This window comes from uncultured Dokdonia sp. (assembly GCF_937910895.1).
Taxonomy (GTDB): Bacteria; Bacteroidota; Bacteroidia; order Flavobacteriales; family Flavobacteriaceae; genus Dokdonia.
In genome coordinates this window covers 1-57,671 of record NZ_CALEMI010000140.1, presented here as the reverse complement: position 1 = coordinate 57,671, position 57,671 = coordinate 1, and the positions used below count along the sequence as shown (strand labels likewise).

The 57,671-nt window shown below is 37.8% G+C and carries 51 protein-coding genes (1 of these 51 running past the window's edge); 36 read left to right on the top strand and 15 right to left on the bottom strand.

What is annotated here, in order from left to right; genetic code table 11:
- Positions 1-3,248: the 3' portion of a CHAT domain-containing tetratricopeptide repeat protein gene (locus tag Q0505_RS16680; protein WP_299215332.1), read on the top strand. 10 nt of this gene lie to the left of the window's left edge; only the last 3,248 of its 3,258 coding nucleotides appear in the window; its start codon lies off the left edge, out of view; its stop codon occupies positions 3,246-3,248.
- On the opposite strand, the gene Q0505_RS16675 is transcribed toward Q0505_RS16680, so the two are convergent.
- Positions 3,245-3,781, bottom strand: coding sequence for a hypothetical protein (locus Q0505_RS16675; RefSeq protein WP_299215330.1), 537 nt, complete (start codon positions 3,779-3,781; stop codon positions 3,245-3,247). The genes Q0505_RS16680 and Q0505_RS16675 overlap by 4 nt on opposite strands.
- 111 nt (positions 3,782-3,892) lie before the next feature.
- On the opposite strand from Q0505_RS16675, the gene Q0505_RS16670 reads away from it, so the two are divergent.
- A complete protein-coding gene (locus tag Q0505_RS16670; RefSeq protein ID WP_299215328.1) occupies positions 3,893-6,640 on the top strand; it encodes a 2-oxoglutarate dehydrogenase E1 component in 2,748 nt (915 codons plus the stop codon).
- Between the two features lie 274 nt (positions 6,641-6,914).
- Entirely contained in the window at positions 6,915-8,165 is a 1,251-nt protein-coding gene (odhB, locus tag Q0505_RS16665) for a 2-oxoglutarate dehydrogenase complex dihydrolipoyllysine-residue succinyltransferase (RefSeq protein ID WP_299215326.1), read from the top strand.
- Between the two features lie 128 nt (positions 8,166-8,293).
- Here the strand turns inward: odhB and Q0505_RS21460 are convergent, their stop codons facing one another.
- The 4 genes from Q0505_RS21460 to Q0505_RS16650 all read right to left on the bottom strand — a co-directional run bounded on the left by Q0505_RS21460 (position 8,294) and on the right by Q0505_RS16650 (position 12,306).
- Entirely contained in the window at positions 8,294-8,347 is a 54-nt protein-coding gene (locus Q0505_RS21460) for a hypothetical protein (protein ID WP_366519435.1), read from the bottom strand.
- A complete protein-coding gene (locus Q0505_RS16660; RefSeq protein WP_299215324.1) occupies positions 8,325-8,636 on the bottom strand; it encodes a BspA family leucine-rich repeat surface protein in 312 nt (103 codons plus the stop codon). The genes Q0505_RS21460 and Q0505_RS16660 overlap by 23 nt, the downstream gene beginning before the upstream one ends.
- A 205-nt stretch (positions 8,637-8,841) precedes the next feature.
- Positions 8,842-11,517, bottom strand: a complete 2,676-nt coding sequence (locus Q0505_RS16655; RefSeq protein WP_299215322.1) for an AsmA-like C-terminal region-containing protein — start codon at positions 11,515-11,517, stop codon at positions 8,842-8,844.
- A gap of 72 nt (positions 11,518-11,589) precedes the next feature.
- Positions 11,590-12,306 (bottom strand): queuosine precursor transporter, encoded by a 717-nt coding sequence (locus tag Q0505_RS16650; protein ID WP_299215320.1) that lies wholly within the window; start codon positions 12,304-12,306, stop codon positions 11,590-11,592.
- 86 nt (positions 12,307-12,392) lie between these two features.
- Here Q0505_RS16650 and folK point away from each other — a divergent pair, with 86 nt between their 5' ends.
- Complete coding sequence (folK, locus tag Q0505_RS16645) at positions 12,393-13,568, top strand: 2-amino-4-hydroxy-6-hydroxymethyldihydropteridine diphosphokinase (protein ID WP_299215318.1); 1,176 nt, start codon at positions 12,393-12,395, stop codon at positions 13,566-13,568.
- Between the two features lie 95 nt (positions 13,569-13,663).
- Positions 13,664-14,137: an OmpA family protein gene (locus tag Q0505_RS16640; RefSeq protein WP_299215317.1), complete on the top strand. Its 474-nt coding sequence runs from the start codon at positions 13,664-13,666 to the stop codon at positions 14,135-14,137.
- 268 nt (positions 14,138-14,405) lie between these two features.
- On the opposite strand, the gene Q0505_RS16635 is transcribed toward Q0505_RS16640, so the two are convergent.
- The 6 genes from Q0505_RS16635 to Q0505_RS16610 form a co-directional block, all read right to left on the bottom strand.
- Positions 14,406-14,726 (bottom strand): hypothetical protein, encoded by a 321-nt coding sequence (locus Q0505_RS16635; protein ID WP_299215315.1) that lies wholly within the window; start codon positions 14,724-14,726, stop codon positions 14,406-14,408.
- 300 nt (positions 14,727-15,026) lie between these two features.
- The gene (locus Q0505_RS16630) at positions 15,027-15,896 is read right to left on the bottom strand and encodes a YgcG family protein (protein WP_299215313.1); all 870 of its coding nucleotides are present in this window, start codon (positions 15,894-15,896) and stop codon (positions 15,027-15,029) included.
- Positions 15,896-16,336 (bottom strand): TPM domain-containing protein, encoded by a 441-nt coding sequence (locus Q0505_RS16625; protein ID WP_299215311.1) that lies wholly within the window; start codon positions 16,334-16,336, stop codon positions 15,896-15,898. Before Q0505_RS16625 ends, Q0505_RS16630 begins: the two co-directional genes overlap by 1 nt.
- A complete protein-coding gene (locus tag Q0505_RS16620; protein ID WP_299215309.1) occupies positions 16,336-16,944 on the bottom strand; it encodes a LemA family protein in 609 nt (202 codons plus the stop codon). Before Q0505_RS16620 ends, Q0505_RS16625 begins: the two co-directional genes overlap by 1 nt.
- A 174-nt stretch (positions 16,945-17,118) precedes the next feature.
- Positions 17,119-17,448, bottom strand: coding sequence for a MerR family transcriptional regulator (locus tag Q0505_RS16615; RefSeq protein ID WP_299215307.1), 330 nt, complete (start codon positions 17,446-17,448; stop codon positions 17,119-17,121).
- A 5-nt stretch (positions 17,449-17,453) separates the two neighbouring features.
- Positions 17,454-18,428 (bottom strand): M23 family metallopeptidase, encoded by a 975-nt coding sequence (locus Q0505_RS16610; RefSeq protein ID WP_299215305.1) that lies wholly within the window; start codon positions 18,426-18,428, stop codon positions 17,454-17,456.
- A 117-nt stretch (positions 18,429-18,545) separates the two neighbouring features.
- On the opposite strand from Q0505_RS16610, the gene alaS reads away from it, so the two are divergent.
- From alaS to Q0505_RS16590, 4 genes are all read left to right on the top strand, one after another.
- Complete coding sequence (alaS, locus tag Q0505_RS16605; RefSeq protein ID WP_299215303.1) at positions 18,546-21,170, top strand: alanine--tRNA ligase; 2,625 nt, start codon at positions 18,546-18,548, stop codon at positions 21,168-21,170.
- Between the two features lie 179 nt (positions 21,171-21,349).
- Positions 21,350-22,321: a GSCFA domain-containing protein gene (locus Q0505_RS16600; RefSeq protein ID WP_299215301.1), complete on the top strand. Its 972-nt coding sequence runs from the start codon at positions 21,350-21,352 to the stop codon at positions 22,319-22,321.
- Between the two features lie 77 nt (positions 22,322-22,398).
- Positions 22,399-22,917, top strand: coding sequence for a DUF6252 family protein (locus Q0505_RS16595; protein WP_299215299.1), 519 nt, complete (start codon positions 22,399-22,401; stop codon positions 22,915-22,917).
- Between the two features lie 182 nt (positions 22,918-23,099).
- A complete protein-coding gene (locus tag Q0505_RS16590; RefSeq protein ID WP_299215297.1) occupies positions 23,100-23,714 on the top strand; it encodes a DUF4230 domain-containing protein in 615 nt (204 codons plus the stop codon).
- On the opposite strand, the gene Q0505_RS16585 is transcribed toward Q0505_RS16590, so the two are convergent.
- Entirely contained in the window at positions 23,711-25,555 is a 1,845-nt protein-coding gene (locus Q0505_RS16585) for an aromatic amino acid hydroxylase (protein ID WP_299215295.1), read from the bottom strand. The genes Q0505_RS16590 and Q0505_RS16585 overlap by 4 nt on opposite strands.
- Positions 25,556-25,800: 245 nt before the next feature.
- Here Q0505_RS16585 and Q0505_RS16580 point away from each other — a divergent pair, with 245 nt between their 5' ends.
- The 23 genes from Q0505_RS16580 (at position 25,801) to Q0505_RS16470 (ending at position 50,632) form a co-directional block, all read left to right on the top strand.
- A complete protein-coding gene (locus Q0505_RS16580) occupies positions 25,801-27,672 on the top strand; it encodes a PQQ-binding-like beta-propeller repeat protein (protein ID WP_299215293.1) in 1,872 nt (623 codons plus the stop codon).
- Between the two features lie 208 nt (positions 27,673-27,880).
- Positions 27,881-28,609: a DUF6498-containing protein gene (locus tag Q0505_RS16575; RefSeq protein ID WP_299215291.1), complete on the top strand. Its 729-nt coding sequence runs from the start codon at positions 27,881-27,883 to the stop codon at positions 28,607-28,609.
- Between the two features lie 105 nt (positions 28,610-28,714).
- Positions 28,715-28,954, top strand: coding sequence for a hypothetical protein (locus Q0505_RS16570; protein ID WP_299215289.1), 240 nt, complete (start codon positions 28,715-28,717; stop codon positions 28,952-28,954).
- A 67-nt stretch (positions 28,955-29,021) separates the two neighbouring features.
- The gene (locus tag Q0505_RS16565; protein WP_299215287.1) at positions 29,022-30,995 is read left to right on the top strand and encodes a sensor histidine kinase; all 1,974 of its coding nucleotides are present in this window, start codon (positions 29,022-29,024) and stop codon (positions 30,993-30,995) included.
- Between the two features lie 126 nt (positions 30,996-31,121).
- Complete coding sequence (locus Q0505_RS16560; RefSeq protein ID WP_299215285.1) at positions 31,122-31,772, top strand: response regulator transcription factor; 651 nt, start codon at positions 31,122-31,124, stop codon at positions 31,770-31,772.
- A 327-nt stretch (positions 31,773-32,099) separates the two neighbouring features.
- Entirely contained in the window at positions 32,100-33,575 is a 1,476-nt protein-coding gene (locus tag Q0505_RS16555) for a C1 family peptidase (protein WP_299215283.1), read from the top strand.
- 1 nt (position 33,576) lies between these two features.
- On the top strand, positions 33,577-36,876 hold the full coding sequence (locus tag Q0505_RS16550) for a caspase family protein (RefSeq protein ID WP_299215281.1): 3,300 nt from the start codon (positions 33,577-33,579) through the stop codon (positions 36,874-36,876).
- Between the two features lie 97 nt (positions 36,877-36,973).
- Positions 36,974-37,549: a TetR/AcrR family transcriptional regulator gene (locus Q0505_RS16545; protein WP_299215279.1), complete on the top strand. Its 576-nt coding sequence runs from the start codon at positions 36,974-36,976 to the stop codon at positions 37,547-37,549.
- Between the two features lie 64 nt (positions 37,550-37,613).
- Positions 37,614-38,687 (top strand): 1,2-phenylacetyl-CoA epoxidase subunit PaaE, encoded by a 1,074-nt coding sequence (paaE, locus tag Q0505_RS16540; RefSeq protein ID WP_299215277.1) that lies wholly within the window; start codon positions 37,614-37,616, stop codon positions 38,685-38,687.
- Positions 38,688-38,833: 146 nt separating this feature from the next.
- A complete protein-coding gene (gene paaA, locus Q0505_RS16535; RefSeq protein WP_299215275.1) occupies positions 38,834-39,793 on the top strand; it encodes a 1,2-phenylacetyl-CoA epoxidase subunit PaaA in 960 nt (319 codons plus the stop codon).
- Between the two features lie 134 nt (positions 39,794-39,927).
- Positions 39,928-40,218, top strand: coding sequence for a 1,2-phenylacetyl-CoA epoxidase subunit PaaB (paaB, locus tag Q0505_RS16530; protein ID WP_299215273.1), 291 nt, complete (start codon positions 39,928-39,930; stop codon positions 40,216-40,218).
- Positions 40,219-40,317: 99 nt separating this feature from the next.
- The gene (gene paaC / locus Q0505_RS16525) at positions 40,318-41,085 is read left to right on the top strand and encodes a 1,2-phenylacetyl-CoA epoxidase subunit PaaC (RefSeq protein ID WP_299215342.1); all 768 of its coding nucleotides are present in this window, start codon (positions 40,318-40,320) and stop codon (positions 41,083-41,085) included.
- Between the two features lie 115 nt (positions 41,086-41,200).
- Positions 41,201-41,494: a four helix bundle protein gene (locus Q0505_RS16520; RefSeq protein ID WP_299215271.1), complete on the top strand. Its 294-nt coding sequence runs from the start codon at positions 41,201-41,203 to the stop codon at positions 41,492-41,494.
- A 42-nt stretch (positions 41,495-41,536) separates the two neighbouring features.
- Complete coding sequence (gene paaD / locus Q0505_RS16515) at positions 41,537-42,034, top strand: 1,2-phenylacetyl-CoA epoxidase subunit PaaD (RefSeq protein WP_299215269.1); 498 nt, start codon at positions 41,537-41,539, stop codon at positions 42,032-42,034.
- A gap of 80 nt (positions 42,035-42,114) precedes the next feature.
- Positions 42,115-42,897, top strand: a complete 783-nt coding sequence (locus tag Q0505_RS16510; protein ID WP_299215267.1) for an enoyl-CoA hydratase-related protein — start codon at positions 42,115-42,117, stop codon at positions 42,895-42,897.
- A gap of 54 nt (positions 42,898-42,951) precedes the next feature.
- On the top strand, positions 42,952-43,305 hold the full coding sequence (locus Q0505_RS16505) for a four helix bundle protein (RefSeq protein ID WP_299215265.1): 354 nt from the start codon (positions 42,952-42,954) through the stop codon (positions 43,303-43,305).
- Between the two features lie 71 nt (positions 43,306-43,376).
- Entirely contained in the window at positions 43,377-44,597 is a 1,221-nt protein-coding gene (locus Q0505_RS16500) for a 3-hydroxyacyl-CoA dehydrogenase NAD-binding domain-containing protein (RefSeq protein ID WP_299215263.1), read from the top strand.
- 85 nt (positions 44,598-44,682) lie between these two features.
- Positions 44,683-45,096: a hotdog fold thioesterase gene (locus Q0505_RS16495; RefSeq protein WP_299215261.1), complete on the top strand. Its 414-nt coding sequence runs from the start codon at positions 44,683-44,685 to the stop codon at positions 45,094-45,096.
- Between the two features lie 117 nt (positions 45,097-45,213).
- On the top strand, positions 45,214-46,431 hold the full coding sequence (gene pcaF / locus Q0505_RS16490) for a 3-oxoadipyl-CoA thiolase (protein ID WP_299215259.1): 1,218 nt from the start codon (positions 45,214-45,216) through the stop codon (positions 46,429-46,431).
- Between the two features lie 99 nt (positions 46,432-46,530).
- Positions 46,531-46,773: a ribbon-helix-helix domain-containing protein gene (locus Q0505_RS16485; RefSeq protein ID WP_299215257.1), complete on the top strand. Its 243-nt coding sequence runs from the start codon at positions 46,531-46,533 to the stop codon at positions 46,771-46,773.
- Positions 46,770-47,102: a type II toxin-antitoxin system PemK/MazF family toxin gene (locus Q0505_RS16480; RefSeq protein WP_299215254.1), complete on the top strand. Its 333-nt coding sequence runs from the start codon at positions 46,770-46,772 to the stop codon at positions 47,100-47,102. The genes Q0505_RS16485 and Q0505_RS16480 overlap by 4 nt, the downstream gene beginning before the upstream one ends.
- 79 nt (positions 47,103-47,181) lie before the next feature.
- Positions 47,182-49,713, top strand: a complete 2,532-nt coding sequence (paaZ, locus tag Q0505_RS16475; protein WP_299215252.1) for a phenylacetic acid degradation bifunctional protein PaaZ — start codon at positions 47,182-47,184, stop codon at positions 49,711-49,713.
- A 166-nt stretch (positions 49,714-49,879) separates the two neighbouring features.
- Positions 49,880-50,632, top strand: a complete 753-nt coding sequence (locus tag Q0505_RS16470; RefSeq protein WP_299215250.1) for an enoyl-CoA hydratase/isomerase family protein — start codon at positions 49,880-49,882, stop codon at positions 50,630-50,632.
- A 1-nt stretch (position 50,633) separates the two neighbouring features.
- Here Q0505_RS16470 and Q0505_RS16465 read toward each other — a convergent pair whose 3' ends face one another.
- Positions 50,634-50,924, bottom strand: coding sequence for a hypothetical protein (locus Q0505_RS16465; RefSeq protein ID WP_299215248.1), 291 nt, complete (start codon positions 50,922-50,924; stop codon positions 50,634-50,636).
- Between the two features lie 169 nt (positions 50,925-51,093).
- Here Q0505_RS16465 and Q0505_RS16460 point away from each other — a divergent pair, with 169 nt between their 5' ends.
- The gene (locus Q0505_RS16460; RefSeq protein WP_299215246.1) at positions 51,094-51,690 is read left to right on the top strand and encodes a transferase hexapeptide repeat family protein; all 597 of its coding nucleotides are present in this window, start codon (positions 51,094-51,096) and stop codon (positions 51,688-51,690) included.
- A 1-nt stretch (position 51,691) separates the two neighbouring features.
- Here the strand turns inward: Q0505_RS16460 and Q0505_RS16455 are convergent, their stop codons facing one another.
- Positions 51,692-52,162 carry an Lrp/AsnC family transcriptional regulator gene (locus Q0505_RS16455; protein WP_299215244.1) on the bottom strand — a complete coding sequence of 157 codons (471 nt, stop codon included), beginning with the start codon at positions 52,160-52,162 and terminating at the stop codon, positions 51,692-51,694.
- A 168-nt stretch (positions 52,163-52,330) separates the two neighbouring features.
- Here Q0505_RS16455 and Q0505_RS16450 point away from each other — a divergent pair, with 168 nt between their 5' ends.
- From Q0505_RS16450 to Q0505_RS16440, 3 genes are all read left to right on the top strand, one after another.
- On the top strand, positions 52,331-53,644 hold the full coding sequence (locus Q0505_RS16450) for a dihydrolipoamide acetyltransferase family protein (RefSeq protein WP_299215242.1): 1,314 nt from the start codon (positions 52,331-52,333) through the stop codon (positions 53,642-53,644).
- Between the two features lie 32 nt (positions 53,645-53,676).
- Positions 53,677-54,801 (top strand): branched-chain amino acid aminotransferase, encoded by a 1,125-nt coding sequence (locus Q0505_RS16445; RefSeq protein ID WP_299215241.1) that lies wholly within the window; start codon positions 53,677-53,679, stop codon positions 54,799-54,801.
- A 91-nt stretch (positions 54,802-54,892) separates the two neighbouring features.
- On the top strand, positions 54,893-56,956 hold the full coding sequence (locus tag Q0505_RS16440; RefSeq protein ID WP_299215239.1) for an alpha-ketoacid dehydrogenase subunit alpha/beta: 2,064 nt from the start codon (positions 54,893-54,895) through the stop codon (positions 56,954-56,956).
- Positions 56,957-57,479: 523 nt separating this feature from the next.
- Here Q0505_RS16440 and Q0505_RS16435 read toward each other — a convergent pair.
- Positions 57,480-57,671 (bottom strand): transposase (locus Q0505_RS16435; RefSeq protein WP_299215237.1); only part of this gene is annotated, 192 nt, incomplete at its 5' end.

Here is a 57,671-nt window from a genome sequence, read left to right as displayed (position 1 = left end):
CAAATACGTATATGAGATTCTTTCTCTTGAGCATAGGGATATTCCTTTTTTGGAATACAACAATCGCCCAACAAAGCTTGACCAGCGTAGTAGATTCATTGGGTAATTATCTCACAGAAGGAAAAACTACTGAGGCAGGAAGGCTTCTTGCCAAAGAAATAGATAGGTATAAAAGTACTCCAGATTCACTATATGCGCTGCCTTACTACGTAGGAAAAATAGCGAGAATAAAAAACTCAGCTGTTGTTGCTCTACATAAAATGGAAGACTTTCTGAAACAATTGGAAGTAGCAGGTGCTAGTGAAAAAACACGGTATCTAGCCAAACTAAGTATGGCTGAATTTTATGATGAAATAGGTGCTTCTGAAAAAGCACTTAAAATTACGGAAGAAGCGCTTACTCATGTGCTCAAATCTCAAGAGGTTACTCAAGAAGAAATAGGGAAGGTAAAATACAATTTAGGCGCAAGTTATCTAACCGCTGGAGATATGCCAAAGGCGAGTACCTGGTTTCGGGAAGCTTTAAAAGACTATACAGGATATGCACAAACTAATAAAAAGAAACTGTCAGATGGCTATAATGCTATGGGGGCTATTATGTGGATGTCTTCAAAGTTAGATAGTGCTGCTTTTTATTACGATAACGCATCAAAAATTATTAAAGAAGCTCCTGGTGATAGCATAGAAAATCTTTATTATGCCACAGTTATCAAATCGAATGTGTCTCTTTTAGAACATTCACAAGGTCACATTCATAATGCTTTGGAGATTCAAGAAGAAGTCATTCGTAATTATGAAAAAGTCATAAGAGGTATAAAAGATCCTGAATTAAAAGGTCGTGCACAACGGTATCAAGCCAGAGCCATTTCCAATTTAGCCACATTTTATAACGAGTTGGGAAATCTCACTCGCGCAAATCAATTAATGCAGTATTCTTATAAGAAGAAAAAAGAATTTCTAGAACCTCTGGATACGGATCTGGGGACGACACTTATAAGAATTGGGCAATCTGAAATATCATTAAGAGCTTTTGATAAAGCGTTACAAAATATACAGCAAGGACTTGCCATATTACAACAAAAAGAAACCTTAAGCCCTTATTGGGAAGCTACAGCATACAACGGCTTGGCAAGTATTTACAATGAGCTAGGCAAGTACGATAGTACTACCTATTTTTACAAGAAAGCAACCCCGCTCTTTGAACAAGCCTTAGGAGAAAACATTGATGCTGAGTATCTGTCCTACTTAGGAAATAAATCCCTATTTGAATCTGAACAAGGGAACTATGAAGAAGCTTTAAAAACAGCACAAAAATCATATACTTATGTACTAGATAACAGTGGAGCAGAAAGTCTGAATGTGACAATACAAATGCTTAATCTATCTAAAATATATATAACATCAGAAGACTATGCTCAAGCTCGTTATTGGAGTGAGAAAGCAGATGCACTTCTTCAGCAAAAAATGCGTTTTGCTTCGTCGGGATTAGACTCTATTAAACTTGATTTTAACCGTCCTTTATTATTGCTATTAAAAACAAAAGCACGTTACAAAAGTCAAGCACAACCCACAGAAGGGGTCTTGCTGGAATTAGTAAAAGACTTGGCGGAAGGAATTGCTATTCTGGAAAGACGCATGGTCATTGCGCTGACGCCGGCAGATGTAGATCAGCTGTTATCTGAATACAGACAAGTTAATGATTTTTTGAAAAGACTCTACTTAGATTTATATCAAAAGACTCAAAAAACAACATATCTCATAGCTTTAATGACTTTGCATGAGTCTGGGATATATAATCGCATTAGGGCTAAACTTAATTATCAAAATGTAGTCGCTATTTCGGGAGTTCCTGAGGAAGTGCTTCTGGAAGAAAAAAATCGAAAGGAAGCTCTTTTGGAGATGTTTTCTGGAGCAGAAATGACGGAATCATTGTCTTATTTTGAAAAAGAAAAACAGTGGCATATATTTCAAGATACGCTTAAGAAACGATATCCCAAGTATTACAAAATGAGATATGAAACCATTCAAATCGAAGCTGATGAGGTGATTCAATCTGTGCCTGAAACAACAAGTGTTGTACGCTACTTTTTTATAGAAAAAGAACTATACGCTTTTGTAATCACCCATGGAAAACAATACTTAATGTCATTAGATTTTAATGACTTGGAGGGTATAATTTCTCAGGTAGTAGACCAGCAGTTTGATGAAGCGATGCTATTGGGTCGTCTGCACACGTTATATAATCGATTGTGGAAACCTATAGCCGATCTGGGGCTTACTAAAGATGTCATTATCATACCAGATGGTTCTTTATATAATTTGAGCTTTGAAATGCTAACCCCTACAAAAGTTGTAAATTATGAAGACTTAGTGACGGCTAGTTTATTAAACGATCATGATATTACCTACAATTTTAGTTTGTTAATGATACAACCTACCTCATCGAGATCATTACAAAATAACTTTATTGCTTTTACCCCAGAATTTACAAAAGGAATGAAGGATGATTATAAGGTAGCGATTGTAGATTCCTTAGATATAGATCAAACCTATTTGACCTTATTATCTCAGCCTTTTAGTGTTGATGTTGCTCAAAATTATAATCGCCTTTTTGACGGAGATCATTTTAAAAATAAGGCAGCAACTAAGCAGTTGTTTATAGAAAATGCAGGAGAACACAAAATTATTCATATTGGAACGCATGCAGAATCCAATAATATACGGCCAGAGTTATCACGATTAATTTTTGCAAAACGTATCACTGATAATCAATTGATGGAAGATAACTCGTTATACACCTATGAAATCTACAACTGTAATCTAACAGCAAATCTAGCCATATTAACCGCATGTGAAACAGGAAAACCCACCTATCAGGCTGGTGAAGGAATGATTTCTTTGGCGCATGCGTTTACATACGCAGGAAGTGAAAGTATTTTAACGAGTCTATGGAAAATAGATGAACAATCTAGCTCGTTGATTGTAGGTTATTTTTATGATAATCTTGAAGAAGGGATGCCTAAACACGTAGCATTAAAAAAAGCAAAACAGCAGTATCTACAAACAGTAGAAGGGAGGTTGTTACAGCCTAACTACTGGGCAGGGTTAGTGCTTATGGGAGATAATACGCCTATTGATATATCACAAGACACTGTTGGTAACACTTTTTGGTATAGCATGTTAGCTATAGTTGTTATAGTGGCTATGTTTTTTCTGCTAAGAAGCAAAAAGAAAAAGGATAGCGTTTAAAAATACACCCTCACAAAAGGTTGCCAAGCCTCAGCATAAATACCATCGTTATTATCAAATAAGACATTATAACGAGCGCCTATCGTCACACCTCCATAACGATAACCCGCACCTAAGAAAAGAGCCGTATTACTTACGTCATCAGTAATATCACCTTGAACGTCTCGAAAGCGTTGCTTTCCAAATAGTTGTTCTAGTTCTGCCGAAAGCTGTATTTCTGGAATTGGATTTGCTAGAAAAATACCACTTATTCCATAAAGTGTAGAAGAAAAATCACCAAATTTCTGATAATTGAAGTTGAGTCCAGGACCGAAAGCGATATATTCGTTATATTGATATATAGCACTAGGAGCCAATGTGATTTGAGTATTATTTCTACCAAAAGAAAGACCGAGTCCACCCCCAAAACGTACGTTCTTCCAGAACTCACTCCCTTGTCTTGGGATAGGGTTTTCTTGAGCAATCACGTTACCTTGAAAGCTGAAAAAAAGAGCAAAAAGGATGAAAATTGAAAGATTTATTTTTAATGTCATAAGACTGTTTGTTAAAATAATCTCATAAATATAGGAATTATATACCCTAAAATGTTAAATATCGTATTTTTGTACACCTATACGCTAGCAAGACATAGATTATAACTAACAATGGATAGATTTTCGTTTCTAAACGCAGCCCATACAGCTTATTTTTCAGAGCTTTACGATCAGTATTTACAAAACCCAGACAGTGTTGAGCCTAGTTGGCGTGCCTTTTTTCAAGGCTTCGACTTTGGAATGGAGAGTAGTGAAGCTGTCTCTAATGAGGTAGGAGGTACCCCAACTATAATTCCTGAAGGATTTAAGAAAGAGTTTGATGTCATACGACTCATTGATGGATATCGTACCAGAGGACATCTCTTTACAAAAACAAATCCTGTACGAGCTCGCCGCAAATACGAGCCTACATTAGAACTTCATAATTTTAATCTTTCAGAGGCAGATTTAGACTTAGAATTTGAAGCAGGATCTGTTTTAGGATTAGGGAAAGTTAGCTTACGCCAAATTGTACAACACCTAGACGCCATCTATTGCGATGCGATTGGGATTGAGTATATGTATATCCGTAAACCTGAAGAACGTGTATGGATTCAAAACTGGTTGAATAAAAATGATAATCATCCTTCTTTTTCTAAAGATGAAAAAAAACATATCCTTCATAAATTAAACCAAGCTGTTTCTTTTGAAACCTTTTTACATTCTAAATATGTAGGACAGAAACGTTTTTCTGTAGAAGGACTAGATGCTTTAATTCCTGGGTTAGATTTTCTTATTGAACGTGGTTCTGAAAAAGGAATTCAGCAATTTGTACTGGGGATGGCTCACCGTGGTCGTTTAAATGTATTGGCTAATATCTTTGGAAAATCACCAGAAGCTATTTTTAGCGAATTTGACGGCAAAGAGTATGACGAAGATGAGATCTTTGATGGAGATGTAAAATACCACATGGGTTGGACCAGCTTTCGCGAAAGCGATAAGGGAAACAGTATCCGCATGGATCTAGCTCCCAATCCGTCTCACTTAGAAACTGTAGGTGCCGTTATTGAAGGAATCTCAAGAGCAAAAATTGATACAAAACTAGAAGGAAACGAAAACGCAATTCTTCCTATATCCATACACGGTGATGCCGCAGTAGCGGGTCAAGGCATTGTATATGAAATTATACAAATGGCACAACTAGATGGATATCGCACAGGCGGAACCATTCATATTGTAGCAAATAACCAAGTTGGATTTACAACAAATTATCTAGACGCAAGATCATCTACGTATTCTACAGATGTAGGTAAAGTGACCTTATCTCCCGTACTTCACGTAAATGGAGATGATGTAGAAGCGGTATGTCACGCCTTTGCCTTTGCATTAGATTTCAGATTGGAATTTGGACGAGACGTATTTGTCGATATTTTAGGATATCGTAAGTATGGGCATAATGAAGGAGATGAGCCTATGTTTACACAACCATTACTTTATAAAGCGATTAAGAAGCATGAAACTCCAAGAGATATTTATGCTGCTCGTTTATTAAGCGAAGGCGTTATAGAAGAGGGCTATGTAAAGGAGCTTGAAAAGGAATATAAAAGCGATCTTGAAGACGATCTGGAAGCTTCTCGTAAAAAAGATAAGACCGTTATTACAGAGATTTTGGCAGATGACTGGAAAGATTATAAACTAGGAACATTAGAAGATATACTCGCTCCCATAGATACCACTTATGATCAAGACAAGTTAAATACGCTTGCAGAAGGAATTACAAAATTACCTGAAGATAGAAAGTTTATACGTAAGATAGAACGTATTATAGCAGATCGTCATGCGCAATACACAGAAAAAAATGAGTTAGACTGGGGTATGGGAGAATTACTCGCCTACGCTAGTTTAATGGAAGAAGGTTTTAATGTTCGTATATCTGGACAGGATGTTGAGCGTGGTACCTTCTCTCACCGTCATGCAATCATAAAAACAGAGGATGATGTAGAAGAGATCAACCTTCACAACAGACTTGGTGTTAAAGGACACATGGATATTTACAATTCCTTACTCTCAGAATATGGAGTGGTTGGATTTGATTATGGATACGCTATGGCAGCGCCAAAAACATTAACCATTTGGGAAGCACAGTTTGGAGATTTTTCAAATGGCGCACAGATCATGCTCGATCAGTATATTTCTGCAGCAGAATCTAAATGGAAAATTCAAAACGGACTCGTAATGCTATTGCCTCACGGATATGAAGGACAAGGGTCAGAACACTCAAGTGCCCGTATGGAGCGCTATTTACAACTCTGCTCTCGTAATAATATGATTATGGCAGATGTGACCACTCCAGCCAACTTTTTTCACTTACTCCGTCGTCAGATGAAGTGGAATTTTAGAAAGCCACTGGTGGTGTTTACTCCTAAATCGCTTTTAAGGCATCCGCTTGTAGTAAGTAGTAAAGAAGAGCTTGCTACAGGAAGTTTTCAAGAAGTGATAGACGATACAACGGTCGATAAAAAGAAAGTAACCTCCCTTGTTTTTTGCACAGGGAAGTTTTACTACGATCTTTTAGAGCGTCGGGAAGAAAACGAAAGAAAAGATGTGGCTTTGGTACGTATAGAACAATTATTCCCACTGCCACAACAACAATTGGAAGAGATCATAGCAAGTTATCCAAATGCAGCAGAGTATGTTTGGGCACAAGAAGAGCCTAGAAATATGGGAGCTTGGGGATATATGCTTATGAATTTTGACCAAGTAAAGCTACGCGTTGCCTCTCGTAAGGTATATAGCTCACCAGCGGCAGGAAGTAGCACACGATCAAAAGCAAGACATCAAAAAGTAATTGACAGTGTTTTTGAAACACCAGAAGCATAATAAATTCCCGCGAAGGCGGGAATCTCATGAAAGTGTGAATCTCATGAAAATGGAAATTTTATCAAAGTGAGAATCACGTAAACACGAGCATTCTACGTAAGTAGAATCTCAAGCAGATAAGAATCCCATGCAAGTGGGAATCAAGAAATAAGAATAACAGTTTCGATACGGTGGATGAGATTTCCGCCTACGCGGAAAAAAATGAATAAGAGTACGCTTCTGCCTGCCGTAGGCAGGTTCGCGAAAGCAAAAAACAGCATAATAAGAAACAACTATGGTTTTAGAAATGAAAGTCCCGTCACCGGGAGAATCCATCACTGAAGTAGAAATTGCACAATGGCTTGTTGAAGACGGCGATTATGTAGAAAAAGACCAAGCAATTGCTGAGGTAGATAGTGATAAGGCAACATTAGAGCTTCCAGCAGAAGAAAGTGGTATAATTACCCTGAAAGCAGAAGAAGGAGATGCCGTAGCCATAGGTGCCGTAGTTTGTCTGATAGACACTTCTGCCGAAGCACCAGCCACAACCACCTACGAAGGAGGAGACGAAGGTGGAGGCGATGCCAATGTAGAGAAAGAACTCAGCAAGGAGCAAGCTAAAACTCCTAAAACTGGGGAAAAAGCTCCTGCTGAAACTGAAAAAACGTATGCCTCTGGAACACCAAGTCCAGCAGCAAAAAAGATTTTAGACGAAAAAGGAATGACGTCAAGTCAAGTGTCTGGTTCTGGTCGCGATGGTCGCATAACCAAAGAAGATGCGGTACAAGCAACACCTTCTATGGGTACACCTGGTCCTGATGCTAGAGGAACAAGTCGTACAAAACTATCGATGCTACGTCGTAAAGTAGCAGAGCGTCTTGTAGAAGCAAAAAACACAACAGCGATGCTTACGACCTTTAACGAGGTAAATATGCAGCCTATTTTTGACCTTCGTAATGAGTATAAAGAAGACTTTAAAGCAAAGCACGGCGTTGGTTTAGGATTTATGTCCTTCTTCACACTAGCCGTGGTACGTGCATTAGAAATGTATCCTGCAGTAAACAGTATGATTGATGGAAAGGAAATGTTGACGTTTGATTATAAGGATATTTCTATCGCTGTTTCTGGACCTAAAGGTTTAATGGTACCTGTAATTCGTAATGCAGAAAATCTTTCCTTTAGAGGAGTAGAAAGCGAAGTAAAACGTTTAGCTATACGTGCGCGTGATGGACAAATTACAGTAGATGAGATGACAGGAGGAACATTTACCATCTCTAACGGAGGTGTATTTGGGTCTATGTTATCTACGCCAATTATCAACCCACCACAATCAGGTATTTTAGGGATGCATAACATTGTAGAGCGAGCTGTTGTCATAGACGGAGGTATCGTAGTAGCTCCTATTATGTACGTAGCACTATCGTATGATCATCGTATTATTGATGGTAAAGAATCTGTAGGATTCCTTGTTGCCGTGAAAGAAGCATTAGAAGACCCTATTAATTTATTAATGAATGGAGATGTAAAGAAAGCATTAGAAATGTAATTTTTATAATAGATTTCACAAAAAAAAACCGAGCTAATTAGCTCGGTTTTTTTTGTGAAATGGTTTTGTGATCCACCAATCAATACGTCATTTTAAGGTGAGTGTTCTTAGTTGTTAGGAGCACCCAATTATTGTAGGATTACTTTTTTAGTAATGGTATTAGTTTGGGTAGTGATCTGCATAAAATACATCCCTTTTGTAAGATTTTTTACCTTGATTCTGTACATCGCTCACATCCCAGTTACCCGTGTCTTGATTCATGAAGGTGGTGCTCTTAAACATTTGAGACATATCAGTAACCAGCGATAAATCTGGCGTGTCTGACGCATTTATAACGAGATTCGTACATCCATAGAAAGCTCTTGCCATCCAATCCCATACTAGATTTCCCCAATTTTCTACAGAAAGGATTTTCTCACGATCCCCTCCATTATTGAAAAATATTCTTGGAAACGTTCCAGAAATAGTCACCGTATAAGTTCCTGTTGTGGAGTATTATGTGTGATTAAGCTAATCAAGTTTATGTCAGGCACAGACATATCACCCCAACCTATCGTGTAGTTACGTCCTACAGAGGGTATGGTAATCTGGTTATCATTAGAGATGCCAGAATTATCGGTTTTCCAATTATTTACAAAATCTTGTGCTTTTGTGTGTTGTGCAAAAAGTAAAAAGATTAATTCTTTACACTATCTTTTTTGGTCTCCTTTTTAGTATTTTTTTTGCCAAATAAACCATCCAAAAGTCCGCCTGTCACATCTTTAATCACGTCATCTACTTTGGGTTTTGGTGTCTCTGTAGTGGTTGAAGTACTGTCTTTAGGTGTGTCTTTCCCACCACCTATAAGATCTCCAAGAATATCTGAAATTTGGCTTGTGCCTTCCTCTATCAATCGGTTTTTCTGAATCTCTATAATCTGATTCGTCAAGTCTGTAACCGCAGATTTTAAATTCAGTTGTACGTCAGGCTTCGTAAAATTTCCCGAAAGGGTAATAGGCACATGCGCCGATAGATTTTCTTTTTCTTTTGCCGTAAGTTTAGCTAGTAATTTACTGACATCACCACCCAAATAAGACGCTGGAATATCAAGCTTTAAATCATAGGCTATTTGGTTGTCAAAACTGTGACCACCACTCACATTAACGTCAATATCTTTTACATTGATTGTAAACGGATTCACATTGACTTTTCCATCCTTAAATGTAAGCGCCGCTTTAAGATTATCCAGATTTACTTTGTCAAAATCTATAAAATCCAAACGTTCATCAAGTTGAGAAAGCAACGGCGTAGTAGACGCATTTACATTGGCTGTAATAATTTCTGCAAACGCATTTCCATCTATAGAACTGAGGATAGGCGCAAAGTTTTCATCCAACTGCCCTTTCAGATTGATCTTTGTATTGAGAGAGCCTTGTAAGGCCTTGGCGATAGGCGCTAGTTGCTTTAAGAGTTGTATGTTTTGGAAAGATTGATCGATGTTAATTTTACTTAAATCAAGTACCATATCAAAAATAGGAACTCCTGTTTTTGTAGATACATTTCCAGAAATACCAGCCGTCCCTCCAAAAATACCAGAGCTTACATTGCTTAACAATGCTTTTTCATCTTCAATGGCTACCGTGCCCTTTACATCTGTAAGTTCCAGATCATCATAAATAACTTTACGCGCATTAAAAGTTAAAGAAGCATCTAAGAAATCTGGAATTTTTATCGCCGTTTCTTTCGTGGTTACAGGTACACTTGAAGAACTTTTACTTGTTGGCTTCTGCACCGTTTCTGTTACAGAAAAATCATTCAGGTCAAACACCTGTGAATCTACATTAAACCGACCTTTAAGGTCTTCTTTAGACATCAAAAAAGGGATGAGGTTTTCTATAGTCCCCGTTGCTTTGATATCGGTATTGCCACTTTTTCCTTCAAAATTAGTCAGTTGGATGGTGCCTGGTTGAAAGGTAAGTGCGGCATTTTGTATAGCAACAGGTTTAGGAAGCGCTTCCCCTTCATATTTGAAGTCAGAGAGTTGTGCGTTACCGCTGCTTTTAATACGCTGGTATTGCTGTTTATCGACCGCATCCATATCAAAAGAAGTAGTCATATCGGCAATGAGTTTTCCTTCTAACGTCGTTTCAAGATTAAGCGGATATACTTTTTCAATATTGGCAAGATCCAGCGTTCCTTTAATCGCAAGATTAACAAGCATATTGGTGGTGAGATTGCGCAGTTTCCCATTTGCAGAAAACACATCGTCATCAATCTTAAAATTTAGCGAATTGATATTGACGTACGTATCGTCAGCCAATCCAGAATCATTCTTAATTTTTACATCAATATTGATGTTATTCATCTGCTTCGGTAAATCGGGATATTTAAAAGAAGCATTGTTAGAGACAATCGCAATATCTAACATAGGGATGGTCGTTTCGGTAGCTTGTCCATTTATTTTTCCGCTTACGCGAAAATCGCCACCGGTTTGAACCCCATCAAGATTACTTGCATATTCCTTTGGGATGATTGCCAGAAAGTTTTTAAAATCTGCCGAAGGGGTCTCAAAAGAAAGATCCATTGCGGTTCCTTCTTCTATTAACTGTACATATCCGTCAAATTGTAGAGGAAGGTCATGAATAATTGCTTTATTTTCTAAGAACGTATATTTCTGATTTTCCAAATCAAGCTGAATATCTGCTAATAAATCAATAGCAGCCTCATCAAGATAATTAATTCCGTCAAATTCAAAAGAGACGAGCGCCTTTGTTTCAGTTTTTAACGTACTTTGATCGACACTAAAATCACCATTACCCTCATGATTCATTTCGGTTATATGCAAATAGGTTTTAGTGCTTTCATCTAGATAATGAATCGTGGCATTGTTGAGTTCATAATGCTGTAAGTCAAACGTAAAAGGTGTGGATGTTGTGTTTTCTTTCGCGACAGCGGGATCAGAAGAAGTATCTTTTGCAATATCATAATTTGTATTGCCTAGCGAGTCTACTTTTATAGTAATGATCGCATCATCTAGTCGAAGCGCATCTACTTTTATGGGATCGTCACCTGCATTTTTAAAAAGTTGTTTTACACCCATTGCGATGCGGAGTTCTTTCCCATACGCAAGGGTGTCCCCTTGAAACGGTGCATTGTTGACCACGCTAAAATCATTAAGCGTTACCGTAGCATCTGGAAAGTTTTTGAAAAGACTAATGTCTAATGCTTCCCAAGTAACTTGTGCGTTCACATTATTATTAATTGTCTTTTTAAGTAAATCTTCTAGTTTCCCTCTAAAGAGAAATGGAGAAGCGACCAAAAGCAGCACGACAACTAAAAGGATGATTCCAATGATTTTTAAAATGCGTTTCATTCGTTTGAATTTTATATGTTTTAAGCATGTGTGTAAATTTAAAATTTCTACACATGTTATATGATTGTTTTATTAGTATACGTCCAGTTGGAGTTCTTCGCCTTCGGCGAGGTTAAATCTTTTTCGGAACAGATATACACCTAGATATAATAAGGGCGTATCAAAGGCTGCGACAATGATTTTAAAAAGCACTCCTGAGATGAGTAAGGTTCCAAAAATATCCCAAGGGATAATCTCAAAGGAACACAACAATAACAATACCGAAGCGGTATCTACAAATTGAGAAATAAACGTTGAGAAGTTGTTACGTAACCATAGATGTTTTCCCTTGGTTAGTTTTTTCCAGAAATGGTAAATATAAATATCTACATACTGCGCAAGTAAATAGGCAGTCATACTAGCAAATACGGCAAGTGCTGTAGCGCCAAATACTTTTGTAAATAATGCATCGTTCACGGGAGATGTTGCTATGGCAGGGACAGCATTTGCTGTGTACACAATAAGTAACGAAAACAACGAAGCAAAAATACCCGTGGTCACCATTTGATTTGCCTTTTTTCTTCCGTAGATCTCACTCACAAGATCGGTGATTAAAAAGGTAATAGGATAGGGAAGGATCCCTACAGAGATTTCAAAGTTGAACCATCCAAAGGGATTCCAACTAAAAAATTTCTGAAAAATAAGATTAGAAACGACTAGGGCGCATATAAAGAGCGCTCCCAGCGTAAAATAAATCCTATAGGCAAATTGTATGTCTTTATTGGAACGTCTAGGTATCGCTTGATTCATATTCTTGATAACTTCAAGCCCAAAATTAAAGCATTATGAGAATCTTTTACTTAATTTGTTCATAAATGTTAACGCACTAAGTCATCTTGCACACCATCTATTTATCATTAGGAAGTAATCAGGGGAATACCTACGAAAACCTTAGTAAAGCAATAGAACTATTATTTGCTCAGGTAGGTAGGATCAGTAAAATATCTCCAGTATATCAAAGTCCTGCATTGGGTTTTGAGGGACCAGACTTTCATAATTGTGTGATACGGATCCATACTCATATTTCTTCAGCAAAGCTTTTAAAGAAAATACTAGAGATAGAAATGGCTATGGGGCGTACGCGAGAAGAAGGTGTAGGCTATCAATCTCGTCCTATAGACATTGATATTTTGTTGTATGATGATGCAATTATTGACACCGCAATACTTCGAGTTCCACATCCGCGTATGTGCGAGCGCCGATTTGTATTACAACCACTAGCAGATATTGCAGGGGATGTAGAACACCCTATAGAAGTTGATCCCGCAGGAGTTGATGCTGAGTGTCACACTGAGCCTGTCGAAGTGCATGGTCGAACTGCAAAAACATACTTAGCATTATTAGAAACCTGCGCAGATGAGAGTGTGATCACCAAACAACCGAAGTGGTTGAAGAACCCCAAGGATGATCTGTCTCTAGGCAGTTACAATTATATCGTTATTGAAGGAAATATAGGCGCAGGAAAGACGAGTCTGGTGGAGATGATCTCACAGGAGTTTAATGCCAAACCGATCCTTGAACGTTACAAAGACAATCCTTTTTTACCTAAGTTTTATAAAGAACCAGAACGGTATGCGTTTCCGTTAGAAATGTCTTTTCTAGCAGATCGGTATCAGCAATTACTAGATGATATAGGACAATATGATCTCTTTAAAGATTTTATGATTGCCGACTATGATCGGTATAAATCCCTCATTTTTTCCAAAGTAACACTACAAGAAGAAGAATATGTGTTGTATAAAAGGTTACACGAAATGATGTATCGCGATATGCCACAACCCGATTTGTATGTGTACTTATATCAGAATACAGAACGTCTGTTGAAAAATATTAAAAAACGAGGACGTAGTTATGAAAAAGATATCGATGCGAATTATCTCGAAAAAATCAATCAAGGGTATCTAGATTTTATCAAATCCCAACACCAGCTTAATGTGAAAATTATAGATATTTCTGATCTTGATTTTGTTAAAAATCGAGAAGATTATTTGAAGGTGGTGAGCGAGTTTTAAAAATATAGTTCGGGTATTATACGCTTTCGTGAATCTGCCTAGAGGGCAGGTAGGAGCATACTATGGATCAATCAAATTTTAATAACCTTATATCTATGAGAATGTTATTTAGTATAGTAGGTATGGTGCTGAGTACTTCTATATATGCTCAAACCTATGATCTCCCTCCTCATCCTGAATCTGGAAAATGTTACGTACGATGTTTGCCTAAGGAAAATAAAAAGCCAACTTGGGATAAAATTGATTGTGCATTAATTAGCTTTCAAAAGCTAGAAGTTACCATTGAAAACACAGACCAAGCATTTTCAAAAAAGGATGCAAAAATCATTGATAAGAAATTAGTCCCATACATTAAAAAAGGGTATAGATTACAAATACGAAGTCATTACGTATCTAGTGCGGCAGATAGTATCAATGTTAAGATCTCTTCACAACGGGCAATTGCTGTGGGAAATTATCTAGTAGAAAGAGGAATGAACCCAGAGTTGCTTTTTATTAATTCGTTAGGCAGTTTAAAGGTTAAAAAGATTGAACTAGAATATAGAGTGGTAAATGTGAGTTTGGAGTGATGCGCATTTGATAGGTGTCACCAGTTCAATACAGATATTTATTCTTTATACGCTTTCGCGAAAGCGAACTATGAAACAATCAATTGTATTAAATGGTTCTCCTAATCAAAGTGTGTTTCTATGCTTTGAATGCCTGCAATATCCTTATTTAAGTACTTAATGCTAACTTTAGGAGGAATTGAAATTTCGATGCATATTTCATTAAAAACGAGTTGGTCTGTTGATAGTTTATCTTGAAACTCATTCGTCATAAGGAGTGATTTAAGAATCATTTTAAACATTTTCGGTCACTATATTCTTCAAGAAGGTTGTCTATTTCTTTTTGGTTAACTTCTTTAAACCGACTTACATGAATCTCGACAGAAGGAGGGATGGATATTCCTACAATAAGCCTATTTGTGCGAAATCCAGCTTTTTCTATCAGAGGTAAAATATCAAAAACTTCTTTGACATAATTAATAAACTTATTCTTAGTAGTAGTTCCAATGCCACTTAATTTAGAAAAACCACTTTTAAGCTGATTTACTAATTGGTCAGTACTGTCTGTAATGCTTTGAGTTGTCTTTTTTACTAAGGATTTTTCTTTCATAAAATAGAGAATGTATTTATGTGGTATATTTAAACAAGTAAAGGGAATTTTTAAAAACAACGAATATCGCGTTAGCTTTTTTGTTTATTATTTTATACTTCCAGCTTCAGACTTCGCACTCTAAATTCCAACCTTGTACTTCCAAACTACCATCCTAGATAGATGAGTAACGGAAAGTTTACTTCTTTTTGTAAAGGGAAAAATTACAAAAAGCTGTAAACAACCACCTCCATATTCGGCTAATATTGTTTGTGATTTTTGACTTCCAACTTCCAGGATCGTACTTCCCACTTCCACACACTACCATCCTCCAGAAGCACCGCCTCCTCCGAAGCCTCCGCCGCCGAAACCGCCGCCAAAGCCACCACCTCCAGAACTTCCGCCTCCAAAGCTGCCACCTCCACCAAAGCCACCACGTCCCATATTACTGAGAATGATAACATCAAGTAAAGAGCCAGCCTTACTACGTCTACCACCATTGCGACCACCGCCACGATGATTATTTCTACTTAAGATAATAAGAATGACAATAAAGAATATAAACATAAGTATAGGGCGAATAGGCAACGAGTTGTTATCCTCGCGAGTACCTGTAAAGTTTCCTTCGAGACGCGCAATCATCTCACTAGTTGCTTGATCAAGACCACCATAAAAATCTCCCTTTTTAAAAGCAGGAACGATGACTCTATTAATAATACGTTCGGCATCACGATCGGAGATAATAGACTCTATCCCATAGCCTGTATTGATATCTACTTTTCGATCATCTTTGGCTACAATAATGAGAATTCCATTGTCTTCATTGGCTTGCCCAATTCCCCATTTTTGTCCCCATTTAGCACCAAGCAAAGAGATATCTTCCCCTTTTGTAGAGGCGATAATAGCCACGACTATCTGTGTTGAGGTTGTATCACTATAGCGAATTAATTTCTGCTCCAATGATTTTTGTTGGTATGAGTTAAGCAACCCTATATCATCATATACCGCCGTTTGCTGAATGTTTTTTCCAGGTTTCGGAGGAATGTCAAATTGTGCGTGCGCGACACTATTACCTAAAAAAATAAGTAGTAACAGGATGTGTATACCGTAATGTACGCTTTCGCGAACCTGCCTAGCCGGTAGATAGGAGCAGAAATAGATACGTTTATGTATGGATAGCGTATATTTCATTAACTGGTCGTAATCTCGTTAGAAAGTTCGTTATGATCTCCATGTTTCCAAGGGAAGTAAGCGCTTAGTCGTTCTCCAGCATGTTGAACGCCTTCTATAATACCTTCTTTAAAACGACCTTTCTTAAAATGAGCACTCATAGTATCTCTTGTAGTTTCCCAAAAGTTGGCAGGCACTTTTCTATGTATCCCGTGATCTCCACATATCGCAAATGTGTGATCATCTACAGCAATGTAAATAAGGACGCCATTTTCTTCTTTGGTATTGTCCATTTTAAGAATATGGAAGATTTCTTTGGCACGTGCCAAAGGATCTAGATCCGTATGCCGTTCTAAGTGAACCCTTATTTCGCCAGAGGTGGTGCTTTCGGCGCTACGAATTGCCTCAACAATTTCTTGTTCCTCTGTTTGCGTGAGGAAATCTTCTACAGTAGATACCATTAGTTACTGAAATCAAATTCTACTTCAGGTGCTTTTTCAGAGCCTTCGTTAGCTTTGAAATAGTCAATTTCAGAAAATTTACCAACAAACATATTGATGATGTTGTTTGGAAATTTTTGAATGTGTTTATTGAATGGTCTTGCAGCTTCGTTAAATCGATTACGCTCTACATTAATGCGATTCTCAGTACGCTCTAATTCATTGATAAGTTCCTTAAAATTCTCATTTGCTTTTAGATCTGGATAGCGTTCAAAAACAGCTAGTAATCTTGATAAGGCAGATGTAAGTCCTTGTTGCGCCTGCTGAAATTGCTGCAGTTGCTCTGGTGTAATATTAGAAGGATCTATTTGTATAGACGTTGCTTTTGAGCGTGCTTCTGTTACTTTTAGTAATGTTTCTTGTTCAAATTGTGCATACCCTTTTGCGGTGTTTACAATATTTGGAATCAAATCTGCACGACGCTGATAACTGCTCTCTACATTCCCCCATTGGGCTGTAGCATTTTCCTTTAGATCTATAGAGGTGTTGTAAAATCCTGGACCTACTATAAATCCAATAATTGCTATCACTGCTACTATCACGATAATAACGATTAATCCTTTTTTCATATCTGGTTAGTTTGAGTTTGTTGGTTTTTGTTACACGATCTCTGTAGTTAATTACAGCGGTAGTGCAAGTTAAGAAAATCTTCTAATAGTATTTAGAATGTAAAATCAGATAAAAGTATTTGAATACAACATAAACAAATGAATCATCTTATTCTATGTTTTGGTGGGTGCTGACTAAAGATTTTTCTTTAATTCTAGCAACTGTGCTTTTACATTTTCTAGCTTTCTGATAATGTCAAAATTACTGAGAGTTTCTTTTTTATCTTCTTTAAGATGTGTTTTTGCACCCTCTAAGGTAAAGCCACGTTCTTTCACAAGATGATAAATCAATTCAAGATTCTTGATGTCCTGCGGTGTAAACTTACGATTCCCTTTGGCATTTTTTTTGGGCTGTAACACATCAAATTCCTTTTCCCAAAATCGGATCAAAGAATTATTCACACCAAATGCCTTAGAGACTTCTCCAATGCTATAGTATAATTTTTCTGGAAGATCTACGTGCATAGAAGTTAATCTAAAGATTGATTTTCTTGTAGTGATTGCTTCAATAATTCATCAAACTCTGCTGGAGAAAGTTTGCCATAATAAAAATGGATTGGGTTGATACGCTCTCCATCTTTAAAAATCTCATAATGTAAATGAGGTGCTTCAGAGCGTCCTGTACTTCCTACATATCCAATAAGATCCCCACGCGTAACTTTTTGCCCTTTGCGCACGTTGTAAGCACTCAAGTGAGCGTATAAACTCTCATATCCATAACCATGGGTAATTCGGATATGTTTTCCATACCCAGAAGCTGTTGCATCTGCACGGGATATTGTCCCATCACCTGTGGCATACACAGGAGTACCCCTCGGAGCGGTGAAGTCCATACCCCAGTGTTTTTTACGTGCTTTGGTAAACGGATCTGTACGATATCCATAACCAGAAGCCATACGTGTTAAGTCTTCATTACTTACAGGTTGTATGGCAGGAATCGCAGCGAGTAATTTCTCTTTGTCTGCCGAGAGTCGTGCAATCTCATCTAGCGATTTGGATTGAATATCCAGTTGCTTTGTAATTTGATCAATACGCTTATGACTTTCAGTAATCATCGCCGAATTGTCAAACCCTTTTAAATTATCATAACGGTTTACACCGCCAAAACCTGCTTTACGCACTTCGTTAGGAATGGGATTGGCATCTAGTAAAATTCGATAAATCTCATTATCGCGTTGTTGTATGTTCTCCAAAACGTCGCTCGCAAGATCCATTTTAGAATTTAAAATAGATAGTTGCAATGTAAGATTTGCATTCTCACGTTCCAGTCTACGTTCTTTAGGCGTATCGATCCCAGAATTAAAAACAGTAATTAATATAATCAGCCCCATAAGAGTCGCCGCTGTAAAAAACAACAGGACAAACCCTAGCGTACGCCCCTTTTTACGCTCTACCTTACGGTAAGAAAGTGTATCGCTATCGTAGTAATATTTTACCTTAGACATAAGTTAAAATGTGTATTTTTGCCAGATGGTGTAGCTATTTTATACGCTTTCGCGAAAGCGTACTTATGCTAACACAACGATCAAAGATAAAAATAATTATTCGATACGATTACTTCTATGAAATCTCAAGAAATCCGCGCCAAATTCTTAGCATTTTTTGAATCAAAAAAACACAGCATAGTGCAATCTGCACCTATGGTGTTAAAAGACGATCCTACCTTAATGTTTACCAATGCAGGGATGGTGCCCTTTAAAGAATATTTTTTGGGGAATGGAGTTCCAAAAAACACACGCCTTACCGATACGCAAAAATGTTTGCGTGTCTCCGGAAAACACAACGATCTTGAAGAAGTAGGAAAAGACACCTACCATCATACCATGTTTGAGATGTTAGGGAATTGGAGTTTTGGAGATTACTTCAAAAAAGACGCCATTGATTGGGCTTGGGAATTATTAACCGAAGAGTTTAAAATAGATAAAAAAAGTCTTTACGTGACTGTCTTTGAAGGAGATGAAGAAGATAAGCTAGACCGTGATCAAGAGGCATATAATTTATGGAAAAATCATATCTCAGAAGACAGAATTCTTAACGGAAATAAAAAAGATAATTTCTGGGAGATGGGAGCGCAAGGACCTTGTGGTCCGTGTAGTGAGATTCATGTGGACATCCGATCTGAAGAAGAGAAAAAAGCAGTAGATGGTAAAACATTAGTAAACCAAGATCACCCCTTAGTGATAGAGATTTGGAACTTGGTCTTTATGCAGTATAATCGATTAGCCGATGGATCTTTAGAAAAATTACCTGCACAACACGTAGACACAGGAATGGGCTTTGAGCGCTTATGTATGGTATTGCAAGGCGTACAATCCAATTATGATACTGATGTATTTACGCCATTAATGCGAGAGATAGAAACCATTACTTCCTCCAAATGCGGACATCAAGAAGAGGTCGATATTGCGGTGCGTGTGGTTGCAGATCACCTCAGAGCGGTTGCCTTTTCTATAGCTGATGGTCAGTTGCCAAGTAATACAGGCGCTGGCTATGTGATACGGCGTATCTTACGTAGAGCCATCCGTTACGGGTTTACATTTTTAAATACCAAAGAACCTTTTATCTATAAGTTGGTCAATACGCTCGTCAAGCAAATGGGAGAAGCATTTCCAGAATTAAAACGAGAAAAAAATCTGATTATTAACGTGATCCGAGAAGAAGAACAATCCTTCTTACGTACCCTTGATCAAGGACTTGTTTTGTTAGATACCGTGATTGCAAATGCAAAAGGTGATACCATTTCTGGAGAAAAAGCTTTTGAGTTATATGATACCTACGGTTTTCCAAAAGACTTAACAGCACTTATTCTTAGCGAAAAAGGATTACACCTTGACGAAGAAGGTTTCAATACAGAATTACAAAAACAGAAAGATCGTTCCAGAGCAGCGGCAAAGGTTGAGACAGGAGATTGGACAATTTTAATAGAAGATTCAGAAGAAGAGTTTATAGGATATGATACCTTAGAAGCTGCTGTGAAAATTACACGATATCGTAAAACAGAAAGCGAAAAAGATGGAGAGTTATACCAATTAGTATTTAACCTAACGCCTTTTTATCCAGAAGGCGGAGGACAAGTTGGTGATAAAGGATATCTGGAAGTACCCAATGGTGAAGTCGTTTATATTGTAGATACCAAGAAAGAGAATAACCTGATTATTCACTTAGCAAAAAACCTTCCTCGATCTACCGATGGAACGTTTAAAGCTATTGTGGATGAGAAGCAACGTTTCCGTACATCTGCAAACCATACAGCAACTCATTTGTTGCATCAAGCACTTCGTAAGGTGTTAGGAACGCACGTAGAGCAAAAAGGAAGTATGGTGCATAGCCGTAATCTTCGTTTTGATTTCTCTCACTTTTCTAAAGTAACTTCAGAAGAATTAAAGGAAGTAGAGAATTTTGTAAATGCCCGCATTCGCGAAAGCTTACCATTAGACGAACAACGAGGCATTGCCTATGATCAAGCCATCAAGGAAGGAGCAATTGCCCTTTTTGGAGAAAAGTATGGAGATGCGGTACGCGCCATTCGTTTCGGAAAATCGATGGAGCTTTGTGGAGGAACACATGTGAATAATACAGGAAGTATTTGGCATTTTAAAATCACATCAGAAGGTGCGGTTGCTTCTGGAATACGTCGCATTGAAGCCATTACCAATGATGCTGCCAAAGAATACTTCACCACAGAAACCGAAGCATATAATAACGTAAAAGCCACGCTTAAAAACGCCCAAGACCCTGTCAAAGCCATTACTAACTTGATGGATGAAAATGCAGCCCTTAAAAAGCAAGTAGAAGCATTGATCAAAGAGAAAGCACAAAATTTAAGTGGTGATCTTAAGAATGAGTTTATCCTTATCGATGATGGGAAAATCCCAATACAGTTTCTAGCTAAAAAAGTCGATTTGGATGCAGGAGCGATTAAAGATTTAGCTTTTGATCTTGGGAAAGGTATGTCTACAGCATTTATCCTTTTTGGAACAGAACAAGATGGAAAAGCCTTATTAAGCTGTTACATCTCAAAAGAACTCGTTGCGAGTAAAAATCTAAATGCAGGACAAGTAGTGCGCGAACTAGGAAAACACATCCAAGGCGGCGGCGGCGGACAGCCTTTCTTTGCCACAGCAGGTGGTAAGAATCCAGCAGGAATTGATGCTGCGTTGGAAGCGGCTAAGGATTTTTTGAGTTAAGAAAGAATATAGATCGTTCGCTTGCGCTCTCTTTTAGAATATAGAAAAGTATTTGCGTACTAAATACCGTAAAAATAAAAGCTCCTTCCCTTTTCAGGGGAAGGTGGATTTTTATTTGCCCATGAAGGCAAATGAAAAGACGGAAGGGGTTATGATAATAAAATTTTTAATTTATTCTTATGAATCTACAAACCAACATCCCATTACAACCCGCATCCAACCCATTTGGATATGAAAACAAGTTGGTGTTACTAGGATCTTGTTTTGCAGAAAATATAGGAGAAAAACTAACCTATAGCAAATTTCAATCTGTCGTAAATCCTTATGGAATTCTTTTCCATCCCTTGGCAATAGAACGTGTGTTGCAAGATGCCTGTCGTGATGAGAATTATGGAGAAGAAACCATTTTTGAATTAGAAGGCGTTTGGAAATCATTTATAGCGCATAGCCGATTAAACAGTCACACAAAAGGCGCTATGATCGATACCCTTATAGAAGTACAAAGCCAACTCAAAAAAGCGTTGAAAGAAGCTTCTCATATTTTTATTACACTAGGTACTGCTTGGGTATATCAACACAAAGAAACAGGCATTGCGGTAGCAAACTGTCATAAAGTTCCTCAAAAACAATTTATAAAGGGCTTGTTACCTATCGAAGAGATTACAGCGAGTCTCACTCGACAATGTACCATCATCAGGCATCTCAATCCTAAGGCTCAGATTACCTTTACCGTCTCTCCTGTACGACATCTTAAAGATGGTTTTGTAGAAAATACACGAAGTAAAGCGCATTTGATTTCGGCAGTACACGAAGTATGTATTACCCAGAAAACGTATTATTTCCCCGCCTATGAACTCATGATGGATGAGTTACGAGACTATCGATTTTATGCTTCAGATATGCTACATCCTAGCCAACAGGCGATAGATTATATCTGGGAAAAATTTTTGGAGGTCTATGCTGGAGTTTATACTGAGCCTAGTCGAAGTACGAAAGCAAAAACAACGCTTAAAGAAGTTCAAGCGATTCAACAAGGATTAACCCATCGTCCTTTTCATCCAGAAAGTAAGCAACACAGAGAATTTCTTGGAAAACTTGAAAAACGTATAGTAGCGCTACAAAAAGAATATCCACATATTACGTTTGATTAGAATACGGCAATTGCCTTATAGGTTGAAACTCCTTGTTTCTAGATATTTGACTATAAATAAAAACTAAAAATTCAATCATGAAAACAATTAAAAAAATGATGATGGCTTTTATAGCGATCAGTATGGTAGCAGTAATCTCTTGTAAAAGCGATGACGATGGTGGCGATAGTGGAAATGCAAGCTCAGGAACCGTCACAGCTAGTGTAGATGGAGAAAGTTATCAGTCAGATGCTTTAGGAACCTCTGTTACTATTGTGGAAGCCGGAGGCGGAATGACTTTATTAATAACATCTAATGAATTTTCATCGAGTCGCAACATTACCTTGAGTATCTCTAGCGGATTTGATGGGGAAGGAACTTATTCCATAGGAGGAGACAATAGTGTTTTTGTTATTGGACAATATATTGAGGCAAATGCTAGCAACCCTACTGCGACCCAAATATGGGTAGCTCCTTTTGATGAAAGCCAACAGGGAGAAATTAATATCACTTCCTTTACAGATAGTACTATAGAAGGTACTTTTAACTTTACAGGTAGAAATGAAGACCAGTCTACAAGAACAGTTACAAATGGCTCTTTTAATCTAGACTATTAATAAAAGACTATTTTGCAAAGTCTGAAAGACGTACCCAAAATAGTTAGTTGAACTAATCCTTTTTACTACTAATAAATGCGATTAGATCATACTAAAAAAGTGACTTCCACCGAAGTCACTTTTTTATTGAATTTTTATTGAAATAAATACAGTAGCTTCGCGCTATTAAGTAAAACTTAGATATGCGTAAAGTACTATATGGAGTTGGTATGCTCTTTATTATTTTATTGAGTTTCCGTTACTGTGAATTCAAAGACGATGAGAGCGCAATAATACAAGAACATTCGGCACTCATTGAGAAAACCCTTAAGAATGTAGGGAAGCTAGTCGTAACCGAAGGCGAATATGCAGAGGTGTTTACCTACGAAGATTCCAAAAAGTTTTATGTAGATATTCTCACAGCGACCAAAAAAGCATTAGTGGTAGCAAATGCCAAAGCAACGGTTTCTTATGACCTCAGTAAAATAGAAACGCGTATAGACCCAGCGGTAAAAACCGTGTATATTACAAATATTCCAGAACCTGAGTTAACCATTAATCCTAACCTAGAATATTACGACATACAACAAGATTTATTAAACCCTTTTGGTGCCGAAGATTATAATGTAATTAAAGCGAGAGTTATGAAAACCCTCAAAGAAAAAATAGAAGTATCAAGTCTATACACGAATGCAGAAAATAGATTGATTACAGAATTACATAAAATCTATATTTTGACCAATTCGCTTGGGTGGACGTTGCAATATGACGCAAAATCCATTACCAGTATCACAGATTTTGACACACTACTCGATTAATTTTTTAATAGATTTATTCCGTTTTCTATAAGATGCGCGATTTCAGGGCGTTTTTCTTTTAATGTGATAAGATGATCTAATACCGCTTTCGCGAAACTGGTGCCAAGCGTAGTTGAAGTAATGTTTGGAGTATGACTAGAAGTAGAAGAATCAGCGCTATATACAAGTTCGTAAATCTCCAAAGAAAGTAACCAGTCATTCGGATAATGAGTTTTTACATTCTCAAAAATAACAGCTAAATTTTCTGCAGAAATCTCGTTGCGCTCTCGCATATCACGTATCTCTTTGTAAAGCGTCAGAAGATTTTTTTCAATATCAGAAAGTGTATGTTTGATAGTGGTAGAGCTCACGACGTGTTCTTTTAATTTAAAAGAAAGATAATCGGCAGCACCTGCAAAAGCAGATAAAATCTCCTGTCCTAATGCCATATCAAAATCACCCATATCTGGCGAAAACAACACCTCTTCCTTATATGTAACAGTACAATTTGTAAATTGAATAAGCATTAGTTTTCCATTGAGATTACGCATTCCAGTGACGTTAAGACCATCTACGGTAATGCCACTTTCAAACTCAAAAGAAATAGGTTTTCCATCATAAAAATGATACGCTTGCAAATCACGAGGACCCATATTTTCAATAGAAAGATTAATCCCTTTTAACTTCCCAAGCGGAGATCTAAAACCATTGCGATGCCTCAATGTCCCGTGACCGATGAGTTCTTTTTCGCGATACGCAAGTGCCGTCTCTCCTTGGGTTTCAAAATAAATCACTTCGTTATCTTCATTTTGAATCATTCGCGTAAAAATCCCACTTATTTGTAACCCAGTGCTTAACTCAATCGTCCCAATTTGTTTGGAATCAATCAGTTTTTTAAGTCCGCGCCATCCGCCTTTACGAACTGCCATCGTATTCGCAAACTCTTCTAATATTTTCATGAGATACGCAAAATCTGGTGTGACATATAACTGCGGTTGCGGTTTTGTAATATCAAATTCCTGATAAATCGCATCTATGGAATACGGTAACTTTTTAACCTGATCGGTCATACACCAAGCACTTTCTCCTATAGAAGAAAGCAATCCAGCACCATAAATTTTAGGATTTTCTACAGTGCCTATCAATCCATATTCAACCGTCCACCAATGCAAGTTGCGGATCAAAGCAATTTCAGAAGGACTTATTTTTTTGTTTTGTAATTCTTGTATATGTTCTTCTGCTTTTTGTATGGTGTCAAGATAGGCTTCTTGCTCAGGAGTAAGTATTCCCTTTCCTTTTGGGAGGGGATTAGGGGGAGGGCTTTCTTTTAAAATAGACAATTTGCGTACCGCCTCATACATTTCCATATCATGTGCACTAGAAATGGCTTTGGCGCCTATCTCTCCAAAACGTCTCAGATATTCAGCATAATCAGGGCTTGCAATAATGGGTGCATGTCCAGCGCCTTCATGAATAATATCAGGAGCAGGCGTGTATTCTATGTTTTCCAATTGGCGTATGTCACTCGCAATCACGAGGACTTTATACGCTTGAAATTCCATAAATGCATTCGGAGGTATAAACCCATCTACTGCTACAGCCGCCCATCCTATTTCTTTAAGGATGCGATTCATCCCATACATAGACGGAATATGATCTATGGAGATTCCAGTTTGTTTGAGTCCGTCTAAGTAACTTTCGTGTGCGACCTTTCCTAGATAATCTACATTTTTACGCATAACATACCGCCACACCGCCTGATTAATAGGGGTGTATTCCTCATAATTCTGAGGTTTGATATATTGCCTTAAATGCGGTGGTAAACGATCCAGCAATGGATTTGACTCAACAGGAATATTCATATAACACAAAATTAAAGACTTTAACGGGAATTTTCATCATACTTCTGATGATTTAAAATGTGGTTTTATCAAAAAGACATACTGCTAAGAGGTGTGGGGTTTTTTATGCTTTCGCGAAAGCGTATAAAGCATCCATAGAATTACAATGAAAACTAGACGTAGTCATTATACGTCAACTGCCCTATTGAATGCCTTACTTGTTTTACGGAGTTTTGGTATGTAAAAATCAAAAACCATTTCTTAGTATGAAAACACGTATAAAACAATTCGCACTCATAGTGCTTTTAGGGCTACCTTTTTCGAGTATCGCTCAAAAGGCAGAAACACCAGATTACCGATATGATGTAGGTGCAAATATTAATGATATGACGATTGCTATTTCTGGTAATATGATTGTAGCGACCAATGATGGGCTTGTAGGAATCAAGCCAGGAAGCAACGAACTCCTTTTTAATTTTACAGACTATGGGCGTGTAAAACCTGAAGAAATCACGTATGTACCTGCATCTCCTTATCTTATTGTAGATCAACAGGGACTTGCAGGAATCACCAGTAAAAAAGCAGTGATAGATCACGTGACAGGTGAGGTTATTTTCAGTACAGAAAAGAATGGATGGAAAACGGTTTGGGGAGCTGAGGTGAAAATGCCTCAAAATAAGTTGGTGGTTAACGGTTTCCGTAAAGGCGGAGAAAAATTTGAGAGTGTAACACCTCTTGTAGCAGTATATGATCTGGCTACAGGAAAAGAAGACTTTTCGTTTTTTCTTTTGGAACCAGGTAAAGTGACTGCAAAGTATTTTGCGGTCTCTGGACAAACCTTATTACTTAAAGACAAGTTGATCGTTCCTACCTCACAAGGGATGATTTGCAAATCTAAAAGTGGAGAAACACTTTGGGAGAATAAAACCAAAAATATCCAATGGATGACAGCAAGTGATACTGAAAAAGATATCTACGGATTTATTACAAATGATGCAAAAAGTAATACAAAAATCTATAAAATAGGAGAAGACGGGTCAGAGCTATGGGCAGACAATGCAAAGGTACAAGGGGTTATTTCTAACTTCCAGATCTTACCACAAGGGCTTGCCGTTGTAAGTGATAAAGATACCGCAGGCAAAAGTGTATTAGCGGGTCGTTCTGAGTCTAAAATAGCTTTATTAAGTGCAACAAGCGGAGAAGATCTTTGGGATAAAGCACCAAAGACAAAAGGATTTGTACAGCACTTTTATGTAATGGATGACGGAATCTTATTTGGCGTATATAGCGGGGGAATTAATAAAGTATCTTTTGACGGACAGCCATTATTTAAAAAACCTTTAAAGACAGGAGAAAATATCCTGACGATGGCAGAAACTGAAAACGGGCTGATTTATATCACTTCTGAAGATGCAAATATTGTCAATTTAGATACCGGAGAACAAGTATGGAAAAAACCATTGAAGTATAAAAAAGCATCAGCAGTCAGTTCTACCTATGACAGTAAAAATAACAGATATCTCATTAGTGCAGATGATGAACTACTAGCCATCGATGCTACCACAAACGATGTTGCGACACTTGCCAAATCAAAATTTGAAGGAAAGGAAGATCCTACACACGTAGAAATGCGTGATGGAGGTATTTTACTCACTAGCGATCAGAACTTGTCTTTACTAGAATGGGAAGGCGGAGAACAATGGCATGCGTATCATAAAGCACCTGGGAAAAGTCTTGCAGGAAAACTTATAGCTGGTGCTATGGCTGTAGCCTCTACAGCAGCCATGGTCTCTATGAGTTATGAAGCAGGAATGAATAAAAACCAATTAGGCCAATACAATCAACGAGGAAGAGATGCAGATCGTGCAGCAACCATGTTTGCAGAAATTTCTACGATTTCTTTTAATGAATTATCAAAGCGATTTAAAGCAACAGCAGCCACTCAAAACTCACAATTTATCTTGACAAATTTAGATAGTGGAGCAGGCTTAGTGAAGATTAATAAAGATTCTGGAAATATGGAAAAACAAATCTTATTAAAGGACAAAAAACCAGAATATCAGGTTGACGAGTGGGCTGGAATTTTATATTACAAAGCAGATAACAATTCTATATTTGCGTATGATTTAACCAAATAAAGGTCTCAATGTGTTGCCGTTTTTACGCTAGCCGAGGATACCCTAAAAATCATTCTCGACTTTTTAAAAAGAACAAAAATTATTTAATGTTATTTCCATCAGGAAATACGTATACAAGTTGGGGGACATGTATATGAGTAAAAGGCTGTGTCAAAGCAGCCTTTTATATATTATAATACAGTGAGTAACTGGTATAAATACTTAAAAAATGCTCAAAGATATTTTATATCCTAATAAAGGGAATCTGTTTATCTGGATCAATGCTGGATATCTTATCTTATTGATGAGTATTGGTTTTGTTCCACCCATTACTGTTGTATTTGCATACTTTTTAGAAAGTATCGTTGTCGGGCTTCTTAATATAGTAAAAATGACAATCACCACGCTCTTTGGGCGTACACAGAAAGCAGACAACCATCCAAGTATAGCACACTTTCAAACTATATTTTTTGCCATTCATTATGGAGGGTTTGTGGCGATCCAAAGTATTTTTGCGTTTGTGTTATTTGAAATGGATCAAACAAGTGTGATCACCAATAGTTTGGATCTTATGGGGAACTATTTGAAAGTGCTACATTTTGATGGTATGGGCTGGGTCATGATGTCTATCATTGCACAAAACGTAGGATATTTTATTAATAACTTTATCATCAAAGAGAAATATCATCAGTATAGAGCAGCAGACTTAATGATGAAGCCCTATGTGCGCATCTTTGTGCAACAGTTTGTGGTAATTATCGCGGCATTTTTTGTAATTTTTTATGAGGCGGGCATCATGGCTGCAATATTATTAATCTTGTTTAGAACCTGCATAGACCTTATGATCGTAGCCTTTAAAGAAGATGCGAGATTGACAGATCTGGTAGCGCATTTGATTAAAAAAGATGAACAAGATGTAGAGGAAGTACGACAACAATTACAGCAACTCACAGAATAGGGAGTAGGAGGTATACGCTCCTGTCTGCCAGCAGGCAGGTTTGCGAAAGCGTGTAAAGAATGATGCCTCTCGTTTATGCTGAATCTATTAGAAATATAACAAATCATGATATCAATACTCATTTTAATTGTAACATTCAGTATAGGGTTTATACTCTTTTTTGTTGTTAGAAAACGTGGTCAAAAAGATTTCAGAAAACATCAAGAGCAACTTGCTTTGTATGCTGAAGAATTCCAAGTACACAAAAAACAAATAAAAAAACGGATGATGTCTCTAAATAAATATGACTTATTAACATACAACCTCTCTGAATCTCTTATGGTTCAGCATCAAATAAAATTGTAAATTATGACATGTTCAATATGTAAGAGTAATGCACTTTTGTTATATTTCATTGATAAATAAGCTGTTTATGAAAACCTTTAGGTGGTTACTTATTTCGTTCATTCTCTCCAATTGTACATTTGTTCAACTGAAGGCTCAGAATACAGAAAGAGAAATTGATAGTTTGAGTCGTGTCGCTCAGCAAGCTCCAGATTCTTTGAAGTATGATATTTACAATAGAATGGGGTTTTACTATATTTTTAATAATCGCAAACGGGCAGACTCTATTCTTAAAAGTGCGATCAAAAGTTCAAAAGCGATAAATTATAAATATGGTACTGTTTTACTGACCAATACCTACGGAATTAGTTTTGACGTAAATAGAGAGTACGATTCTGCTTTTTATTACTTTGAAAAAGCGCGTACACTTTCTAAAGAATATAATTTTAAAGTCTTGGAGACTCGCTCCCTCAATAATTTAGGAATGAATGCTTGGGGACAAGACCAATTGAATGAGGCACAAGCATTCTTTTTTGAAGCGTTAACAATCACCAAAGAGTACTTTCCTGAAAAACGAACAGATGTATATCTAAGTAATATTGGATTGATTTATCAAGAGTTAGAGCAGGCTGAAAAGGCATTAAACTATCATAAGCAAGCCCTTGAAGAACGCATCAAACGGAACCTTAAAACACAACAGATTATTTCATATAATAATATAGGAATTACCTACAGATTAAAACAAGAGTATGAAAAAGCAATAGAAGCCTTTGACCGTGGGCTTCAGATTGCCGAAGAATTTAAATTTTACACGGAGTATCAGCGACTCTTTATTAGTAAAGCGGATGCCCAAATAAGTATGGGTAATTATTCTGAAGCTATTACCTCTTATGAAAATGCAAAAAAAGGACCACCTGACAATAATATAGATATTAGAACTTATTTTGAAGCTATAAGTGGTCTTAGTTACGCCTATTTCTTAGTGAATAATGACCAAAAAGCACGAGAAAATCTCGAAGAAGGATTTGAACTGCTAAAGGAATACCCTTCTTTTGGAGATTCGGCACAGTTTTTCTATAAAACGGCTAGTTCTATATATCTAGCAGAAGGAGATAAAGTGCAAGGAAGTCGTTTTATAGATTCGTTACAAGCGGTACTTAAAAGAAAGTTTTCTCAGGAAAATGCTCGTGCCATAGCCCTTTCTGAAACACGCTTTAAAACCGTAGAAAAAGAAGTCGCTCTTGCTAAAACTAGAGCTTCTCTCGCAGAGCGTGAACTTGAAATAAAGCAACGGAATTATATTATTTACGGTGTTATTGGATTAGCGATTCTATTAGCATTAGTAGGATATCTATTTTATAAGCAGCAACGTTTAAAAAATGCACAGCTTAAAAAAGAAAGTAAACTTAAAGAAGCGCTTTCAAAAATTGAAACTCAAAACCATTTACAAGAACAACGTCTTCGGATCTCTAGAGATTTACATGATAATATAGGAAGTCATCTTACTTTTATTATATCATCACTAGATAATCTAAAATATGGATTAAAAGATGCAGATAGTATGGTAAAAACAAAACTAGGCGAAGTAGGTGCTTTTACAAAAAACACTATCAATGAATTGCGAGATACCATTTGGGCAATGAATAAAGAAAGCATCACTCTTGAAGACATAGAAGCCCGTATTGCAAATCTCTTAGAACAAGCAAGAACAGCCTGTCCTGAAATACTATTTTCATTTAATTTTCAAAAAGATATTGATAGAAACCAATTTGTAACTTCTGTAGAAGGAGTCACGATCTATAGAATCATTCAAGAAGCTATCAACAATGCGATCAAGTATGCAAAAGCAGCTCATATCGAAGTGTCTCTGTCTAAAGACCAAAATAAGTTGTTAGCACGCGTTAAAGACGATGGTAAAGGATTTGACATCCATAACCCTGATATTGGAAACGGCTTGTTAAATATGAAAAAGAGAGCTAAAGATATTGCAGCTTTATATACCATTGATTCTGAAGAAAATGAAGGGACATCAGTAAGCGTTGCGCTTGATCTGAAATCATAATACGCCAATTGCCGTATAGGTTACAGTTGATTTCCGAGTATCTTTAGTGAAGTAAACATAGAACCCTTAGGAGGAGCAGGATGTTTCGGACAATTTACCTTACAATAAAATAGTATCTTTAAAAATATGAAGATAAAAGTAGCCATCGTAGATGACAATAGCTTTCTAGCCAAAGCAGTCAAAGAAAAACTCTCGTTTTTTGAAGACATTGACATTAAGTGGATGGCTATGGACGGAAGTCAAGCACTGAGTAAACTAGAAGACAACCATAACCTGCAAGTGATTTTAATGGATATAGAAATGCCTGTACTCAATGGTATAGAAACCACGCAGATTGTCAAGCAAAAATATCCGCATATTAAGATCATTATGCTGACCGTATTTGACAATGATGAGAATATCTTCAAATCTATTCAAGCAGGTGCCGACGGGTATTTACTTAAAGAAGTCACGCCAGATGTGTTGTACAGCGGGATCAAAGAAACCCTAGATGGAGGTGCCGCCATGAATCCATCTATCGCGATGAAAACGTTGAAACTTCTTCGAAATCCCATCACTATTGAAAATGATACCGATAGAGAAGAAATCAGTCTTTCCAAAAGAGAAGTCGAAGTATTAGAACAACTCTCCAAAGGATTGAGCTATAAAATTATAGCCGATCATCTATTTCTCTCACCAAGTACCGTACGTAAACATATCGAAAACATTTACAAAAAACTACAAGTACACTCCAAGATTGAGGCAGTCCAAAAAGCCAAAAAGCATAACCTTATTTAAATCTCCCTAGACCTCGAAGGGGGTGGGGACTCTTACTCTTGATGTTTACGATGCTTATAATACTACTAGATAGAAGCGCAAAAAATAGAGTAGCACTCTAAAATAGAGTATTGCTCTATTTTGCATTCTAATGAATAAAACACACCCTTAAACCCTTCTTTATAGAGGGGAAATACTCAATTCAAAAACAATATTGCTTTACAGTAGACTTTTTTTTAAAAACTTACCGACTCCCGACTAAAAGCTACCAGCTACATTATACGTCAACTGCCGTATTTCAAAAATCTCCCAATAAATGCAATTTTATGATGTAAAAAACAATACATGATGAGAACGCTTATTTTATTACTACTCTTTGTGAGTACACATATCATTGCACAAGATTATCCAATGGGAATGAATTGGGATGAGCAGTCCTACCGAAGCATTCCCTACAAAGCACAATTTACTGCTAGTACCTATGATAACTTACCTGCATCCTACTCGCTAGAAGAGTTTACACCCATACCTGGCAATCAAGGACAATACGGAACCTGTGTCGCGTATGCCGCAGCCTATGGACTACGTACCACCATGCTTGCCAAAGACTTTAACCTTACCGATAAGCAACAAATTACCAGCTATGCATTATCACCCTCCTTTGTGTACGAACAAATTAAAAACGAAGACGACCCAAATTGTCAAAAAGGAGCCAATCCTAAACTCGGGATGGAAGCCCTTAAAATAGTAGGCGCGCCATTATTAAAAAACTTTCCATACCAATGCGGCGCCACCATCACCACAGACGCCCAATTGGAAGCTATTGACTATCGGATTCGTGACTATCAAACCCTATTCTTTTATGACGAGCAAGATCCAGGGGTACGTGTCAATGCCACTAAAAAAGCATTGAGCGAAGGCTACCCCGTACTCATCGGAATGAAACTTCCGGAAAGCTTTTTTAAAGCTCAAAAAGTATGGCGATCTATTCCTTCAGACAAAGGAACCCTTGCTAAAAAGCATGGATATCACGCGATGGTTGCTGTAGGGTATGATGATAATTTTGAAGGAGGCGCCATTAGAGTACTCAATAGTTGGAGCACCCAATGGGGAGACGGAGGTTATATTTGGGTACCTTATAAAGAATATGATGAGTGGTGCTTGGGCGCTTTACAGCCCTACAGCTATCACAAGAAAAAAGAAGACCCGTCACCAGACCCAGATAATACCCCAGATGAAGAACCTATCGCACAAAAACTTCCAGAAGGAAACCTAAGATTTGAACTCAATACAGGCGAAGATTTAGAGGTGCGCCGTACTTCAACTAGAAATTTGGTGGTAGAAGACGACGTGAAGGAAGGAGAAGAACTCGTTGCCTACAAAGGCTCCAAAGGCTATCCATCAGGAACGCGTTTTCGTTTCTATCTGGAAAACGTAAATGAAGGTTATATCTATGCTTTTGCCACAGATAAAACACAAAAGATTAATAAAATATTACCTTACAGTGATGGGATGTCGCCACTTATTGGCGCTAACTCAACCATTGCATTTCCAAGCGAAAAGAAAGTGATTCGCATGGATAATACACCTGGATCTGATTATTTGTTGATTCTTTTTAGTCAGCAGAAATTAAATGAAGCACAACTTCTTAACGTCATGCAAAATACCACAGGCGGATTGACGGCAAAAATCAAGGCAGCTTTAGGTAATAAATTAATCGATAAGAACAAGATTTTATATAGTTCGGCAACCCCAGGATTCAAAGTAAAAGAAGGTGCTTCGGGCTATGTCGTTCCATTAATGGTAGAATTAACACACTTGTAAAATGAGAGATTCTAAGAAAACAAACAAGGAGGTTGTATACGCTTTCGCGAAAGCGTACTCCTGCATAATACCTTTAGCGATCTTTTTTTTGTTTACAGCGACAGGAACTGCTCAAAAATCTCTAACTCCTATTGTGCCTTCGCATCATAGTTCGAGTGTATATAAAATTATAACCAGCACAGACGATCAATATGCGGCAACGTTAGGTAGCGATGGAAGAGTGAAATTATGGGCTACAAAGTCAAAAAAAATACTAACCGATATTGCACTGCCAGCCGCTACCGATGGATTCTTTACAGCAGATACTAAATACTTAGGCATACGGATAGGAACTTTGCTACAACTCTATAGTTTGCCTTCGTTAGAACTGGTTTCTACTTTCGCAAATGTAGAGGGTTCGTGTGCTTCGGTAGAAGGCTCAGGCTTTTACTACTCAGAATATAAATATGATGCAACTTCGTGGCGTATTTATTATCAAAAATCACCCAAAGCCATTCCGAAAGTAGTTTATGAGGAAGCTATAGTAACTAAAAGTAATACAGAAATAGTTGCTTTTGCAAGATGGATGAGCCCATCGCCAGATGGAAAAAAACTAATGTTCACGCATTATAATCGCAAAACCTATATTCTTGATCTTGCAACTCAAGAACTCACAAATCCTATGCAACATGGGTATGCTTTTTTACCTAATGGAGAGATCCTATCCATCGCTAGAGAAACGACAAAAGAGTTTGAGTTTTTTGCTACAAATCTTAAAGGGAAAACACAGTGGAAGAAAAAAGTAACATTAGATCAAGTAAAGTCAGATCTTGAACGTTTATACGCTGTTTCTGCTCAAGAAAAAACCATTTACTTCCCCACAGAAAGCGGACTTTTTACCATAGAGTATGAAAAGGGTAAAGAGCGTTTTTACCCAGAATGGGGGAATGTATCAACGATAGGAGTGACAAGCAAGGAGTTGTGGGGAAGTAATGGAAAACAGTTTGGGATTGCGACGGCACCTCTTAAAAAACCAGCTCGATTTACCTCCATAGGATTTAGAAACCTTGTAAAGCCAGAGATGCTAACGGCGAGTGGTAGTGCGCTTACTTTTTTTGCAGGTAGTTTTACTTCTAAAGATCCCAAAATCGCAACAATTACTCCAAGAGGAATTCGTACTAGGGAAATAAGCTTTCCCGTAGATGTAGTAGGGGCTACTTTTGGCACTAAAGGCAATCTTTTTGCAACCTCGCTTCAAAGTGAAGATGCCCTTCGTTTATATGATTTAAAGAAAGAAGAATTTTATGACTATACAAATGCGGTAGATTATAATGATCGCATCGCAGTAAGCGAAGACGGGAGTGTACTTGTACATAGAGGAAGAGAGCAGCTAGGTTTTTACAACGTGAAAACAACTCAAAAAATCCTTAAAATACCTAAGGATGCTATAAATGATTACAACGCACAACACCCTATTGCGATAAGCCCAGATAATAGCTGGGCAGTCGTTATGATTAGAGTAAAGGAGAAAGGCACTATATATAACCATAATCATCTAGCCATGTTTGACCTTACCACTGGGAAACAAGTATGGATTAAGAAATATGAAGGAATTTCAGGGGTGTATGCTGTTTCTAATAATGAGTTTGTCACATTATCTACTTTTGGATTGAAGGTTGACTTTTTTAATGCTAAGACAGGTACGTTACGAGTGCGCAACTATATTCCTGGGGCAATTAATAGTGATATTAATGATATGAATGTTGCTAAAAATCTTGTCGCTACGGTTCAGGTAAATGATAATCGTATTTATGTAGGCGATATCCATAAAAGTCAGTTATTACATACATTTAAAGGACACGAATCTAAGATTCTCCACGTGCAATTTATTGGAGAAGACTTTCTTCTTAGTGCAGGAGCTGCAAACGAATTGATATTGTGGGATCTTACCACAGGAAAACGCGCAGGTAATATCTATCTTTTTGAAGGAAGCAAGGATTGGGCTTTTGTAACACCCCAAGGGCATTTTGATGGATCTCAAGAAGCTCTAAAAATGATGTATTACGTAAATGGGAACGCTATTTTACCTTTAGAACAGCTGTATGAAGGGTACTATATTCCTAATTTACTCGCCTCAGTAATTGCGCATCAAGAAATCGGAAAAACAGAGATAGATGTAGACAACCTTAAAACCGCTCCCTCTATTACGATAGCATTTCAGGAAGGTACGCGTAATCTAATTGTCGAAGATGATATACAACCAGAAGCAATTAAAACTCAAAAAGAAACAGCTAAGCTTATCCTCAAAGCCATCGCGCCAGAAGACAAAATTGTAGAAATACGATTATATCACAATGATAAACGATTGACAGACAAAACACGTAACCTTACGGTGGAAGATGCTATCAAAGATGGAGCTATGGAGAAGACCTTTGATATTCAATTATTACCAGGGAAGAATATATTTAAAGCAGTAGCTGTAAATAGTCAAAAAACAGAGAGCCCGCCTACGCTTTTGGAGGTAACGTATGATGGAGCAAAGGAGCTTCCCATTTCTCGGGGTATTGTGCTTCATACCCTTATTATAGGAATTAATGAGTATAAAAATGGGAAGTATAATCTCAACTATGCCAAAGCAGATGCAACCAGTTTTCAAGAAGAAATAGCAAAAGGAATGACAGGGCTTACAAAATCTCAAAATGCTATTTTTATTAAGGATACAGATGCAACCAAAGAAAATATCGCTGCTGCACTTGAGAAAATCGCGAAAGAGTCGCAACCGCAAGATATTTTTGTGTTTTACTATGCAGGTCATGGTGTCATGAATGCTGAGAAGGAATTTTATATTGTGCCTACCGATGTCACACAGCTTTATGGAAATGATGCATCACTCGCACAAAAAGGGATTTCTGCTACCTTTCTCAAAGATTTGGCAACAAATATTGCTGCCCAAAAGCAACTTTATATTCTGGATGCATGCCAAAGTGCAGGAGCTCTTAATACTGTAGCATCTAGAGGTGCCGCCGAAGAAAAAGCCATTGCACAACTCGCTCGGAGCACAGGAACACATTGGCTAACCGCTTCTGGAAGTGAGCAATTCGCTACCGAGTTCTCAGAATTAGGGCATGGTGTATTTACCTATGCACTTTTGGAAGCCCTTTCCGGAAAAGCCGATAGTGGTGATAAACGCGTCACTGTAAATGAAATCAAAGCCTACATCGAATCCCGAGTACCCGAAATTTCAGAGAAGTATAAAGGGAGTCCGCAGTATCCATCTAGTTTTGGATTTGGGCAAGATTTTCCAGTCTCAATTTCAAATTAAAATAGGATTTATAACGCATAGATTAGGGATTGTTTTAGGGCAGTTTCTGATCTATGTTTGATGTTAGGATTACTAGATAAAGTGTATATTGCAGGCTATGAAACTGAGTACGCTTTCGCGAAAGCAAGAAATATACAGAACCGCTGCCAAGCTTTTTAAAGAAAAAGGATATAGTGCTGTAACCATGCGTGATCTCGCGGCGGCAGTGGGGATTAAAGCAGCGAGTTTGTACAATCATATTACTTCAAAACAACAAATCCTTTCTGAAATCATACTCGATATTGCCACCCAATTTACACAAGGTATTGATGCGATTGCAAGCCAAGAAACCGATACGATTACAAAACTAAAAGCGGTCATCTCACAACACATTACACTCACGGCTGACAATCCGTATGGGATGGCAGCGCTCAATAATGACTGGATGCATTTAGAGGGAAAACTAGATCGCTATTTAGACCTCCGTAATCGGTACGAAAAGAAATTTAGAGGTATTATTTTAGAAGGAAAAGAATCAGGAGAATTAAAAGAAGTAAATACAGAAATCTTAGTCTATTCTATTCTCACGACCTTGCGTAATCTTTATCTCTGGATCCCTAAGAAAGCAGAACTCAAAAAAGATGAATTGATTGAAGGACTGTGCGTTACCTTGCTTCAAGGGGTTGAACGTTAAAGAATTGTGAGTTTTTTGGAAATCTAACTAACAATCGTTAGTTTTGTAGTAACTAAATACGATAATGGCACAATTTCATACCATACGAGTGAAGGATATTTACAAAGAAACTTCAGATTGCTCTGTAGTGACGTTTGATATTCCAGAAAATCTTTACCATATTTTTGATTTTCAGCAAGGGCAACACCTTACGCTCAAAGCACTCATCAACGGACAAGATGTTCGTAGATCCTATAGTTTGTGTTCCAGCCCTGTAGAGAAAGAGTGGAAGGTCGCTGTGAAGCAAATCCCAGGCGGATTGTTCTCTACGTATGTAAATGAGCAATTACAAACAGGCGATAAGATCGAGATCATGGAACCTAGCGGAAAATTTGGCGTTCCTATTTCAAAAGAAGAAACTAAGAATTACGTGGTTTTTGCCGCAGGAAGCGGAATCACACCCATTTTATCGATTATAAAAACCCATTTGGCATTAGAGCCCAATGCAACTTTCAAATTATTCTATCTGAATAGAACCGTAAAATCCATTATCTTTAAGGAAGCGATAGAACAGTTGCGTAATCAATACTTTGGAAGATTAGAGATTTTCTATTTCTTAACCAAAGAACAACGAGATATTGAGTTGTTTAATGGACGCTTTAGCAGCGAAAAATTACAAACACTCACCAAAACATTAATTCCTGTAGATACTACCGATGAAGTATTTATTTGCGGCCCAGAGGAAATGATATTTTTAATTCGTGATGAATTAATTGCCGCAGGATTAGAAAAAGAAAAAGTCCATTATGAGTTATTTGTTACAGGACTTTCTGAAGAAGATAAACAACGTACCGCAAGACTCGCCGAACAAAAAGTAGAAGGGATAGAGGTCACGATTGTAGACGGAGGAAAAGACTTCCACTTCACGATGACCGATGAATATGATACTATTCTGGATGCAGCTTTAGGCGCTGGTGCAGATTTACCGTTTGCCTGTAAAGGAGGTGTTTGTAGTACCTGTAAATGTAAAGTAGAAGAAGGAAGTGTTGAAATGAAAGTCAATTACGCATTAGAAGAAGATGAGGTGGCTCAAAACTTTGTACTAAGTTGTCAAGCAGTTCCAACTTCAGAAACTGTAAAAGTAAATTTTGATGTTTAGAACTAAGTTGGTTCAAACATGTTTATATTCTCTCCCTCTGGGAGAGATGCCCAAAGGGCAGAGAGGGTTTTCACGAAGGTGGGAATTTCTCAAGAATAAAAAAAGAAGTATAATTTAATAGATACCCGCCTGCGCGGGCATAAATTATGAGTGAAAAAGAAGTAAAAAACCTAGAAGAAATTTTTGAAGCACGCATTGCTCGTGATGAAAAAATTGAACCCAAAGATTGGATGCCAGAAAAGTATCGCAAGACACACATCCGACAGATCAGTCAGCATGCACATTCTGAAATTGTTGGGATGTTGCCAGAAGGAAACTGGATTTCCAGAGCGCCTTCTTTGCGTCGTAAAGTAGCCTTATTGGCAAAAGTGCAAGACGAGGCAGGACATGGATTGTATTTGTATTCTGCTTGTGAAACTTTAGGTATTTCTCGTAATGAATTGTATGAACAATTACATTCTGGAAAAGCAAAATATTCTTCGATCTTTAATTATCCAACCGTTACGTGGGCAGATATGGGAGCGATCGGATGGCTCGTAGATGGTGCTGCAATTATAAATCAAGTGCCATTGTGTAGTACGTCTTATGGTCCGTACGCACGTGCGATGGTGAGAGTTTGTAAAGAGGAAAGTTTCCACCAGCGTCAAGGGTTTGAGATTATGCTTAAACTCGCTAATGGAACTCCAGAACAAAAAGAGATGGCACAAGATGCCTTGAATAGATGGTGGTGGCCATCACTTATGATGCTAGGTCCTACCGATGCAGAATCCGTACACACTGAGCAGTCGATGAAATGGAAACTCAAACGTAAAACCAACGATGAGTTACGCCAACAGTTTATAGATCAAACTGTCCCACAAGCAGATTTATTAGGACTTACGATCCCAGATCCAGATTTAAAATGGAATGAGGAGACAGGTCATTATGATTTTGGAAACATCAATTGGGATGAATTCTGGCAAGTAGTGAAAGGACATGGACCTTGCAACAAAGAGCGTATGAACGCTCGAGTAGGTGCTTGGAAAAGAGGAGCATGGGTGCGTGATGCTGCCATGGCGTATGCAGAGAAGAAGGAGGCGCGCAAAAAAGTATCGAAAGCAAGTTAAATAAGATGACGTAAGACGTAGCCTTCGGCTTGACTTAAGACTAAGACTAAATGTATATCAAATGTGTCCTACGTCTTATGTCTTAAAGCAAAGCTGTTTTACCTCAATATTCACAATATTAAAAGTTAAAGACAATGTCCGATAAAAAGAATTGGCCCCTTTGGGAAATCTTCGTGAGAAGTAAAAACGGATTAGAACATAGACACTTTGGTAGCCTCCATGCATCAGATGCAGAGATGGCTTTAGAAAATGCACGGGATGTGTACACCCGCAGAAGTGAAGGTGTAAGTATTTGGGTGGTAGAAAGTAGTCATATTACTGCCAGTAATCCTGAGCATAATGGAGAATTGTTCGAGCCCGCAGCAGATAAAGTATATCGTCACCCTACGTTTTATGATTTACCAGATGAGGTAAAGCATATGTAGCTTCCCTCACCCCAACCCTCTCCCAAAGGGAGAAGGAGTAATATTTAATTTATGACAAACAATAGTACAACAGATCAAAGCTCTCTCCCTTTGGGAGAGATGTCCGAAGGACAGAGAGGGAACTTACATAACTACATTCTCGGTATCGCCGATAACAGTCTTATTTTAGGGCAGCGTTTGGGAGAACTCTGTGGTCATGGACCGAGTTTAGAGACAGATATTGCAGGAACAAACATATCGCTAGACCTTTTTGGGCAGGTGCGAAGTTATTTTCAATATGCAGCACAGGTTTCTGGAGATGATACTGTTACAGAAGATACATTGGCTTTTATGCGAATCGAAAGAGAGTATAAAAATGTATTACTGGTAGAACAACCCAATACTGATTTTGGATACACGATTGTGCGTCAGTTTCTTTTTGATGCGTATCACTTATTATTTTTGAGGGAACTAGAAAAAAGCACCGACGAAACGCTTTCGGCTATTGCTAAAAAATCAATAAAAGAAGTGAGTTATCACTGGCGCTTTTCATCAGATTGGATCAGAAGATTAGGCGACGGAACCTCTGAAAGTCATGAGCGTGTACAAGAAGCGGTCACTGATTTATGGATGTACACGGACGAACTTTTTCATCAAACCGAAGCAGATCAAGCTATGATTGCAGAAGGGATTGGGGTAGATACCTCTAAATTGAAGGATATCTATTACAAAATGATTTCAGATGTATTGGAAGAAGCAACGTTAGAGATTCCAGTAGGTAAATACTTCCATAAAGGAGGAAAACAAGGAATTCATTCAGAACACATGGGATATATTCTTTCTGATATGCAATATATGCAACGTACGTTTCCTAATATGGAATGGTAAACTAAATATTCAATAAATAATTTTTAATACTCAATTTTCAATAAAGAAATTGTATGAAAAAATTTGATTTAGAAGATAGGTTAATTGATTTTTAGTTCAATGTATTAAGCTATATGTGAATGTTGATAAGAATTATACAATAGATCATCTTTCAAAACAATTAATCAGATCCTCTACGGCAACAGCACTTAATTATGGAGAAGTACAAGGAGCTGAGTCTAGTAAAGATTTTATTCATAAAATGAGTATTGTTTTAAAGGAATTGAAAGAGTCTCGCGTGAATTTAAAAATACAAATACGAAGTAATTTATTTAAAAATACAGACATAGTAGTTAAAACTTTCAAGGAGTGTGAAGAATTGGTCGCTATATTTTCAAAAAGTATCCAAACTGCTAGATCAAAGAAATAATGATCTATTAGAAATTGAACATTTAACATTGATTATTGAAAATTGAGTATTATTCAAAACATACAACCTCATTTACTCTCCATTTTGGAATCTGTTTCAGATCCAGAAATACCTGTGCTTTCTATTATGGATATGGGCGTGGTTCGGGAAGCCATCGAAACTGATGGTATTGTTCAGGTAAAGATTACACCGACCTACTCGGGATGTCCAGCAATGGATGTAATTGGAGATGATATTGTGTCCGCTTTCGCGAAAGCGGGTAAAAAAGCAAAAATCACCTTAGTATTAAGCCCCGCGTGGACCACCGATTGGATCACGCCACGAGGTCGAAAAGCGCTTGAAGACTACGGAATCGCGGCACCTTTATCCCCAGAAGCAGATAAGGATGCATTGTTAGGAGGAAAGAAAATTGTAAAATGCACCAACTGCGGATCGACAGAAACCCACTTGGTCAGTCAGTTTGGATCTACGGCATGTAAAGCATTATTTAAATGCGATACCTGTCAAGAACCTTTTGACTATTTTAAATGCTTGAAATAATTCCCGCGTAGGCGGGGATCTCTATATGAAATTAGGGGTTTATGTTAATTTAAAAAATATCTGCCTATGCGGGCATTAGTATGAATGAGTCAATTCTCAAAGAACTAAACAACGGAGTCGCAACACTCACGCTCAACCGTCCAGAGGTTTTTAATAGCTTTAATCGTGAGATGGCATTATTGCTCCAAAGCGAATTGGATGCGTGTGCAAACGATGCCTCTGTAAGAGCGATTGTCATCACAGGAAGCGGAAAGGCTTTTTGTGCGGGACAAGACCTCAAGGAAGTCACAACCCCTGATTTAAACCCGGGATTCAAGAAAATATTAGAAGAACATTATAACCCTATCATTACTAGAATACGGGCGATTGAAAAACCAATTATAGCTGCCGTAAATGGAGTAGCCGCAGGAGCAGGAGCAAACATTGCCCTTGCTTGTGATATCGTGATTGCTCATGAAAAAGTAAGTTTTATTCAGGCATTTAGTAAAATAGGACTCGTGCCAGACAGTGCAGGAACCTTCTTTTTACCGAGATTGATTGGTTTTGGAAAGGCGAGTGCCTTAATGATGTTAGGCGATAAATTATCTGCAACCGAAGCTGAGCAAATGGGAATGATCTATAAAATGACAACCCTAGAAGATTTTCAAGGAGAAGTAGAGACAATAGCTACGACATTGGCACAAATGCCAACAAAGGCTTTGGGAATGACCAAAAGATTACTCAATCAATCCATGAGCAACACCTTAGAACAACAACTAGCTTTAGAATCAAAATTACAAATAGAAGCCGCTAGTAGTGAAGACTATGTCGAAGGAGTAACTGCCTTTGTAGAAAAAAGAAAACCCAATTTTAAAGGAAGATAGTGATTAACGATTGTAGATTGTGGATTGGAGATTTTTGATTTAAAAAAGATAACAATGAAGCCAAATCAGTTAGAAGAAAGATGGATAAAATTTACAGTAGATATTATACTTCTTTGTAAAAGGATGGGTACGTCTTTTGCTTCAGAACATCTAACAAAACAATTAATTCGTTCATCAACATCTGTGGCATTAAATTACGGAGAAGCTAGAAGTGGAGAAAGCATAAGAGACTTTCTGCATAAAATGAAAATCTCTTTAAAAGAATTACGCGAATCGTATGTAAATATGAAAATTCAAAAAGGTGTGGGATTAATTCTTAATACTAAAGATCTAGAAACACTTCTTGACGAAAATAACCAACTCATCTCTATTTTTGTTACAGATATAAAGACAGCATCCTCAAAATAATCGGACTTAATAAGCAATTAAAATCAACAATCAGTAATCAAACCTGCATCCTCTAAATTATAAATCATATAATGTCAGATCAACAATCAGCAATCAACAATCCCCAATCCCCAATCAAAACCGTAGGAATCATCGGCGCAGGAACCATGGGTTCTGGAATTGCACAAGTAGCGGCAACCGCTGGATGCTTGGTAAAGTTATTTGACACCCATCAAGCCGCGTTAGACAAAGCAAAAGTAGCGCTTGAAAAAATCCTAAATCGTCTGATTGAGAAAGGAAGAATAGACGCAGGTGAGAAAAATAGAATTCAAGGAAATATTCAATACGTAAATACTTTAAACGAATTAGCAAACGCAGATTTGACCATAGAAGCCATTATTGAAAATCTTGAGATTAAAAAGAAGGTATTTCAAGAGTTAGAAACGTACGTATCTGAAACTTCTATTATTGCTTCCAACACCTCTAGTCTTTCGATAGCTTCAATAGCAGCCTCATTAGAAAAACCAGAACGTTGTATCGGAATCCACTTTTTTAATCCAGCACCTTTGATGAAATTGGTAGAAGTGATTCCTGCTGTACAAACGTCGCAAGATATTTTAGATATCTGTACTCAAGAAATTACACGTTGGAAAAAAGTAGTGGCAGTCGCAAAAGATACGCCTGGGTTTATTGTAAATCGTGTAGCACGTCCTTTTTATGGAGAAGCCTTACGGATCTATGAAGAAGGAATTGCCGATTTTGCAACCATCGATTGGGCAATGAAAAACATAGGAGGTTTCAGAATGGGGCCTTTTGAATTAATGGATTTTATAGGAAATGACATTAATTATACAGTAACAGAAACTGTATTTAATGCCTTTTATCAAGATCCTAGATATAAACCCTCTTTTACCCAACAACGCTATAGTCAGGCGGGGTATTTAGGGCGTAAGTCTGGACGCGGCTATTATGATTATAGAGATGAGAAGGCTGATAACGCTTTCGCGAAAGCGGACCCAACCTCAAATAAAATCCTAGGAAATAAAATTTTTGATCGTATTCTAGTCATGCTTATTAATGAAGCTGCCGATGCATTATTTTGGAATATTGCGAGTGCAGAAGACATCGACAATGCGATGACCAAAGGGGTTAATTACCCTAAAGGATTACTTGCATGGGCAGATGAAAAAGGTGTCGATTGGTGTGTATCACAAATGGATATTTTGTATGACGAATATCATGAAGACCGGTATCGTTGTTCGCCGTTATTACGAAGAATGAATAGGGAAGGAAAGACGTTTTTTAAACAATAGTATTGTCACCCTGAGCTTGTCGAAGGATTTGAGAAAATAAATAGGAATGCGCTTCGACAAGCTCAGCGTGACAAAATAAATAAAAATGGACGGAGCTAAAATTCCACATAAAATGTTATCCCAAGATGCGTACAGTACTTGGTTAGGAATCGAAATACTTGATTCCAAAATAGGCTATGTAAAAGTAGGGATGACCGTTCGTAAAGAAATGCTGAATAGTATGGGTTTTGCACATGGTGGTATTACCTATTCACTGGCAGACACTGCTTTTGGATTTACAGCCAATACACATGGCAAATACGCTGTCTCTATAGAGACCAGTATTAATCACATAGAAGCATTGGTAGAAGGAGATTATATCACTGCCGAAGCAACAGTAGATCATCAAAAAACAAAAGTAGGTTTTAATATTGTCGAAGTAAAAAGAGATAACGAACTTGTAGCTTTGTTTAAAGGTGTTGTCTACAGAACAGCCAAAGATTGGGAGGAAAAAGATTAATTTGAATCAAATAGATACATATTCTCTTCCTTTGGGAGAAATGTCTGTAGGACATAAAGGTCTTATTCATGTGAAGTCTAAGTTTAATTAAAAGATACCCGCATACGCGGGCATAAAATGGAAGCATATATTATAGATGGTGTCAGAACACCAATAGGAAACTACAAAGGAACATTGAGTGCGATACGCACGGATGATTTGGGAGCACACGTGATACGAGAAATCGTAAAACGTAATCCTACCATCCCAAAAGAAGCTTATGATGATGTGATTATGGGCTGTGCAAATCAAGCAGGAGAAGATAATCGCAACGTAGCCCGTATGTCATTATTACTTGCTGGAATTCCTTTTACAGTGCCTGGTGAGACCGTAAATAGATTGTGTAGTAGCGGACTTTCGGCGATTATTCATGCCAATAGAGCTATTAAAGCTGGTGATGGAGATCTCTTTATTTCTGGTGGTGTAGAAAATATGACCCGAGGACCCTACGTAATGGCAAAGCCTTCAACAGCTTTTGGTGGCGATAGTAAAATGTATGATTCCACGTTTGGTTGGCGTTTTATCAATCCTAAGATGCAAGAAGTATATGGAGTTGATGGGATGGGAAATACAGCAGAAAATCTAGTAGAGAAATACAATATCTCTCGTGAAGATCAAGACACCTTTGCGTATCACAGTCAGATGAAAGCAGCAAAAGCACAATCTAATGGACGACTTGCTAAGGAAATTGTTGCGGTAGAAATTCCGCAACGAAAAAAAGATCCGATTATCTTTAAAGATGATGAATTTATAAAACCAAATAGTTCAAAAGAAATTTTAGCAAAACTTCGCCCTGCTTTCAAGAAAGAAGGAGGCAGTGTCACCGCAGGAAATAGTTCAGGATTGAATGATGGTGCTGCTGCAACAATTATTGCAAGTGAGGCTGCTGTGAAGAAGTACGGTTTAAAACCGTTGGCTCGCATTGTAAGTTCTGCAGTGGTGGGTGTAGAACCTCGTATTATGGGAATTGGTCCCGTGCAAGCATCAAATAAGGCTTTAGAAAAAGCAGGACTTACGATGGAAGATATGGATGTGATCGAGTTGAATGAGGCATTTGCATCGCAAGCTTTGGCGTGTATTCGTGAGTGGGGACTTGAAGATAATGACCCACGCATTAATCCTAACGGAGGTTCGATTGCGATTGGACATCCACTTGGAGTGACAGGAGCACGTATTGCGTATTCAGCAGCTTTAGAGTTGCAAGAAACAGGACAACGATATGCATTGGTGACTATGTGTATAGGCGTTGGACAAGGATATGCAGCTATTATTGAAAATGCGAAATTTTCTGCGTAATTGGGAAATTTAATACGTTAAGATATAAATAAAAAGATATTCGCTTTCGCGAAAGCAAAATAATAAATATTAATTATATTTACACAATATAAATATGATATGGCAACATTTACATCTTCACTTCCCGATGATCTTTTAAAAAAACTAGGAGATATTGCACAGCAATATGGAGTAGCAAAAAATAAAATCATTGAAAAAGCACTAGAAATCTATTTAGATCAACTCAAGCGAGCAGAGTATGTAAAGTCATATAAAGTTGCTGGTCAGGATAAAGATATCATGCAAGTTGCCGAAGAAGGGATGACATATTATTTGTCTGACATTGAAAACACCACCTTATGAAACAAGGTGAGATATGGGATTTGTATCTCGATCCTGTTAAAGGTCGCGAACAAGGAGGTAGAAGACCTGCAATAATTATAAGTGGTAATCTTCTAAATACATATCTGGAAGTAGTAATTGTGTGCCCATTAACGACAAGTATTAAAAATTATAAAGGCAATTTGATTATTGAACCAGATGAGACTAATGGTCTGGATGTAAAATCTGAGGTGCTTACGTTTCATATTCGGTCGGTATCTAAGAAAAGATTGAGAAGTAAGCTAGGCGCTGTCCCTCAAGAGTCTGTTGATTATATTAAAGATACATTAGGAGATATATTAAGGTATTAAAGCGTACTCAGAAATAAAATAATTAATAAAACACCCATAAACTCCTTCTCCCCTTAGGAGAGGGTCGGGGTAAGGGATTATGAACAAAACACAACATTATATACAAGGCGTTTGGACTGATGGTCAGGGAGAAGGAACACCTATTCTGGATTCAGTCACAGGAGAACAGTTCACAAGTGTCACTACTGATGGAATTGATACGGCTAGTATTTTGCAGTACGGACGTGATCACGGATCTGTATTGCGTAAGATGACATTTCAGGAACGTGGAAATATGATAAAAAAACTGGCGATGTATCTTACTAAAAAGAAACAAGCCTTTTATGAGTTGAGTTACCGTACAGGTGCTACAAAAATTGATAGTTGGATTGATATAGAAGGAGGTTTTGGAAATCTGTTTGCCAATGCATCTTTACGTAAATTATTCCCAAACCAATCTTATCATGTAGAAGGTGACCCTATCGATTTATCACGAGGAGGTCGTTTTATGGCGCATCATATTATGGTGCCAAAAGAAGGCGTTGCCATTCATATCAATGCTTTTAATTTTCCAATATGGGGAATGTTAGAAAAATGTGCGGTTAACTGGATGGCAGGTATGCCAGCCGTAGTATTACCGGCACCACAAACTGCCTATTTAACAGAAGCGGTGGTGAGAGAAATTATAGCTTCTGGAATCTTACCAGAAGGATCTTTACAATTAATTAGCGGTACGGCTAGAGATATTCTAGATACCGTACAATCTCAAGATGTAGTTACCTTTACAGGATCTGCAGCAGTAGGGAGAAGGTTACGGAATCATCCGCAGTTAACAAAAGAATCGGTGCCATTTACCATGGAAGCAGACTCCTTAAACGCTGCTATTCTTGGCGAAGATGCTGTGCCTGGAACTCCAGAATTTGATTTGTTTATCAAAGAAGTTCGTAATGAAATGACGGTAAAATCGGGACAGAAATGTACGGCAATACGTCGTATCATTGTTCCTGCAAATCTTGTAGAAGATGTGCAAATTGCCCTAGGGAACGCATTAGACAAAGTGACCATAGGAGATCCTCGTTTAAAAGAAGTGCGAATGGGCGCATTGGTAAATGATGCACAACGCAAATCGGTAAGAACACAAGTACAAGAAATTACGAAAACAGCTGAGATTGTATATGGAAATTTACATGAAGTAGAAACTATTGGAGCAGATGCGCAGAAAGGTGCCTTTATGAAGCCCATCTTATTAAGAGAAGATCATCCGCTTACCAATGAAAATGCACACGTCACAGAAGCTTTTGGCCCCGTAAGTACCATCATGCCATATAATAATCTTGAAGAAGCGATTACATTGGCTAAGATGGGGAAAGGATCTCTCGTAAGTTCTATTGTCACAAATGATAATCAGATCGCAAAAGAATATACTATAAATGCCGCTTCGCATCACGGACGTATTTTGATTCTGAACCGAGAAAGTGCCAAACAATCGACAGGACACGGTTCGCCACTTCCTAATCTGATTCATGGAGGACCAGGGCGTGCTGGAGGTGGAGAAGAAATGGGCGGAATGCGTGGTATCAAGCATTATTTACAACGTTGTGCGATTCAAGGATCCCCTACCACACTTACCGAAGTGACTGGCATCTATCAAGCAAAAGCCGATTATAAAGAAATAGAAAAGCATCCGTTTGCCTATCATTGGGAGGATATTCAACCGGGAATGTCTCTTAAAACACATAACAGAACGATCACCGATGGAGATATTGTCAATTTTGCAAATCTCACATGGGATCATTTCTATGCACATACAGATATCACCTCTCTAGAAGGAAGTATTTTTGAAAAACGTACGGCTCACGGTTATTTTATTTTAGCGGCCGCTGCTGGGCTTTTTGTATATCCTAATAAAGGTCCTGTTGCTGCAAACTACGGATTAGAAGAATGTCGTTTTTTACGACCTATTTATCATAATGATACGGTGTATGTACGATTAACCTGTAAGCAAAAAATAGAGCGTGATGTTGCTGGAAACGAGCATCCGTGCGGAATTGTAAAATGGTTTGTGGAAGTTTTTGATGCGACTATAGAACCCAATTCTCCAGAAGCCGAAGAGAAAGATCCGTTGGTAGCTGTAGCAACGATTCTGACGATGGTTCAGAAAAAACAAACGGTCTTTACAGAAATTACAGACACTGTTTTTGAGCAATCACTAGCAAAACTTGCGGAAGATAGTATGCCACAATGGGGAACGATGACACCGCAACAAATAGTGGAGCATCTAGAATTGACATATCGCATTGCCATGGGAGAAGTACAGGATTTTGAAATTGCTACTCCAGAAAAAATATTGGACAAAGTACATGCAACCTTGTACAACTACGATAAGATGCCGCGCGATTATAATTTCCCGTTGTATGAGGCTGGTATTCAGCCAGCATTGAAGCATGAAAATCTTGCTTTCGCGAAAGCGGAATTAATAAGAATCCGACAGGAATATTTAAAATATTATAAAGAAAACCCTGAAGCCACTGCAAAAAATGCAGTCTTCGGAGAACTTAATAAATATGAGTGGTATCTAATGGAACGAAAACACTTGAATCATCATTTTGAGCAATTTAATCTTTTAGATTAGATAAATGTAGTAATCAATACTCAACACGTGCGCATTGACTATTTCAGAGATATAAAGTACTCGCGAATGCATTGCCCAAAAGATTTAAAGATAAAAGAGTATTAAATAATTTTAGAAATAATAGATAACCAAATGCGCAACAGTGTGCATTGATATTTTTATGAATATGAGCGATCCATACGTAAAAGAAGACATACATAACGGAATTTCAACTATCACGTTTTTCCATCCTGCACACAATAGTTTGCCGGGAGATATTCTAGCAAAACTAACAGCGACCATCACAGAAGCGGGTCAAAATGATGCGGTAAAAGTAATTATCCTAAAGAGTGGAGGCGATCGTACGTTTTGTGCAGGGGCAAGCTTTAAAGAATTAATTAATATTAACGATGCAGAAACAGGACGTGTGTTCTTTTCTGGATTTGCCAATGTGATTAATGCCATGCGTACCTGCCCTAAATTTATTATAGGTCGTGTGCAAGGAAAAACAGTTGGTGGCGGAGTAGGTGTTGCTAGTGCAACAGATTACTGTATGGCAAGTAAATTTGCGAGTATAAAGTTAAGCGAACTCAATGTAGGAATTGGTCCTTTTGTGGTCGGTCCTGCCGTAGAACGTAAATTAGGTTTGACTGGAATGTCACAAATTGCCATTGATGCTAATACCTTTTATGATGCTGAGTGGGCAAGACAAAAAGGATTGTACACACAGGTATATGACAGCACAGAAGCACTAGATGAAGCAGTACAGGCATTTGCAGAAAACCTTTGTACTTATAATCCTGAAGCCATGCGTGAAATGAAAACCATTCTCTGGAAAGGAACCGAAGATTGGGATACACTTCTTGCTGAAAGAGCTGCTATTTCTGGACGTCTTGTATTGAGTGATTTTACAAAAGAAACACTCAAGCGATTCAAATAACTCAATCTATTTCTAAAATACTTTTTATAGGGATCGTGACTCCCTTTTTAAGGATGATATCATCTTTTGTAACACCCCATATCGTAGTGTCTATAAAAATGATTCTATCTAAAGAATCCCTAAAATAGATCCGTACTTTGTTTTTCAAAACATTGCCTAAGTGCATGGCTCTGTTTATAGAATACATACGAAATTCTTGTTCTTGACGATTTTTGATCACGTCTTCTTCAGCAAATTTAAGAGCATATAAAAACTCTTTTTTGGTAGGGTGGATTTTTTCTGAAATCTTCATGCGGGGGAATTGTTTTAAGTTGGTTAGTAATGATAACGAAAATTATTGCATGAATATGATTTAATTTGCTAAGCTTTAACGTTTTTATCAACAAAAATGTTAATAATATGCGATATATGTTATCCAGTATTCTATGTACATTTGGATCTAAATACAACACTTCTTAAGCATGATTTATAGTTTTAAAGGGCATATTCCCGTGGTGCATCCTTCTAGTTTTGTACATCCACTTGCGGCAGTGACGGGCAACGTGATTATAGGTAAAGACTGTTATATCGGTCCAGGTGCTGCGATACGTGGAGATTGGGGAGAGATTATACTAGAAGATGGTGTGAACGTACAGGAAAATTGTACTGTACATATGTTCCCTGGAAAATCTATACGCTTTCGCGAAAGCGTACACATAGGACACGGCGCTGTGATTCATGGAGCTAACTTAGGACGCAACTGCCTCATCGGAATGAATAGTGTGATTATGGATGATGCACACATAGGCGATGAATGTATTGTAGGTGCTATGGCGTTTGTAAAAGCAGAAACCATCATTCCCAACCGAAGTCTTGTGGTAGGTAATCCAGCAAAGATCATTAAAGAAGTAAGTGATGAGATGATCGCTTGGAAAACTGCAGGTACCAAGTTATATCAACGTTTGCCAGCGGATTGTCATGAGTCATTAAAAGCGGTAGAGCCATTAAGAGAGATTCCAGAAAATCGTCCTGAACAAGAAGATTTTTATAAGACACTTAACGCATTTCTAAAGAAGTAGATTAAGCTAAAAAAGAAAGATCTACCTCATTAGTTTCCTTACCTGTAGAGAGTACGATATGACTTTGCACATTCCCTAAATAGGGGAGTAAGGTCAATTTGGAGATGATAAATTTTTCATAAGCTTCGATATCTTCTACGACGAGTTTGAGTAAATAATCGAAGCCTCCACTCACCCGATGGCACTCCACTACTTCTGGAAAGTCATTGATTTCTTTTACAAATTTCTCAAGATAACTTCGGGTATGACCTTGCAAAGAAATAGCCACGAAAACCGTTTGCTTAAGACCAATTTTCTTAGCATTTAATCGAGCTGCATATCCTTTAATCAATCCTTCTTTTTCCAGTTTTTTAATCCTCTCAAAAATAGGTGTCGTAGATTTTCCTAACTTTTGAGATAATGATTTTACCGTTTGATTAGAATCTTTTTGTAATAAATCCAATAATTTTTGATCTGTGATATCTAGTTTCATGACAAATAGTTTCCTGTTTTTATAAGGAAAGAGAATCAAATATAGAATAAAAATCTTTTTTAAGTATTATATCAGAATAATATTCTGCTATTAAGCTATAAGGTAGAGTTTAAGGCTTGTTTAATTTTGTTTATTAGTATTTTTAATTAGTTTTAAATTAAAGTGTAAATGACAGAAGATCAGCTTTTGATGCCTAAAATGGGTGAAAGTATTACAGAAGGAACCATATTAAATTGGCTTGTTTCGGAAGGAGCTTCTTTTGAAGAAGGAGATATTTTGGTAGAAGTCGCTACAGACAAGGTTGATAATGAAGTGCCTGCCCCATCTTCTGGAGTGATGAAGAAGCATCTTTTTGAACCTAATAGTGTAGTTGCTGTTGGAACAGCTATCGCTAGCTATGAAGTTATAGAAGAAAGGACAACTTCTGGGAGTAGTGAGAAAGAATCATCAACGACTACAAAGTCAGAAACTACTACCCAGAAACCTACAAACAAAACACCAACAATATCCAAGCCCACAGCTATTCAAAGTTCAGCGTTTACAATGCCAAATGGAACGCTATTTATAAGTCCGCTTATTAAGAGTATTGCCCAGCAACATCATATCTCTTATGAAGAACTTGCTCGAATACCAGGTACTGGAAAAGACGGTCGTCTTCGTAAAAGTGATTTGATGCACTATATAGAGGAAGGGAGACCGTATAAATTTGCACAACCCGCAGTACAAACAGACCCAACAGCATATAGAATTCCGCAATTAAACCTAGACAAAGGAACTGGAAAAATAGTAGAAATGGATCGTATGCGCCAGATGATTGCAGATCACATGGTGTATAGTAAACATACAAGTCCGCACGTGACTGCCTATGTAGAAGCTGATCTTACAGAACTTGTTGCATGGCGTAATGCACATAAGAAACCCTTCTTAGAAAAACACAGTCAAAAATTAACCTTTACACCGCTGTTTGTAGAAGCAGTGGCAAAAGCAGTAAAGGATTTTCCGATGATCAACGTGTCTGTAGATGGTAAAAATATCATCGTAAAAGAACATATCAATATAGGAATGGCAACCGCATTGCCTTCGGGCAATTTGATCGTTCCCGTAGTAAAAGACGCCGATCAAAAAAGCTTGCTAGAAATAGCATCTGAGGTCAATAGACTCTCAGCACTTGCAAGAGAAAATAAATTGAGTGGTGATGACATTAAAGGAAGCACTTTTACTATTAGTAATGTAGGAACTTTTGGAAGTGTGATGGGAACTCCTATTATTAACCAGCCAGAAGCAGCTATACTCGCTACAGGCATCATAAAGAAAAGAGCCGAAGTGATGGAGCGACCAGAGGGAGATACGATTGAGATTAGACACATGATGTACCTATCATTAAGTTTTGATCACCGTATTGTAGATGGATATTTAGGAGGTAGTTTTTTAAGAAGGATTGCAGATTATTTAGAACAGTTTGACATAGATAGAACATTTTAGAAACAAGACCCTTTTCTCTCATTTTGAAAGAGATGTCCGAAGGACAAGAAGGAATAATGAATATGCTTGCTATGAATATAAAAATCACAAAAACAACCACATCAAAACTAGAGAACATTGATTTTGATAATATTCCGTTAGGACGCACTTTTACAGATCATATGTTTATGTGTGACTATACAGACGGACAGTGGCAAAATGCTAGAGTAGAACCGCTACAATTAATTCCGACGCATCCTGCCGCCATGGCGTTACATTATGGGCAAGCTATTTTTGAAGGGATGAAGAGTACACTCCTGTCTACCGACGAGGTAGTTTCGCGAAAGCGAGAACCGCTACTTTTTCGTCCAGAAGAAAATGCTTCGCGTCTCAATGCTAGTGCTCGACGCATGGGCATGCCAGAATTTCCAGAAGATCTTTTTGTAGAAGGACTCAAAGCGCTAGTTGATGTTGAAAAAGAGTGGATCCCACCCACAGACGGAAGTGCTTTGTACTTACGTCCCTTTATGTACGCCGATGAGCCTTTTATAGGAATGCGAGCCGCCACCAGTTTTAAGTTTATTATTATCGCCTCACCAGCAGGTCCTTTCTTTAGTAAACCTGTAAAACTATGGGCAGAAAAAAATTACATTCGTGCCGCTTCAGGGGGAACAGGAGAAGCAAAAGCAGCAGGAAACTACGCAGCGGCCATCAGACCTACTGAAATTGCCAAATCAAAAGGATATGATCAAGTACTTTGGCTAGATGCAGAGGAGCACAAATACATTCAGGAAGTAGGAACGATGAATATTTTTTTTAAGATCAACGGACAGTTTATTACGCCCAATCTTGACGGATCCGTACTCCACGGAATTACTCGAAAAAGTGTGATCGACCTTTTAAAACATAAGGGATACTCCGTGACCGAAAGACCCATTACCATCGATGAAATATATGAAGCATCTCAAGATGGAACTTTAGAAGAAGCTTTTGGTACTGGTACAGCCGTAGGGATTGCCTATATTCAAGAGATTGGTTGGGGAGACGATACGATTAAAGTATCAGATGCGTATCCCGTAGGAAAAGAAATCAATGATACTCTAAACGCTATAAAAACAGGAAAAACAGAAGATGTGTTTGGATGGATGGTGCCTGTGATGGATGAGATACCTGCTTGATTAGGTATGAAGAAAAGTTGATGAGATTAACGATTGAGTGAGAGGTAAAATTTCATGAGATACCCGCCTACGCGGGTATAAAAGAATAGTTATGAATAAAGAGATACTTAAAAAAGGATTTAAAAATCTATGTACAGCAAAGGCAATGACCGAGTTGTATGAAGAGAATTTTAAAGTAGTTTCAAAATATGTACACGCCACAAGTCGGGGCCATGAAGTAATTCAAACCGCCATAGGGATGCAATTACTGCCTCAGGATTATGCATTTCCCTATTATCGTGATGATGCTATGCTACTCGCTATAGGAATGACTCCGTATGATTTAATGTTGCAGGTACTCGCCAAAAAAGACGATCCTTTTTCAGCGGGGCGTACGTATTACTCGCATCCTAGTTTAAAAGATGATGATAAGCCTAAAATACCACATCAGAGTAGCGCTACTGGAATGCAAACGATTCCCGCTACAGGAGTTGCGCTTGGTTTTTATTATAAAGAAGGGTATGTTAAAGATCCAGCATTTGATGTTCCCCCTTTGGGGGATAGGGGTCTTGTCGTTTGTTCCCTTGGAGACGCATCAGTAACCGAAGGAGAAATCGCTGAAGCTTTTCAGATGGCAGCGCTTAAACAACTTCCTATTCTATATTTGGTTCAGGATAACGGATGGGATATTAGCGCCAATGCCGCCGAAACTAGAGCGCAAGATGCTTTTGAGTATGCACGTGGTTTTAATGGTTTGGAAGCAGTGACTATAGATGGAACCGATTTTGAAGAGAGTTATAACACCTTGCAAGAGGTCATTCATAAAATACGTACAGAGCGTCGTCCATTCTTGGTACACGCCAAAGTGCCATTGTTAAATCATCATACTTCTGGGGTACGTATGGAGTGGTATCGAGATGATTTAGAAGAAGCACGCAGTCGTGATCCGTATCCAAAAATGCTACAGTTACTTCTGGATAACGGAGTTGCTCAAGAAGAGATTGATGAGGTGATCGCTTTCGCGAAAGCGGAAACAGAAGAGGCCTTCTCTAAAGCACAACAAGCCGAAGACCCGAAGCCAGAAGATTTATTTACACACGATTTTGCGCCAACACCCATTACCGAAGAAGTGGGAGAGCGATCTCCAAAAGATGGCGAAAAAGTAGTTATGGTCGACTGTGCCTTATTTGCCGTTGAAGAGTTAATGCGCAAGCATCCAGAGTGCTTGATGTACGGACAAGATGTGGGTGGCAGATTGGGTGGTGTTTTTAGAGAAGCGGCGACACTTGCACAAAAATTTGGCGATAATCGGGTGTTTAATACGCCTATCCAAGAAGCATTTATCGTCGGCTCTACAGTTGGGATGAGTGCTGTAGGATTAAAACCTATTGTTGAAGTGCAATTTGCAGATTATATCTGGCCAGGATTGAATCAGTTGTTTACAGAAGTATCGCGTTCTTGTTATTTGAGTAACGGGAAATGGCCTGTATCTATGATTTTACGAGTGCCTATTGGAGCGTATGGTTCTGGAGGTCCGTATCACTCCTCTTCTGTAGAAAGTGTGGTGACCAACATCCGCGGTCTTAAAATTGCGTATCCTTCTAATGGAGCCGATTTAAAAGGACTTTTGAAAGCAGCCTATTACGATCCGAATCCAGTAGTGATTTTTGAACACAAAGGATTGTACTGGTCTAAAGTCCCAGGAACCAAAGGTGCTACTTCTATTATGCCAGATGAAGATTATATACTTCCTTTCGGTAAAGCATGGGTGCTTCAAGAAATTTGGAAACAAGAAGACGTGGAGACCATCTCGATCATTACCTATGGAATGGGAGTACATTGGGCAATGAATGCCAGTGCCGAATTAGGGATGAAAGATCGTATTGAAGTGGTAGACCTACGTACATTACATCCATTGGATTATGATACAGTTTTTAAGTCTGTAAAAAAATGTGGAAAATGTCTTGTCGTCACAGAAGAGCCTTCGGATAATGGATTTAGTCGCGGTCTCCAAGGAAGAATTCAAGAAGAATGTTTCCGTGAATTAGATGCACCGGTAATGCTCATAGGATCAGAAAATATGCCTGCCATTCCACTGAATAGTACGTTGGAACAAACGATGATTCCGAGTACAGCAAAAGTGAAAGTTAAGATTGAACAGCTTTTTAGCTATTAAACCCTCTTCTTATAAAAAAATAGGCCCATTAAAATTAATTTTTAATGGGCTTTAGCTTGTATAGTCATTCTTTTTAGAGGATTTGTTTTTTTGTTTTGTCTTCTTTTAAATAACAGATTGTCAATAGCTTTCTATATGAAATAACGAGCATAATGTATAGGTCAATACGTAAAAACCATACAAGCAGTACGTAAATAACATACTGATAATCAAGTTTTTATACGATTAATAATTTGGTTTTGTCACACACTTAAAGTATCTTAGATATAGAATAGCGTATACCCCAAATTAATAATTATTTTTATTTATTGATACATGTGCTATCATTTCAAGCAGTTAGAAAATCGTAATCCCCCAATTACTTCTACCCTTGAAATAGATCAATCCGATGGATTTTTCCATGATTGATTATGTAGGTTTATTTCCAGTGATTCTTATTTAGGACTACTGGAAATTTACTTTTAAACGTATAGATTCTATACGTTGATATAGGATCAAGTGTAAAAGTTGTGGGATTTTCTGATTATGCAAAAATAGTTGAGAGTCTGTATAAGAAGAAGTCTACATTTCTAACACCTCTGAACTGTGCTCTAAAGGCTTTTATTTTCGCATTGAAAGATTCTGCAGATGCATTAGTACTTCGATTATCAAAGTAGTTGAGTATATTCTTGTAGTGTATTGACATTGTTCTAGCAATTGTATTGAAGCTTTTGAA

Coding starts and splice junctions, on each gene's coding strand:
- Q0505_RS16460 (WP_299215246.1), top strand. CDS start 51,094: ATGATTTATAGTTTTAAAGGGCATATTCCCGTGGTGCATCCTTCTAGT.
- Q0505_RS16500 (WP_299215263.1), top strand. CDS start 43,377: ATGTCAGATCAACAATCAGCAATCAACAATCCCCAATCCCCAATCAAA.
- Q0505_RS16555 (WP_299215283.1), top strand. CDS start 32,100: ATGAGAACGCTTATTTTATTACTACTCTTTGTGAGTACACATATCATT.
- Q0505_RS16470 (WP_299215250.1), top strand. CDS start 49,880: ATGAGCGATCCATACGTAAAAGAAGACATACATAACGGAATTTCAACT.
- Q0505_RS16455 (WP_299215244.1), bottom strand. CDS start 52,162: ATGAAACTAGATATCACAGATCAAAAATTATTGGATTTATTACAAAAA.
- Q0505_RS16510 (WP_299215267.1), top strand. CDS start 42,115: ATGAATGAGTCAATTCTCAAAGAACTAAACAACGGAGTCGCAACACTC.
- Q0505_RS16585 (WP_299215295.1), bottom strand. CDS start 25,555: ATGAATATTCCTGTTGAGTCAAATCCATTGCTGGATCGTTTACCACCG.
- Q0505_RS16465 (WP_299215248.1), bottom strand. CDS start 50,924: ATGAAGATTTCAGAAAAAATCCACCCTACCAAAAAAGAGTTTTTATAT.
- Q0505_RS16545 (WP_299215279.1), top strand. CDS start 36,974: ATGAAACTGAGTACGCTTTCGCGAAAGCAAGAAATATACAGAACCGCT.
- Q0505_RS16505 (WP_299215265.1), top strand. CDS start 42,952: ATGAAGCCAAATCAGTTAGAAGAAAGATGGATAAAATTTACAGTAGAT.
- Q0505_RS16620 (WP_299215309.1), bottom strand. CDS start 16,944: ATGAAAAAAGGATTAATCGTTATTATCGTGATAGTAGCAGTGATAGCA.
- Q0505_RS16445 (WP_299215241.1), top strand. CDS start 53,677: ATGTCCGAAGGACAAGAAGGAATAATGAATATGCTTGCTATGAATATA.
- Q0505_RS16670 (WP_299215328.1), top strand. CDS start 3,893: ATGGATAGATTTTCGTTTCTAAACGCAGCCCATACAGCTTATTTTTCA.
- Q0505_RS16560 (WP_299215285.1), top strand. CDS start 31,122: ATGAAGATAAAAGTAGCCATCGTAGATGACAATAGCTTTCTAGCCAAA.
- Q0505_RS16615 (WP_299215307.1), bottom strand. CDS start 17,448: ATGCACGTAGATCTTCCAGAAAAATTATACTATAGCATTGGAGAAGTC.
- Q0505_RS16440 (WP_299215239.1), top strand. CDS start 54,893: ATGAATAAAGAGATACTTAAAAAAGGATTTAAAAATCTATGTACAGCA.
- Q0505_RS16485 (WP_299215257.1), top strand. CDS start 46,531: ATGGCAACATTTACATCTTCACTTCCCGATGATCTTTTAAAAAAACTA.
- pcaF (WP_299215259.1), top strand. CDS start 45,214: ATGGAAGCATATATTATAGATGGTGTCAGAACACCAATAGGAAACTAC.
- Q0505_RS16600 (WP_299215301.1), top strand. CDS start 21,350: ATGAATCTACAAACCAACATCCCATTACAACCCGCATCCAACCCATTT.
- paaC (WP_299215342.1), top strand. CDS start 40,318: ATGTCCGAAGGACAGAGAGGGAACTTACATAACTACATTCTCGGTATC.
- Q0505_RS16675 (WP_299215330.1), bottom strand. CDS start 3,781: ATGACATTAAAAATAAATCTTTCAATTTTCATCCTTTTTGCTCTTTTT.
- Q0505_RS16450 (WP_299215242.1), top strand. CDS start 52,331: ATGACAGAAGATCAGCTTTTGATGCCTAAAATGGGTGAAAGTATTACA.
- paaB (WP_299215273.1), top strand. CDS start 39,928: ATGTCCGATAAAAAGAATTGGCCCCTTTGGGAAATCTTCGTGAGAAGT.
- Q0505_RS16495 (WP_299215261.1), top strand. CDS start 44,683: ATGGACGGAGCTAAAATTCCACATAAAATGTTATCCCAAGATGCGTAC.
- odhB (WP_299215326.1), top strand. CDS start 6,915: ATGGTTTTAGAAATGAAAGTCCCGTCACCGGGAGAATCCATCACTGAA.
- Q0505_RS16590 (WP_299215297.1), top strand. CDS start 23,100: ATGCGTAAAGTACTATATGGAGTTGGTATGCTCTTTATTATTTTATTG.
- Q0505_RS16625 (WP_299215311.1), bottom strand. CDS start 16,336: ATGGTATCTACTGTAGAAGATTTCCTCACGCAAACAGAGGAACAAGAA.
- Q0505_RS16610 (WP_299215305.1), bottom strand. CDS start 18,428: ATGTCTAAGGTAAAATATTACTACGATAGCGATACACTTTCTTACCGT.
- Q0505_RS16575 (WP_299215291.1), top strand. CDS start 27,881: ATGCTCAAAGATATTTTATATCCTAATAAAGGGAATCTGTTTATCTGG.
- Q0505_RS16480 (WP_299215254.1), top strand. CDS start 46,770: ATGAAACAAGGTGAGATATGGGATTTGTATCTCGATCCTGTTAAAGGT.
- Q0505_RS16635 (WP_299215315.1), bottom strand. CDS start 14,726: ATGAAAGAAAAATCCTTAGTAAAAAAGACAACTCAAAGCATTACAGAC.
- Q0505_RS16550 (WP_299215281.1), top strand. CDS start 33,577: ATGAGAGATTCTAAGAAAACAAACAAGGAGGTTGTATACGCTTTCGCG.
- Q0505_RS16655 (WP_299215322.1), bottom strand. CDS start 11,517: ATGAAACGCATTTTAAAAATCATTGGAATCATCCTTTTAGTTGTCGTG.
- Q0505_RS16650 (WP_299215320.1), bottom strand. CDS start 12,306: ATGAATCAAGCGATACCTAGACGTTCCAATAAAGACATACAATTTGCC.
- Q0505_RS16565 (WP_299215287.1), top strand. CDS start 29,022: ATGAAAACCTTTAGGTGGTTACTTATTTCGTTCATTCTCTCCAATTGT.
- Q0505_RS16580 (WP_299215293.1), top strand. CDS start 25,801: ATGAAAACACGTATAAAACAATTCGCACTCATAGTGCTTTTAGGGCTA.
- paaZ (WP_299215252.1), top strand. CDS start 47,182: ATGAACAAAACACAACATTATATACAAGGCGTTTGGACTGATGGTCAG.
- Q0505_RS16630 (WP_299215313.1), bottom strand. CDS start 15,896: ATGAAATATACGCTATCCATACATAAACGTATCTATTTCTGCTCCTAT.
- Q0505_RS16640 (WP_299215317.1), top strand. CDS start 13,664: ATGAGAATGTTATTTAGTATAGTAGGTATGGTGCTGAGTACTTCTATA.
- paaA (WP_299215275.1), top strand. CDS start 38,834: ATGAGTGAAAAAGAAGTAAAAAACCTAGAAGAAATTTTTGAAGCACGC.
- alaS (WP_299215303.1), top strand. CDS start 18,546: ATGAAATCTCAAGAAATCCGCGCCAAATTCTTAGCATTTTTTGAATCA.
- Q0505_RS16570 (WP_299215289.1), top strand. CDS start 28,715: ATGATATCAATACTCATTTTAATTGTAACATTCAGTATAGGGTTTATA.
- paaE (WP_299215277.1), top strand. CDS start 37,614: ATGGCACAATTTCATACCATACGAGTGAAGGATATTTACAAAGAAACT.
- Q0505_RS16595 (WP_299215299.1), top strand. CDS start 22,399: ATGAAAACAATTAAAAAAATGATGATGGCTTTTATAGCGATCAGTATG.